Below are 57671 nucleotides of genomic sequence, written 5' to 3'. Positions count from 1 at the left end.
TTGTGTAATGGTCTTCAAGGAAACATAGCTTACCTGAATCGTAAAATCACCCTTCGGTAAGTTTTTGATGTGGTAAAAGCCATTTACGTCAGAATTTGTCCCTGTTCTTAATTCTGGAATATAAATGTTGGCACCAATGACGGCTTCATTGGTTTCGGTAATCGTTACTTTCCCAGAAATGGCGTGCTGACTATATGCTTTGGTGAAAACAAAACTAGCCATGATTAAATAAAGTATCGGTTTGGAGAAATTTTTCATTTTGTATTTCTAATTAATAATTTAGATTAGTCTAAAAATTATTCAAATATAAAGCATAAAAATTAATTAGCTAGTATAAAATAATAAAAATATTGCTAATTTTTAAAAATTTACAAAGCAACTACCTTGTAAATCAGGTGATTAATGGTTAGGTAAGTTTGTTGTTGATAAATAAGATACTTTTGGGGGCATTTAAAAACGTTATACAGCAAGTTGAAAAATAGCTAATGAATGTTGATTTTACGATGTCAGAAGATGTTTGGGAGAGGGAGATTATCGTAAATAAGGAGACTAACACACAAAAAATAGTTAAGTGTTATCATTTTGTCAGTATATTTGAAAAAATAACATAGCAAGCAAAAAATGTTTACATCAGAACCCGTAGTTGTCATTGAGAGTGCATTTGTATATCAAAACGAACGCGTAGTTTTAAGCGACGTTAACTTTAGTATCAACAAAGGAGAGTTTGTTTTTTTGATAGGAAGAACGGGAAGTGGAAAAAGTTCTTTACTAAAAACATTATACGCTGATCTTTGGCTACAACAAGGTAAAGCCAAAGTGGCAGGGTTTATTATTGAAAAATTAAAGTTAGCCGACCGCCCTTTCCTTAGGCGAAAAATTGGGGTTGTATTTCAGGATTTCCAATTGTTTATGGATAGAAATGTTCAAGAGAACTTAATGTGGGTTTTGGAAGCAACAGGGTGGAGTGATAGTGCAAAAATGAAAGCAAGAGTTGCTGAAGTATTAATGCAAGTGGGTATGTCAACGTCTCGTGATAAAATGCCACACCAACTTTCAGGAGGGGAACAACAGCGAGTAGTAATAGCCAGAGCTTTATTGAACGAACCACAAATACTGTTTGCAGATGAGCCAACGGGAAATCTAGACCCAGAAGTTTCGGGGCAAATCCTAGAGCTTTTTCATGAAATTAACAAAGCTGGTACAGCCATTTTAATGGCAACGCATGACTTTGATATGATACGCAAGTTCCCTGCTAGAATCTTGAAATGTGAAAACGGACAAGTAAAGGAACAATAGTAAAATGCCTGATTGTAAATAGTAATGTTTTACCTTGAAATACCAACTTTAAACACACTTAATAATATCTCGACCTATGAAAACAACATTTTTATGTATCACATTTCTGTATTTCTTCAGTAATACTTTTGCTCAATTTAACAAAAAACATGAGCCTTTCGCTCATACCTTTTCCATTGTTGCTCGCGATAGTAAGACGGGCGAAATGGCCGTTGGCGTACAAAGCCACTGGTTTAGTGTAGGTACTGCCGTTTCGTGGGGACAAGCTGGCGTTGGGGTGATTGCTACACAAAGTTTTGTGAATAAATCATTTGGAATAAGAGGTTTAGCATTGTTGAAAAGTGGGAAAACGGCACAGGAAGCTTTGGATATTCTTTTATCAAATGATGGTGGAAAAGAGGTTCGTCAGGTAGGTATTGTCGATGCAAAGGGTAATGTAGCGGTGCATACTGGTAAAAATTGTGTAGATTTTGCTGGACATATTAAAGGAACTAATTATTCTGTTCAGAGTAATATGATGCTTAATAATAAAGTACCATCTGCCATGTCAAAAGCTTTTCAAGATAATTGGAGATTGCCTTTGGCAGAAAGAGTACTGAAAGCATTAGAAGCGGGACAGGCAGTAGGAGGGGACATCAGAGGAAAACAATCTGCCGCCTTATTGGTTGTAAAAGGTACATCAACTAACAAACCGTGGGATGAAGACCATCTGGTGGATTTAAGAGTAGATGACCACCAGTCTCCGTTAGTAGAGCTTGCCAGACTTTTGAAAGTTCGCAGAGCATACGACCACATGGATGCTGGAGATTTGGCGACAGAAACCAGTAATATGAAAAAAGCCATGGAGGAATATAACGCCGCTATGAAGCTGCTGCCTAATAACATTGAAATGCAATATTGGACAGCCATTACAATGGCGAATAATAAGGGTATCATAAAGGCATCTGAAATGCTTCAGAAAATATATGCCAAAGAGCCTAATTGGCGAGAAATGACAAAACGTTTACCCAAATTGGGTTTATTAAAGGTATCAGACTTGGATTTGAAGGAATTAACTAAATAGTTTATTTAACTAAAATTAACACAAAATACAGCAATAAAAATGCTGTATTTTACATTTTTAAAAGTACAGTACGGGTTGTAGTACTTGAAAACAATCAATTTTATTATGCAATATTCAATTCTATGGGCAGACGACGAAATCGATTTGCTTAAACCATATATTATGTTTTTGACCCAAAAAGGGTATGATGTTACACCTGTTAATTCTGGCGCAGATGCTTTAGAGGAGGTAGAAAAAAAGAAATTTGATGTAGTATTTCTCGACGAAAATATGCCCGGTATGACAGGCCTTGAGGTGCTTCCAAAAATAAAGCAATTGAAGCCTAATTTACCCGTTGTAATGATTACGAAATCAGAAGAGGAGGATATTATGGAAGAGGCAATTGGTTCTAAAATTGCTGATTATCTGATTAAACCATTGAACCCTAACCAAATACTGCTTTCTGTAAAGAAAATTTTAGATAAAAAACGCCTCGAAGAAGAGAAAACCAATTTGTCTTATCAGCAAGAGTTCCGTCAATTAGCGATGCGCTATCAAGACAAAATGGACTACGCTGAATGGGCAGATGTTTATAAGAAATTGCTTTTCTGGGAATTGGAAATCGACAGGACTGAAAACAAATCGATGGCAGAGGTAATGAACATGCAGAAGTCGGAAGCCAATGCTAATTTTTCAAGATTTATTACCGATAACTATGAAAATTGGTTGAATGAACCTAAAGGAAATAATCCTATTCTTTCGCATCAATTGATGAGAAAAAAGGTTTTCCCATTGCTCCGAGAAGATTCTCCTCTTTTCTTTGTATTGATAGATAACTTGCGTTTTGACCAATGGAAAGTATTAGAAGGATTAATTCAGGATTATTTCTCGGTGGAAGAAGAATCGACTTATTATTCTATTTTACCTACTACTACGGCTTATGCTAGAAACGCTATTTTCTCGGGTTTGATGCCTTCTGAAATAGAAAAACAATATCCTAAACATTGGGTACAAGATATTGGGGATAACGAAGATGAAGAAGGGTTCAATCAGCACGAAGAATTTTTCTTTCAAGAACAAATTCGTAAGAGTAGAATGCCTTTTGCAGTAAAGTCATCTTATCACAAAATCATTCATAACAACCAAGGGAAAAGTTTGGTTGAAAATTTCTCAAAGCTACTTCAAAATCATTTGAATGTAGTGGTTTACAACTTTGTGGATATGTTGTCGCATGCGAGAACAGACATGGCAATGATTAAAGAACTTGCCCCAGATGAGTCAGGATATAGAAGTTTGACAGCCAGTTGGTTTACCCACTCGCCTTTGTTTGATTTATTAAAGAAAATCTCTGACAAAAAAGGCAGATTAATCATCACTACTGACCACGGGATGATTAGGGTACAGAATCCAGTGAAGATTGTTGGCGACCGTTCTGTCAATACCAACTTACGTTATAAGCAAGGTAGAAACTTAAACTGGGACGAGGAAAACCATTTATTAGTTTGTAGAAAACCAGAGCGTTTTTTCTTACCAAAAGTAAATGTATCTACAACGTATGTGTTTACTAAAGAAGATTATTTCTTTGCGTATCCAAACAATTACAATCATTATGTAAGTCATTATAGGAACACTTTTCAACACGGAGGAATATCGTTAGAAGAATGTATTATTCCATTTGTGTATCTGACGGCAAAGTAGGTTATTAACTAAAAGAGCTGTGGACGATTACTCCACAGCTCTTTTTATGTTATGAAAATATTTTTCTTTGTGCTTCTTCCAAATCTTCAGGAATATCTATCCCAAAACTATCATAGGGCGTTATGGCAATGGTAATTCTAAAGCCGTTAGCAAGCCATCTCAGTTGTTCCAAAGACTCTACTTTCTCTAAAAGAGCAACAGGTAATTTTGTGATTTTCTTCAATACATCTACTCTGTAAGCATAAATACCGATATGCTTGAAATAATCGTGAGCATTTAGCCATTTATCTTTTTCGATGCCCCTCAGATAGGGAATAGTTTGTCGGGTAAAGTAAATTGCTTCGTTGAAATTATTGAAAATAACTTTAGGCGTGTTAGGGTTAAATAAAGTAGCCTCGTCTTCAATACGCTTTACTAATGTTGCCAACTCGGTTTTGCTGGTCAGGCATTTAACTAAAATATCAATTTGCTTGGGCTGGATAAAAGGCTCGTCGCCTTGAATATTGATTACATAATTATATCTTTGGAATTCTTTGCCCTCTTTTCTTCGATCGGTTTTTGAAACAATTTGTAATGCTTCGAAACAGCGATCAGTTCCGCTTGGATGTTTAGAGGAAGTCATCACTACTTCGCCCCCAAAGCTTTTTACGTGTTCAACAATTCTTTGATCGTCTGTAGCAACTACTACCTTTGAGAGCAGATTAGATTTTGAGGCTTGTTCATAAACACGTTGAATCATGGATTTTCCGTTAATATCTACCAAGGGCTTTCCAGGGAAACGTGTGGAAGCATAGCGAGCAGGAATAATACCTAATATTTTTAACACTGATAAATTGGATTAGGATGAAATTGCAAAAATATATGTTTAAACTTGTAATCGAAGATTCAAATTAAAATGTAAAATAACAATAAAATTTATGCTAAAAAAAATAGAGGAAGCTTTCGGTGGGAAAATTTGGAATACAGCCTTTTTTAATGATAAAATGGTGTTGGAAATAAGGGATGAAACTAGCCGACAAGTAAGCTTTTCTGCATTGGATTTAAAAACGGGCAAAATTTTATGGAAAGACTTTTCTCCTGAAAAATCGTGGTGGTTGGGTTTAGTAGGCATATTTGGAAATCATTTAATCTTACACAAATACTCAGACCAACAAAAACCTGAACCTTTGGGAGTAGTCGTTATCAACATTGATAGTTGTGCAATTAAAGAAAAAATAGAGGATTGGATTTTCTTTAGTTGTGATGGCAATATTTTAGTGCTTTATCAGTTAGATGAAAGTAATATGCCAGTTTACAAGGAAATTATAATAGCATCAGTGCCATTTTATGATTTTGTCCCAGACCAAAATGAGCATTTGGTTAGGCATTATCCCGATTCAAGTCCGTATTTCCCAACGATTTTTAGATTCCTTTACCAATTAATAAATATTGAAGCCCAAAATGGGGTAGATTATCTTGAAGTCAATGACAAAATTATAATTTCTTACTATATTTACAGAGGAAACCAATTCCAAAACTATTTATTAGTAACCAATAAAGAGAAACAAATTCTACTGCATGATTTTATTGCTGAAAGTGAGGGAATAGGAATAGATACCTTTTCAATGAAATCTAGCATTTTATTATATATTAAAAATCAAAATCAACTCATCGGATATGAAATATAACACTAAGTCCGTTGCTAAGATTGTCTCTATCTTTCTTTTGTCAGCAACATATACTTCTGCTTTGGCAAAAGAAATTAGCCTAGATTCAGTTACAGTACGTAAAGAAGATGGAAAAACTTATGTAATTCATAAAGTAGAACCCAGACAAACTCTGTATTCTATTCTGAGGAAATACGGAAGTTCAATGTCTGAATTCAAAGCGGCAAACCCAGGAGTATCGGAGAATATGAATATTGGGCAACAGATAAAAGTGCCTTATAACAAAGCTACTACGTATACTGTTCCTGCAAGGACATCCGCTAATCATAGTACTGCAATATTGACACCAGATCCACCAAAATCTGCCACACATACTGTAGAATATGGACAAGGGTTATACGGTATTGCGAATAAATACAAAATTTCAATTGCTGACATCAGAAGATGGAATAACTTAACCAGCGACCAATTAACGGCTGGACAAGTGCTGATTGTAGATGCAAAAGAATACGAAAAAAGTAAAAGATACGCTGATAATCAAGTTAGAACTGAGGTACCTAGAACAGAAATCTACAAACCAGTTGATGCTCCTGAACACGCTAAAATAACGGCTAAAACAGAAGAACCTTTACCTAATGACGTAAAAACATCATCAGAAGTAGTAAGAACAGCATCAGGTTATAGAAGAACTATTGAGTCGGGATTGGCAGAGTTGATTGATGTAGAAGATAACTCAGGGAAATATTTAGCATTACACCGTTCTGCAGGAGTTGGAACTTTAATTAATGTAAAAAATGTTGCTAATGGGCAAAGTATCTGGGTAAAAGTAGTAGGAAAATTGCCAGATTTAGGAAGCGATAAAGTGATTATTAAACTTTCACCAAGAGCTTTTGAAAAATTGAATCCTACTGAAAAAAGAATCAGAGCAGAGCTTAATTATATGACCCCTTAAAAAATGCGACGCAATAAAAGACAAATTACTTTTGGGCATATCGTGTTTAATGTTCTTTACGCATTAGCATTTCCAGCCATATCAACTTTTGCTTTTTTATATACTGTTTTAGTATGGATTTTTTCTATTCCATCTAAGATTATCGCATTTGTTGCTTCAAGAATTAAATAAACTAGTGGGAATGAATCAGTTGACTCATTCCCACTAGTTTTATATTTCCCCTTCAAAAATGACTAACTACGTCGCAGATTTATTAGAAGAAAAGTATTTAAAGTATAATCAGCCTAATTTTATTCCAAACGATCCAATTTCTATTCCGCATCTTTTTACCAAAAAAGAAGACATCGAAATCATGGGTTTCTGGTCAGCCGTATTGGCGTGGGGTCAAAGAAAAACCATTATCAATAAGTGTAAAGAATTGATAACGTTGATGGATGGTAGCCCTCATGATTTTATCATCAATCATCAAGATTCAGACCTCAAACCGTTTCTATCGTTCAAACATCGTACCTTCAACGATATTGATACCCTTTATTTCATCGCTTGGTTTCGTCATTATTATCAAAAATACGAATCTTTAGAAGAAGGTTTTCTGGTTGAATATACGTCATCAGAGCAAATTAATGTCAAGCAGAACCTTATGTCTTTTCATGAGCTTTTCTTTAGTCTGGAAAACTATCCAGAAAGAACAAGAAAACACATTGCCACACCCCTGAAAAACTCTTCTTGTAAACGCCTGAATATGTTTTTGCGTTGGATGGTCCGTAAAGATAGTCATGGGGTTGATTTTGGTATTTGGCATCGTTTAGATACTTCAAAACTCATTTGTCCTTGTGATGTTCATGTAGAGAGAGTAGCACGTAAATTAGGCTTAGTTGAAAGACCAAAACCAGATTGGCAAATGGCAGTAGAATTAACTGAAAACTTGAAATTGCTCGATGCCAAAGACCCTGTAAAATATGATTTTGCGTTGTTCGGTTTAGGAGTAGAAGGCGAAATGTAAAATACGTAGAAATGAGCATTTAGCTTTGAGCATTGAGTTTTTTAAAATAGTAAACAATAGCGTTAACAATATCTTTCAAGATGAAAATTATCAAAGAGCCATTTGGACGTTTTACAGAGTACATTTTGTCCAATCCTGCAACGGGTGAAGCCGTGAATATTTTGCCAGCATTCGGAGGCACAATCCGTAAAATGATTTTTCAGAAAGAAGGCAAACTTTTCAATGTAATAGCTGGAGCGGATACCGACGAGCAATTGGTAAATGAAATGGCAACTTATCCATCAGCACATTTGTTTCCTTGGGGAAACAGAGTACGAGATGGAAAATATATCTTTGAAAATACTACTTATCAATTACCGATTAATGAAGTAGGACTACATAACGCTATTCATGGATTTGTGGCTTTTGCAAATTTTGAAGTTGTTCAAGAAGAGGTAGATGACACTAAAGTAAGCATTGTCATACAGTTTGAATATAAAGGCAATCATGTTGGTTATCCTTTTCCTTTTGTGTTAACGATAACTAATACACTATCAAATACTGAAGGTTTTAAGATAACGTATACTATCAAGAATACAGGCTCTACAAAAATGCCAATGGTATTAGGGTGGCACCCATATTTTAAAATCGAAGGTGAAAATGCCAACGATTGGCATATCGATTTTCCTGCAGCAGAACAGTCTATTCCTGATCAACAGATGATTTCTATCAGTAAAAAGCCCGTTGATTTTAGCGGAGGTATTGCATTGGACAATCAAATCCTAGATGCTGTTTTTACAGTTAAAAAGGCTGAGAAAATTACGGCTGTGCTTCATTCTCCTAAACAGAATGTTTCTGTGAATGTTTGGCAAGAAGGACTGGATAATCAATTTACTTTTATGGTTGTTTATATTCCACCAACACGCGATTGTGTGGCTATAGAGCCAATGACGGGCAATACTAACGCTTATAATTCTGGAGATGGCTTGTTGACTTTGTCAGCTGAAGAAACCTATCAAGTGAGCTGTGGTGTATTTTTATCGTAAAAGAAATAGAGAAGGACAATTAAATGTTCTTCCCTATTTTTATATCCTTATTTTTTACGATGTTGTATTCTTTCATATACCATCTGAATGATACCATCTTTCAAACCTAAATCGGGTACAAATATTTTTTTAGCCCCTGCACATTCCATTGCTGATAAATAGATTTGTGCGGCGGGAACAATTACATCTGCACGGTCGGCGTTTAATCGTAATTTATTGATTCTCTCTTCGTAAGTAAACGACGCTACATAGTTTTTCAAGCGTACCAATTCTTCATAACTAATAGAAGTAGCATCTTGATGATTAGGGGAAATATTGAATAATTTACTAATGTTTCCACCAGTACCTACAGCGGTAATATTAGCTGTTTTTACATCAATATTGCTTTCAATCCATCTACGCATTTTATCCCAGTCGCCCTCTTTTTCCTTATGTTCTAACAAACGGACAGAGCCAATTTTGAAAGATTTTGAAGCGATTTTCTTTCTTTCCGAGTAAATGTTCAGCTCAGTCGAACCTCCACCTACGTCGATGTGCAAATAATTAGCATCATCCAAGGCTTGTACTACTACGTCGTTGATAAGTTCAGCTTCTTTAGCGCCTTCGATGATGTTGATTTTCATATCCAAAATTTTATGGATACGGGTAATCACAGCTTCGGCATTTCCTGCTTCACGCATGGCAGAAGTAGCACAAATCATATAATCTTTTACTTCGTGTAAGTCTAATAAAAGTTTATAGGCATTTAATAATTTGAATATTCTTACCTCAGACTCAGGGCTGATTTCTCCGTCATTAAATACATCATGTCCCAAACGTAAAGCAAAACGAACGTATTCTACTTTTTTAAAACTTATTTTACCATCGTTTTCCAGCACTCTTGAGATTTGCATTCTGGCGGCATTCGAGCCGATGTCAATTGCGGCAATTTTCATGAATAATAATTTTGAATGATAATATTATAATTTGTTAAAGGTAAAGCCATTTCCTTCCTCCTCAAAATCAAGCTCTATATTTATTAAATACATCAAATGGCGCTTGTCTATTAACACTTTCAAATCGTTGATTTCGTAAAGCTCATCGTGTTCAGTCATTTTGTCAAAGCCAATCAAATAAGTAGCACTACACGCTCCACCACGCAAACCAACTCTTAAAAAATAATTCTCAGGAATGCCTTTTATACCCAAAGCCCTGATTACCTCTGTTTTGGCAGTTTCAGTAATATTGATGGGAATAATTTTAGTATCTGTCATTGATTTTAGCATTAATGAATAAGTAAACAGTGACTGACTTGGAATAATACAGCTAAAAAGCACTTTCCAATTCAATCAATTTACAGCCTTTAATATTGATTCCTTTATTAAAGGGTAATTTCATTGGGCAAAATTACTTATTTTTGAAGGATTATCGTGAATAATAAACCCCAACATCATGGAATTAGTTGCTGATTTAATAAAGGTTTTACTCCCCGCTGTGTTAGTTTTATGGGCTATGTATCTAACAGTCAGTTCTTTCTTGAAAAAAGAATTAGTACAAAAAGAATTAAATATTAAAGCCGACACAGCGAAAACAATCCTCCCAATTCGTTTACAGGCCTACGAACGCATGGCTTTGTTCTTAGAAAGAATTTCGCCGAATAATTTATTAATTCGTTTATCGGGGAGAGTTGACACCGTTGCAGCATTTCAACAATTGATGCTGGCTGAAATCAGAGAAGAGTTTTCGCATAACCTTGCTCAACAAGTATATATGAGTGATGAGGCTTGGTTAAACATCAAAAATGCCATGAACGAAATAGTAGCATTGATTAATTTATCAGCCAAAGATATCGACCCAAATGCCCCTTCGCTCGAATTATCAAAGCGTATTCTTGAAGTAGTAATGTCAAAAAATATTGCTCCTTCAGACGACGCCCTAAAATTCTTAAAACAAGAGATGCGTAATAATTTTATGTAGGATTGGCGCTACATTAATTTCTTTTTCAACCAACGATTCAATTGTTTGTCAATCTTGAAAGTATATAGGTTACTAAGCACAATCAACGCTAGCATAGTGAGTAACGTAAAAATCCAACCAAATGGTGAAAAATAAGCACCAAATGAATAGATTATTAAAACGCCCGTATTTTCATGGATTAAATACAAAAAGTAGGAAGACTCACCAATATCGCTCAATACTTTATTTTCAAAAAAAGCAAGCTTATCTGGGAGATAAATAAATAAGAAAAATAACAAAAACATACCTATATAGATAGCTTTTGTAGTGAAATTAACGCCTGAATAAATAATAAATAACGAGAAAAATAGGAGGTAGATTTTGATATAAAGAGGTGTTACAATGTTGTTATGCTTGTTTTTAAATAAGGAATAAAACAAAACGCCAATAGCGAAGAAAGGCAAATAAGTGATTAAGTTAAAGCCCTCTTGCATCCATTTTGAATAATCCATCAAAAAAGATGGAATTAAAGCAATACGTATTAAGCCTGAAGAGAATAAATTAATATTTAGTTTGAAATCATTCACAACGATGAAATTAACAACAACCAAAATAGTTGAAGTCAGCATGAAATTTTTAAGAAATCTCTCTTTATTAAAATAATAGATGGTACTAGAAAGGAAATAGAATTGTAACTCAGGCCAAAGACTCCAATAAGAATCGTTTAAATAATGGAGTTCTACATTAAATTTACTGAATAGGGTATTCAATAAATTTGGATGAATAAAAGTAATGCTCGGTATAAAATTAACTATCTGATGACTGTTGTAAAATATATTATTAGTATCAAAAAGGTTGAAAATAACGTAGGTAATTATTGAGGCAATAATCATAGAAGGCAATAACCTCATTAATCTTTTCTTCCAAAAGGAAAGAAAATATTGTGTGTTATCAAGCGTGAAAAATATTACAAAGCCACTAATGATAAAAAAGAATTCTACTCCCAAATAGCCCCATCTGAAATAATCGTAGTCATTATTGTAGGGATAGAGTGAAACAGGATATAAAGGCGGTATTCTTCGTGAAAAATAGTGAAAAAGCATTACTGATAATATTGCCAATGCCCTAAAACTATCCAATAACGTAATTCGAGTTTTTATCATATTTTTTGATAGGATTATTTTTTATAGTTTATACAACTTGAAGTGTTTGCAAATTACACTATTCAATCTCAATTCTCCAAGTTTTCATAAATTGTATTTATTTAAGACAGTAGCTAGCTTGAAATGATTTATCGCTAAAACTAATCACTTAATTCAATGAAAAGTATTTATATTTTTAGCGGACTTGGAGCAGATGAAAGGGTTTTTAAAAAGCTAGACTTTTCGGGTTTTGAAATTACTTTTGTGCATTGGATCGCACCTGACAGAAATGAAGCCATAGAGCATTATGCACTTCGGCTAACAGCACAAATTAAAAACAATAGTCCAATTTTGATAGGACTTTCGTTTGGAGGAATGATGGCTACAGAGGTGGCAAAGTTGATTGATGTAGAAAAAATAATAATCATTGCTTCTGCTAAAACATACCAAGAAATTCCTTTCTATTATCGCCTTGTAGGACTGTTAAAACTTCATAAACTTATTCCTTCAGCAGTGCTGAAAACACCAAATCTGTTCAGTAACTGGCTTTTTGGCACAGAGAGTACAGCAGATAAAGATATGTTAGCAAGTATTATGGTGGATACAGACTCAAACTTTTTAGTTTGGGCAATTGATAGAGTTGTTAATTGGAGAAACGAAACTATTCATAAAAACTTAGTACATATTCATGGAACAGCGGATAAAATTTTGCCTTTTTACTTTGTGAAAAGTGATATAAAAGTAAGTGGAGGAGGGCATTTAATGACTTTAAATAAAGCGGAAGAACTGACGAAAGTAATAAGACATTTACTTGAGTAAGCTTCATTATTAGTAAATTCTATGTTAAAATGATAATGAAATGAATGAAGAAGAACTACAAAATATAATTAATAAGTTTGAGGAAACTGAATTGAAGAAACAAGCTATTTGGGGGATTTTCCGATACCGCGGAGATTTCGATGAAAGTTTTATAAAAGCAAATAAAGAGGGCTTAGAATTATTTGCTTTGGAATTGCTAAAGGCTTCTCTTGAGAGCAATAAAATTATAGAAGACAAAAAGGATAAAGTAATACCTCTCGATTATTACGGAGATTGGATTAGTGAAGATGCCGATGCATACCTCAAATATATTCAGCTAATAGATGAGAAACAGCCATTAAAACCCGAAATAGAATATAAAACCACTTTAGCTGACAAACTGATACCCTATTTATTTATAACCTTTTTGATTATTTTAATCGTGGCACTTTTGATAGGATTAGGGAGAATGATTAGTTGGATATTTTAATCTCTTTCTAGCCGTTAGTTCACTTACGACTTAACAGGAAAAGAGCGTCTGCTCATGCTGTATAAAATATTCTCAGAAGGAGTGAATTTAGATTAGTCAACTTTTAAAAAGTTGACTAATCTGTAAAAAGTTAATTAATCGGTAAAACATAATAACAAATCTAAACCTTCAACTTAGTCTCAGCCTTAATTTCAGACATGACAAAAATGCTATGAGTACTGCCGATGTTTTCTAAAGACGCTAATTTGTTCATCAAAAATCCTTGGTATTCACGCATATCGTGCACGATGATTTTTAACATAAAATCGTAATCTCCAGAAATATTATAACATTCCTGTACTTCATCAAGCTGAACAATTTCTTTGACAAATTTTGCCCCTGCTTCCTGAGCATGTTCCTTTAGACGAATGCTACAAAAAACCATTAAATCTTTCTCGATTTTCTCGCGATTTACTAAGGCAACATAGCCTTTTATTACGCCTTCTTTTTCAAGTCTTCTTACACGTTCATAAACGGGAGTAGGCGATAGATTCAGCCTGCCTGATAATTCTTTGGTTGTCAGATGAGCATCTTCTTGCAAATGCTTTAAGATTTCTCTATCAGTTGAGTCTAGTTTCATATTGATGTGTTTTTGTAATTTATCTATTCACTAAGATAATTTATCTACTATTTATTAAATAAAGGTTTGAATTTAATAAATATTGTCCATTTTTTTGTTTTAAAGTAGAAATTGTATCCAATTTTATTTAATAAAGCAAATGAATTATCTTTTTGGGATAACTTTGTGCCTAATTTATGTTATTTGGATGAACACAAGTATTTTTGTATTTTATTATAAACGAAATCATGGATTTATTCAGTGTTTTTACCCGAATATTCATCTAAATGTAAGTCTATAATATTGTGCCACGGAAAGATAAATAAGTAAATAAAGCTCAAAGCTTCTGGCTTATAGCTCATAAAAGATATGAACAATCCTAATATAAGAGAAATCTTGAAAAACAGAATCCTAGTGCTTGATGGTGCTATGGGGTCGTTGATTCAAGAATATAAATTAACTGATGCTGATTACCGTGGTGAAAAGTTTCGCAATTTCCCGCATGAAGTAAAGGGAAACAACGATATGCTTTCTATTACAAAACCAGAAGTAATCAAAGAAATTCACGCTAAGTATTTTGAAGCAGGTGCTGACATTGCCGAAACAAATACCTTTTCAGGTACTTCTATCGCGATGGCTGATTACCACATGGAAGAGTATGTCTATGAATTAAACTATGAATCGGCTAAAATTGCGCGTGAAGTAGCAGATTTATATACAGCCAAGAATCCTAGTAAACCTCGTTTTGTAGCAGGTTCTATTGGTCCAACAAACCGTACACTTTCGCTTTCACCTGATGTAAACGACCCGGGTTATAGAGCAGTTACCTTTGATGAATTAGTAGAAGCCTATTACGAACAAATTCAAGGCTTAGTAGATGGTGGTGCGGATGTGTTATTAGTAGAAACTATCTTCGATACACTGAATGCTAAGGCGGCTTTATATGCGATAGATTTATATCAAAATGATAAAAAGAACGGAACGATTCGTCCTTTAAAAAGCACATCTATTCCCAAACAAAATAATCCTAAAGCAGTACTGGCTAATCCAGATACTAAAATTCCTGTAATGGTTTCTGGAACAATTACGGATGCTTCGGGACGAACGTTATCTGGACAAACTACTGAGGCTTTCTTGGCTTCGGTTTCACATATTGATTTACTTTCAGTGGGGTTAAACTGTGCTTTAGGTGCCGACTTAATGCGTCCTTATGTACAGATTTTGGCTGATAAAGCACCGTTTATGGTGTCTGCCCACCCTAACGCTGGTTTACCCAATGAAATGGGTGAATACGACCAGTCGCCAGAGGAAATGGCAGTCATCGTTGAAGATTTCCTTCAACATGGCTTTATGAATATCATCGGTGGATGTTGTGGAACAACGCCTGCGCATATAAAAGCCATTGCAGAAGTAGCTGCCAAATATCCCCCACGTCAATTACCAGAAGTACACAATCATCAGATTATTTCTGGTTTAGAGCCTTTGATTATCAAGGAAGATACCATGTTCGTAAATATTGGCGAACGTTGTAATGTAACAGGTTCAAAGAAATTTGCTCGTTTGGTTCGGGAAGGAAAATATGATGATGCCATTGCGGTAGCACGTGAACAAGTAGATGGTGGGGCACAGGTAATCGACGTAAACCTGGATGAAGGAATGATTGATGGGGTAGAAGCCATGAAAACATTCTTGAATTTATTAATGGCCGAACCAGACATTGCTAAATTACCGATTATGATTGACTCCTCTAAATGGGAAGTAATCGAAGCGGGTTTGAAATGCGTACAAGGGAAATCTATCGTAAACTCTATTTCACTGAAAGAAGGTGAAACGAAGTTCAAAGAATCGGCTGAGAAAGTAAAACGTTATGGTGCTTCGGCAGTAGTAATGGCTTTTGATGAAGAGGGTCAGGCAGATTCTTATGAAAGACGTATTGAAATTTGTAAAAGAGCTTATGATATTTTGGTGAACGAAGTTGGTTTTCCTCCAGAAGACATCATTTTTGACCCAAATATCCTGACAGTCGCAACTGGTCTGGAAGAACATAATAATTATGCTGTCGACTTTATTAATGCTACCCGTTGGATAAAAGAAAACCTTCCCTTCGCTAAAGTGTCGGGCGGTGTATCTAATATCTCTTTCTCATTCCGTGGGAATGAGCCTGTTCGTGAGGCCATGCACACTGTCTTTTTGTATTATGCTATCAAAGCTGGTATGGATATGGGTATCGTAAATGCAGGTCAGTTGGGTGTTTATGACGACATTCCAAAAGATATGCTGGAGCTTTGTGAAGACGTATTGTTGAACCGCAGAGATGATGCTACTGAACGCTTGGTAACCTTTGCAGAAACGGTAAAATCAAAAGGGAAAGAACAAGTAATAGATAATGCTTGGAGAGATTTGCCAGTATCAAAACGCTTAGAACATGCCTTAATTAAAGGACTTACAGAATTTATTGACATAGATGTAGAAGAAGCTCGCCAGTCAGTAGAGAAGCCATTGCATGTAATTGAAGGGCCATTGATGGACGGCATGAATGTAGTAGGTGATTTGTTTGGAGAAGGAAAAATGTTCTTGCCACAGGTTGTAAAGTCTGCTCGTGTAATGAAAAAAGCCGTAGCCTACTTATTGCCGTTTATTGAAGCAGAAAAGCAAGATGGCGAAAGTTCTTCAGCAGGAAAAATACTCTTAGCTACTGTAAAAGGAGATGTACACGACATCGGTAAAAATATTGTAGGGGTAGTATTGGGTTGTAATAATTACGAAATCATCGATTTGGGGGTAATGGTACCAACTGCCAAAATTTTGGATGAAGCAAGAAAACATAATGTTGACATCATCGGACTTTCGGGTTTGATTACGCCTTCATTGGACGAAATGGTAGGGGTTGCCAAAGAGATGGAGCGTCAAGGCTTTAAAATGCCTTTGTTAATTGGTGGTGCCACTACTTCAAGAATCCATACCGCAGTTAAGATTGACCCCCATTATGCTGGACCAGTGATTCACGTGTTAGATGCCTCTAAAAGTGTACCTGTAGCAGGTAGATTAATGCAGAGTGAGCAGACCAATCAAGAGATTTTTGATGAAATCAAAGGACAGTATGCGCAGATGAGAATTGACCATGCTAGTCGCCAGAAAGACAAAAACTATGTGCCGATTGAAAAAGCTAGGTTAAATAAAGACAAAATTGATTGGACGAATTTCAAAGCTAAGAAACCAACATTTTTGGGTAATCGTTATTTTGATAATTATGATTTAGCTGAAATCGCTAAATACATAGACTGGACTCCTTTCTTCTCAACATGGCAGTTATCAGGAAAATACCCTAAGATTTTTGATAATGAAATAGTAGGAGCGGAGGCACGTAAATTATTCAACGATGCGCAGGAATTATTGAAAGAGATTATCGATAATAAATTATTAACAGCCCGTGCCGTTGTTGGTTTTTATCCAGCTAATTCAAATGAAGATGATATTATTTTGTCAGATTTTGAAGAAGTAATCCGCGAAATTCCTTGTGAAAAGCATGGAATGCATACGCACAAAGAATATCGAGTGGTAAAAAATGACGAAACGCCAACGATTTTGCATAATCTTCGTCAACAAGGACAAAAGGCATCACATTTACCTAATCTTTGTTTAAGTGACTTTATTGCACCCGTAGAAACAGGTGAGCAAGATTATATCGGTGCTTTTGCCGTAACTGCGGGTATTGGTATCGAGCCATTGATTGAAAAGTATGACCGCGACCATGACGATTATAACTCTATCATGGTAAAAGCCCTTGCTGACCGTTTGGCGGAGGCATTTGCTGAATTGATGCACGAACGCACTCGTAAAGAATTCTGGGGATATTCAAACGAAGGAAACTTAAGTACCGAAGACTTGATTTCGGAGAAATATGATGGTATTCGTCCAGCACCAGGATATCCAGCTTGTCCAGACCATACCGAAAAAGCAGCCTTGTTTGATTTATTACAAGCAGAGGAAAAATTAGGAATTATCCTGACAGAAAGTTTTGCGATGTATCCTGCTAGTTCAGTAAGTGGATGGTATTTCTCGCATCCAAGCAGTAAATATTTTGGTTTAGGCAAAATAGCGAAAGACCAAGTGGTAGATTATGCAAACCGTAAAAACATGAGTTTGGAAGATACCGAAAGATGGTTAGCACCAGTGTTGAATTATGATTAACAGTAAATCGAGATTTTATCTTGATATTCGATAATAAAACAATAAATCCTCTCTTAACATTTTGTTGAGAGAGGATTTTTTTGTTATAAACCTTTTCTTAATCTATTCAATAAACCTTTCATAGCATTACTACCATGACCAGACTTAATAGTTTTATAATTAGACTTTTTTCCATCGTAATACTCTTTTACAACTTTATAAGCTAAATCTACTTTTTCAGCAGGGTTCATTAATGACATATTCCTTTGCTTTTTTATGTAAGAACTGTTAAAATATGTGAATTTGAGATTATTGGTTTAATGGATTTTTTAGCTCCGTGGCTGTTCTCCTAACAAGTTCATAAATAGGTTAAAGGTTAACTAATTCTTTCACTTAAATCACCTATAAAATTACTTAATCATACAGTCAGATGTTAAATTTTAGATATTATGGAAGGTTAAACGGATTTTAGTGATAAAGAGGAGATAATCAGTGCTAGTTGAGAGACCAACCACAAAAGAAAACCCGTCAAGTTAAAAAACTGACGGGTTAAATTTATACAGTTACTATTTTTTATAAACTAGCCTTTTTCATAGGCATCACATTGGGGAGCAGTACCGTACCATGGCTTACCACTAAAGAATACAGCCGTTCCTGCATCAAAAGTACGATGTGGTTCAGGTTCGAAAGTCATGTGCTCTCTACAATAGAAGAAAAAAGTGATATTTGAATGCTCTTCTGCGTATTTTTTGGCTGCCTCTACAGTTGTTGAATAAGTAGATATAATATGGTTGTTCCATGGTGCCCCTTCAAATTCTGCAACATTTGGTTTTTTCACCCAGCTAACGGGAGTTATGGCAGCCTTATATTGTTTTGAAGCTTCTTTTATTCCATTAAAATAATCTAAATAACTTTGTTTGATTGGCCCTCGTAGCTCATCACACATTTTATTACATTGGCTAACCACATCTACAATATCAAGAATGTTAAATACTATATCTACCACTGACATCACAACCGCCACAACAGTTACAAACTTTCCAAAAGCATTCATAGCCTCGAAAGCACTAGTATTAACTTCTTCAACAGGGACACCTCTCTCTTTAGCTATATTTTCAATAGTTTTACCTGCTATTTTAAGCTTATGGAACATGATTAGTATAGATGCCCCCATTAAAATGCTTTTAGCAAGTGCAACACCTTGAGGTGGCTGAAAGCCAATAAGAACATTCATGAATTTTTCAACGTCAGCATCAGTTCTGGCACTCATATTTAGTTCATCAAGGGCATCATATACTGCATTGATTTCATCACAATTGAAAAGAAGTCTTGCCGATTCTGCATATCTTCTAAAAGTTGTGGCATCTAATCTTCCGGATTTTCGTTGAACCTCAGCCGTAAATTGCAGTAGATACGCTCGACAAGTTCTTGTATCTAACCCCACTGGAGCTTTGGAAGCAATTAAATTGTTATTTAACTTATATTTCTCTACATAGCGTTTTATATTATCATTGATATTTCCTGAAATATCTTTATCAACAGTTGTTAGCTTATCATTTAACTCTTTTGATTTGCTAGAAATAACGGCTCTCTCTATAGTAGCTGCTGCTTCTAGCGCCGCAAACGCAGCCATCCCTAAACCAAAAGACCAAATGGAGGCTACTGCAGCGATATCGGCAGCCATTTGAGTAGCATCGGCAGCTATTGTCCGATCTCTAACATCACAAGCCAAATCATAAAGAGTATCAAACTCATTATTAACAACATGGTCTGAATCATAATCACCTACTTGCAAGAAAAGATTTTGCTCTGTGATAATATTATCAATATTTCCATCGCTCTCTGAATCCCAAGTAGCCATGTAGTTTAAATACGTCATTAAGTCTGTACTAGCCATAAAATTAGTTTTTAAATACTCCTACTCTTAAGGTTTTTCAGATTTCACCCTTACCGTAAATGCCTCCGTAAGTAAGCTCGTTTTTTAAAGTGGTAGCTGAACTCCACTTTTCAAAAGCTATTGATAACACAAATTTGAGACAAGAAAGAGGACTGTGTAAGAGGAAAAATAACCCTTTTTAAAATCGGATATAAAGCACTGTTTAGAGGATTTTTATAGGTATTTTTATGTGGTATTTATTGACTTTTGCGTCAGTATAACGATACTATGTTACAAAAGTTGAGAGTAAAGACAGGGCAAAAACGGAATTGCACTAAGTACAACTAGAACTTAAGCTAAAGCAGACATCTGAAAAATTATATAAACTTGAAGAAAAATTTAGAAGCATATATGAGGTTTAAACCTAAATTTAAAGCTGAATATGATGAATTATCAATGCAAATCGAAGAAAATAAGCTAGTTGAAACCGATTATAAAAAATATTTGAATTACGGTATAAGCTTATTAAAAAATATTGACTTTTATTATAAAAGAGTGGGAATAGAGAATAAAAAGAAATTATTAACGACAATTTTCCCTGAATCGTTTACTATCGAAAATAATACTTGTCGAACCAATAGAGAAAACCGACAATAGTGGTTTTAAGAGGTTTAAAGGCTAATTTTAGACAAAAAAATAGCGGAATAATAGACTTGAATCTATATATTCCGCTAATGTACCCAGAGCCGAGGTATTTCGAAAACGTTAACTTTCAGATTTTCAAACAATTACAAAAAGAGGTTGAAATTTTGTTGAAATAATGACTGTTTCGCTGATTATTATTGATACTCACTTCATTAAAAATGAAGCTTTTGGTGATGCATCTACTCTTCTAGTCTTTTTCTAATACTGTCCTTTAATTTATTATTATCAACAAAAGGATTTACTTCTCTCATAATTACAGGATTTAAGCGTTCCTCTTCTTCATTATATAAATCAGGAACATTCCTTTCTCTTATCTCTGGTTTCATTCTAATAGCGAATCCTTTTACCTTCTCGCCAATATTTTTTGAAACTTCTACAGGTTTATCAATGGATAGCATAAAGTCAAAGGCTGCATTACCTATTAAAGCATATTTATCAATAATGGCTATAATCTCTCTCTTTGTCTTATTGTCTGGTGAAATAGTCATGTTTTCATCATTACAAAACCTTGAAAGTCTTTCATTTACCGTTTCAGGCGAAATATCTAAAACTTGATTTCTAAAAATATGGAATTGCTTGCATATGTAACCAATATCCACTCTTCCATAGTTGTCTAAATAATTTTCAATGTATCGCTGTTTATTTGATTCTTCAATAGCTTTTTGATGTACTACAAATTTGAATACATTGACCATTTCTATCAAGAAATATGCCTGCTCCATTGTAAGAAGCTCATTAGATTCTACTTTATCTTTCAGGTCTAAAAGCCATGTTCTTAGTACCTTTCCTTTGGCAGTTCTCGAAAGTAATGCAAGCTCTTCAGCAGTACGTTTTGTAAGGAGATATTCAATTCGAGTATCCTCTTCAGAGGTATTCTCAGACAGTTCAATTATTTCTTTATAATCTTTATAAGGGAAAAAACTATCTAATAGGTTATCCTTTATCCATACATTATACTCTGAATAATCTAATCCAATTACATCATATAATTCCGTCACTTTATACGGATATTCACCTCCATAGTTTGTAAGCATAGTATTATTTAAGCGTTAAAAGGGTGATTTTATATTAATGTTTTTCAAAAAATAGTTGGCATTATATGCTTTAATTCCGTTCAATATTTCGTTGATTTTTAATGTAAGTCTTCCTAGTTATTATCCACTTTTAGAAAAAATATTGTTAGTTGTTGCTGTCCAAGTTGAATTATTTTTGAAATGAACCTTCTTTAAAATAACTCGTATTTTTGTTGTATTATCATGACCAAACAAATCCCATAAACAATCTAATGACTCATTTAAATTGATTTCTTCTTGTGATATGCCTTTAAAAACATTTTTGTGATATAGATAATGATTGACTGGCTTATTAAAATTGTCATAACAAAGAATTTCTACGGTAAAAGCATCTATAATTTTATTAGAAATATTGACAACAGATATATTTGCTTCTGGATTACCAATTGAATTAAATGATACACTTGCATTAGTAAGAATCAGGGGACTTCCTAGTTTTTTGAATTTTTGAAGTAGTTCATACCAACGTAACTTTTCTTCTAGATCTTTCTTTTCAGATTCAAGGGCTTCTAATTCTTCAGTTAGTACATTTATTTTCTGCTTTTTTATCTCCTCTTTTTCTTTTTCTGCATTCTCTATTAGCCTTAAAGTATCTATTTGACCCTTTATCTCATCAAAACTTTCAAAGTTGATAAAATAGCTATATCCAACTTTATCTTTATGTTTCACAGATAAGAAATCATTTTTGAAACCTACTACTTTAATGGTATCACCTTCATTAATTTTCCAGACAATATTATCATTTAATAGCACTGGTGTATCCCTAACATCTACACTATACTTTGCAATAATTTCTACTTGCTTAAAAGATAGATTTGATTTTAATATTTTATTTATTTCATCTTCTTTTATCGCTTGATCTATATTACCTAATTGGCTTAACAACGCCTTTTTCTGTGCTTGCAGGCTATCTGTCTTTGTTTGAGATTTTACTTCACTAAATGATAGAATTAAACAAATGATGATTAAGTATTTCATAAAGAGTGATTTTAATATTTAATAGGTGTTATTTCTTTTTCACATAAGTCTTATTTCCATTTGAATTAATATAGTATCGCCCACCACGTGGCCCAGTATAGATAGTTCTATCTGAAGATGAAGTTCTTGTACTTGATGGCGTATAAGAGCTACTTGTACTTGAAGGGGTATAACTACTACTAGTTGATGGTGTAGAAGTACTGCTTGTAGTTGATGGAGTAGTACTGTACGAACTTACATTAGTTGAGCTTTGGCTTGATGTCGATGATGGTGGAGTATAACTAAATGGCTTCCCAGTTTCATTTAGGATAGAGGGGACATAATTATATGGATTTTCCAGGGGTTTTGAAGTTGTAACTATTACTTCATTTGGAAGGGTGTAATGATAATGATTGACTGTGCAAGAGCTTAAAGATAAAGCTGCAATCGCCATTTGTAATAGTTTTTTCATAGACCTATTTATTTTTAAAATGTGTATTAACTGAAATTTTAAATATTATTAAGATGTTCCTAGAAATCCGTATCAGATTTTACCATCATTGCTTTTTTCAAGTTTTGAATTGCGTTTTCCATCGTGTTTGACAATTCATCTAACATTTCTAGATACATTTTTTTATTTGGTGGACTAAATAGGCTTCCTACATTATTTTCAGATATTTCTATAGATCCTAAAGAATTATAACCAGATTCTCCGACTTCAACAAAATCAGTCGCTATATATTTATATCTACCATCTTTGATTAAAATAGTAAATGTGAGATTCCAATAACCTACATCGTAATTCTTTATTTTAGTCTTATACTTATAAGTAATAATTGGCTTTAATACTATTCTACCACTGGCTTTATCACTATAATCAACTACTGCTTTGGTCGAAACAAATGTTTTTGTTGCCCAGCCCATTGCTCTATCAAATAGTTCATCTTTACCTATTTCATCTACACTAAAGACACCTTCATAAGTAACCTTATGTGTAGTATTATCAATTGGGAATTTCTCTAATTGAGAGTAAGAATATTGAAATGAAAACAATAGAATAGTGACTATTTGTAATAGTTTTTTCATAGAATTATTAATTTAATTACTTAGGTAAATATTTATCAAGTTTAATATAGTATGTCTTAGGCGGCTAATGAGTTTCGGGCTAAGCCCTATTGGCTTCACTCAATATTTTAATTTTTTCTTCTTGTAACTCGTTTATTTTTTTTAAGTATTCATTTTCTTTTATTTCCCACTCCCGTTTAGCTTTTTCAAAGTCTAATTGGTCTTTAGTCTTATAGAGCACTTTAGTTTTATAATCTGGATTAGACTCTTGTACTTCTTGGTTTGAAAATCTATATAATTCATCAATTGTAATTTCAAGGGCACCTAAAATTCTATCAATAGTCTCTTTTCTTGGATTCTCTGCTTTGAAATAGTTTCTAACAGCTTGATTTGAAATGCCAATTTTATTGGCTAACCAACTGTCGGTTATTCCTTTATTTCTTAAATATTTATTTAGGGTGTTACCAAAGTGATAATTTAGATTCATTTTAAAATACGGTAAAGTTTGAAAAAATAAACTATAATAGTTGTTTATTTTAAACTATTGTAGTTACATTTGTACAAGTAAATATTACAAGTAATTATTACTTGTAAATGTATAAAAATTATCAAGCTCAAGCGAAAATTTTATGACAAAGAATAGGCAAAACTTACTGAGCGGTAGTAAAGAACTAAAACTTGAATTTCTGGAAATCGCTTCCCGTCTGCCTGAGACATGGATTTCTATATATGTAGATAAGTTCTGTCAGAATATCAGGGGAATGGCATTGATTAATAAGTATAATCGTCTCCAGAACATTAAAAACCTAAAAAGCACTCCAGAGCCATCTGAGATGCGAAACTTATATAAGATTTTGGAGATGGATAAAACAATTACAGATAAGGGTAAAATATTAGAAATAGTTTAAAATCAATCAACCAATAAACAACAAGAACATGTCAGCAATCACACAGCCTCAAGTATTAATTAAGATTAGAATCAATCCAATGGCATCATCACAACCTCTATCAAGAGTTGTTCACCCTTTAATTGTTTCTACAAAAATCGGGCGTTTGCGTAGAGCCATCGGCTATAAACTTGGTATCCTTTGCTCAAGAGAGAAATGGTTAGACCAAACTATCAATTACCTAACTATTTCTCCCTTATATCAACAAGGTGGTATATGGGGTCGCTTTGTAGAGTTTGCAGGGAAATTGGGCATCAATCCTTTATACTTTGCTAAAACGTTAACGTTGGAAGAGCTTCCTATTATCTCCAAGGGCGTTATGATGAACATCTGTCTTCAGGCAGAGGAAATTGCGATGAAGGAAGAAAGAAGTTTTGATTATTTGAATTTCAGAAGAACAAGTTTCAACACGTATGCAATGTTTGATGGTGATGTAGATACGGCTTATACATTGTTTATTGATGGCAACGAGATTGACTAAGCTATGAAACTACTCTTTTCGCTAGGGCTATTACTTTTTGGTATTTGGCTTGCCTTTAAAGTATCACATAAAGATTGAAAAACAGAACAGTATTATAGGATATGCTTTTAGAGATTCCGAAAGCATACCTTGGGTAGGATGGTTTGGCGGCCTACCTACTCGCAAACTACTTAGGCGTATTGATGTAATGGTGGGTAGATTTTTTACCCACTATTCTACCTCTTAATAATTGTTAGACTTATAAAAAAACAATCATGGAACGACTAGAAAATTCATATTTATACCAACGCTTTGAACGGTGGTTTAATACCAAAACGGAAAACTTTCAGATCGGCTTTATTTACCTTATCGTAACGCTATTTGTTTGTAGTATCGGAATGATTAGCGTAGGGCTATTTTTTATCAAATGTTAGGATGATACGTGATAATCAACCCTTTGAAAAACTTACTCAGCAAGATATTCAAGACACCATCTTGTATTATCAACGTGAGGTAAAACGGTGGGAAGTCTTCAAACAACAAACCCACTATTTTCAAAGCTTTGCGGTTGATAATATCAAAAAATACCAGGATAAAATTACCCAATTGAATGCCTTTGCCTCTGCTAGAAAGCAGGAATGATTTAAAGATTTAAGCATTACTATGATTACTCCCCAGATTATTTACAACTGTACCCGAGGTGGGCTTGATATTATACTCAAGTATTTTCCAGAGGCTGCCCAAGGTATAGAGAAACGAAACCACAAATTTAGAATAGTATCGGAGCATGAAGACCCAAATCCTTCTTGTGTATTGTATCACTATAATGGTATTTGGCGAGTAAAAAGCTTTCAGACGGGTGAATTATTAAGCCCGATAGATATTGCCATGATGCAAGAAGGGCTTGATTTTGCAGATACCATCAAGTTTCTGGCGAGTGTTTTTAATATTGAAATTGAAGGCAAAAAAGTACCTAAAATAGCAGCCGATTATCAGAAAAGAAATGCCAAAGAAGAAAGTGATGACTATTACACCTGGGAGGAAAAAGACTTCACAGTACAAGAATGTCAACGCATTTTTTCGGCTAATGTCTGGCGGTACTTGTGTAACAAAAAGGCTGATAAATTGAAAGAAAATCTATCGGGGGATGATTTAGGGCTTTATAATGCCAAGGCTTTGTTTACAAAATATAACTTTAAAAATTTGTTGTATTACGAGTTTTTGGGGAGGGATAAAGACGACAAGAACAAGAAGGTAATTCACTCTTTTACCGCTACGCCAAGCTATCCAATCTTTATGTTTGATGAAGACTATTGGCAAAAGATTTATAAGCCTTGCGAGCCAAAGTCAGAGTATAGATTTCTATCTTTTGGTGTAAAAACACAGCAGTACACTTTTGGTTTAATGCAGTGTACCTGGGCGTATGAAGCTTTGTTGGAAAGTTCTAAGAAATCAACAAAAAACGATGATTACGACGAAGACAACGATAGCGCCAAAGAATCTAATAAAAACGGATTTGTAAAGCTTCCTGAAATTATTATCTGTACTGGCGGTAGTGATGCGTTGAATTTGGCAGCACTCGGTTATAATGTTGTGTGGTTTAATTCTGAAACTATTAAAAAACACGATGTTCCTTTTGCTAAATTAAAGGGAATGGCACACGTAGTGTATTATGTGGGCGATTTGGACACCACAGGCAAAGACGAAGCTATGAAGCTGGCTTTAGAGTTCTTAGACCTCCATATTATTGATTTGCCTGATACGCTAAAACGCTATCGTGACGATAAGAATGGCAAAGCTTGCAAGGACTTAAAAGACTATTTTAATTTCTATCATCATTCAGACTTTAAGGGTTTATTATCCAGAAGTTACCCATTGAAATTTTGGGAAACAAAGGATAAATTCAACCGTAAAGGTGATCCAATCATGGAGAACGGTATGGTTGTAAAAGAGTACAAACCTGACCCAGAGTTGATTTATCACTTCCTGACTAAACATGGCTTTGGGCGTATTCCTATCATTAATAGAAAAGAACCTATGATGGTGCGAGTAACAGAAAACGTTGTAGAAGAAAGTGATGGTGAGAAAGCTAGAAAGTTCCTAAAGAACTTTTTGCGTGAGCGTTCTTTTGAACGTCGCTTAATCAATACTTTCCACCGTTCGCCCGATGTGTCAGATAGTTCTTTGGAATCTGTCGAAGATATTGCGATTGATTTTACAGCACATGATAAAGTATCTCAATGGCTATTTTTCACGAACAAACATTGGAGAATAACGGCTGAAGCTATTGAAGAATATAGTCCAAAAAAATCTGGAAAGTATGTCTGGGCTGACGAGATTATCAAACATGATATCAAGAAAACAGATGCCCCATTTCGAATTTTCCATGATAAAAATGGTGATTTGGATATTGAAATTCTCAATAATGAATGTGTTTTCCTTCGCTATCTAATCAATACAAGCCGTGTTCACTGGCGTGTAGAACTGGAGGAAAGATTAGATGGTGAATCGTTAGCTTTCCAAGAAGAATATAGAAGGAAATATCAATTTTCCATAGATGGCCCGCTTTTGGATGATGAGCAAATCAGAGAACAAAAAATCCATCTGATTAATAAGATAACGAGTTTAGGATACCTTTTGCATCGATACAAAGAACCTGCCCAATCATACTGTATTTGGGCAATGGATTATGTTCAAATCGTGGGGCAAAGCTATGGGGGTACTGGTAAGTCTATCGCTTATTATGGCTCATTACAGCATTTGATGAAGCATCATTATATTGAAGGTAGGAAAAGCGATGTAACGACCAATCAATTTTTGTTTGGAGCTGTCAATGAACACGTAGATTTAATCTATGTCGATGATGCTCACGAGTACTTAGACTTTTCACGATTTTTTAGTATCGTAACGGGAAGTATGGAGGCAATGAAAAAGGGTTTGGATGCAAACATTATCAGCTTTGACAATACTCCAAAGCTTTGTATTACATCCAATTTTCCACCACGTCAAACGGATTCAGCAACCCAGCGTAGGATGTGGTTTACAACCTTTTCGGATTATTACCATAAAAATCCGAACAATGAATACAGAGAAGAGCGTGATCCTAAGAAAGAATTTGGTAAAAACTTATTCAAAGAATTTACCAAAGAGGAAAATAATAGTTGGCTTAACACGATGGCCTATTGTGTACAGACTTGGCTAAAGGTTGGCAAGGTAGATCCACCAATGAAAAGCGTTATGGAGAATACATACAGAGCGAAGATGGGGCCTTCGTTCCATGCTTGGGCAGATGGTTTCTTTGGAACAGAGGAAAGTCGCTTAAATGCAGATGTTCAGCGTGGTTTTGCTTATAAATCGTATCAGGTAGATTTAGGAGACAACAAATTAACCAGTAATGGTTTTATCGACAAATTGAATTATTGGTGCTTGTATAACGGCTATCAGTTGAATCCAAAGGATCTGCATACGACAAAGGATGGACGTATCAGCCGAAAAGCATACAAATACGAATATCGGAGTGGAAAATTTGAACAGGATATGTCAGAGAAAAAATCATGCGAAATGATTTATATCAGAGCAAAAGATATAGCTCAAAATATTATTCCTGAAGATGAAACAGTAATACCTAAAACAAAAGATTTACCATTTTAAACAACAATAAGTATGGAACAAATTCAAATAATTGGAAATGTCGGGCGAGATTTAGCCCTAGCTGGCACTAACGGTAGTCAGGAAGCATATTTTACCGTCGCTGTTGATAAAAGCTACAAAAAGACAGATGGCACTAAGGTAGAAATGACTAACTGGTATACCATCTGGAAAACCCCTTCAGGTGTAGATAAATTTCTAAAAAAGGGTACAAAAGTCTTTATTCAAGGTCGGTTAAATATGGCTATCGACAATTATAATGGTAAGCAATCAATTAAGCTAAGTATCCAAAATCCAACTATTCAGTTATTGTCAGCTACCGAGAAAAGTGCAGAAGCACAAACTAATAATGCAGTAGCAAGCAGTAATACCGATGCAACGCCATTACCAGCAGACGACCAAGATTTACCTTTTTAATATAGTACTAAGTGTAGGTTTTATAACAAATTCCTTCTCGTCTGCTATTTAAAAAGGGAGTAGTTAATATTGAGAAACGTATATGCTAAAGGGTTTAAATTATGAAAGGACGATTCACCCAACATTCAGATGAGTATTTGAAAGCTGAATTATTAAAGCATTTTGAAAAGCTAAGTATTAAAAAGATTGCGAAAAATATAGGTGTCTGTAATAAAAAACTCGCAGACTTAGCCAGAGCATTAGGTTTAAAAAGGGAACGACGAAGGGTTTGGAATGATGAAATGTTAGCTTATTTGATTGCCACCTATGCCAATTCGAAGAATACTGAAATTGCTAAAGCTTTGAATATTTCTGAGAAATCTATACAGGCAAAAGCTTTTATCCTTCAGCTAAAAAAGTCGCAAGAATTTATGCGATATCATAGTGGTAAAAGTGCTTATAAGCCTGGACAAAAACCTTGGAATGCGGGCATTAAAGGGCTAAAGTTTGCAGGATCTGAAAAGGGACATTTTAAAAAAGGAAACATACCGCACAATGCAAAACGTGCAGATGGCGAAATATCTATCAGGAAAGACAGAGATGGCAAATTCCATGAATTTGTTCGTATTTCACTCGGTAAATGGATACCTAAGAAAATCATAGTTTGGGAGCAACATCATGGCACGATAGAAAAAGGAATGTTGGTTGCTGTGAAAGATGGAGATACAATGAATAGCAGCATCGAAAATCTTGAGCTAATAACCAGGAAGGAAAATAGGTTGAGGAATAGTGGAAGTATTACACTGAGTGATGGATATATAGCAAGACTACTCACAATAAAAAATCCTGAGCTAAAGGAATCTGTATTAGAAAACAAAGAATTAATTAATCTTCAACGTACAATATATCAAGCAAATAGAATATGCAAAACGAACTCGAAACAACAAATGAAAACGCCTTAACCTTAGTTGGCGACTATGTACTTCCTGAAGGAATGATCAACTTCAGTACTCCTGCCCAAATGGTAATGGAGTACATGATTAAAGTTCAGCAAGATCCACAAAATGAAGAGTACAAGATAATTTTGAAAGCACTTACTGAAGGGGCAAAATTGGTGGTTAGTGCAGGTATAGCACAAGTTGAGCAGGGAAGAATGTTAATAGAATTATTGAAGGTAAACGATGATTTACGTTTATGGAAAAGTAAAAAATGAATGATATAACCACACGGCTAGAAGTATTTCAGAAATACTTCAGCCAACTTTCAGACCCAAAATTGCCCCGAAAGTCGTTGCTCCTGTTAATGCTCACACAAGCAGAAGCCATTGTAAGAGCGATTAAAATTGAATTAGGGCAACATCAGTCAGAGCCTGTTTATACGCCTATCAAAAAGGAGCATACCGAAAAATACACGTTCAAATCTAAAGTATGCTGTGGCCGTGAGTTCAATACTCCACAAAAATGGGCAGGACATCAAAATTCTAAAAAGCACAGAGATGGCAAAGCCAAAACCGACAGTTGAACAGTTTAAGCGTAATACTTGGTGGCAAGATACTACAGGGCAACGAAAGTTTATGATGGTTGGGATTGATTACATAGAAACCCGAAAAGAACATTTTGTCGATTTATGGGAAGTAGGGAAAGATAAAAGTAAGTATATAAGTTTCAGCGTATTTGAGGAGCTTATCGAAGCTAGAAGCCTACTACATTTTAGCTTGGAAGAACCTTATAAATCATATCTAGTTGAATAAAATTATGGAAAATACTCAAGCTAAAAACATCTTCAGCAATTGGCTCACTTCAGTTACTGTTGAACAAATAGAAGTGTATATCAATCGTGTTAAAGCTGCTATTGAAAATGGGAAAATAAAAAACCCGAATTATCACATGATACCTGTTTGGGAAAACGGACTTGCTCAGGCTGAAGAGGAAATAGAGAAACGTAAAATAAATAAAACTTATGAGAAATGAAGGTAAATTAATTTTAGATTGTTGCTGTGGGAGTCGAATGTTTTGGTTTGATAAATCTAATCCATCTGTTCTTTTTGCTGATATCAGAGAACTAGAAGATACACTTTGTGATGGGAGAAAATTGGAAATCAAACCCGATATTATTGCAGACTTCAGAAACATGCCTTTTAAAGACAATTCGTTTAAAATGGTAGTATTTGACCCTCCCCACCTAAATAAGCTAGGACAAGGCACATGGATGGCTAAAAAGTATGGAGTATTGCTGCCAACTTGGGAACATGATATTAAAGCAGGATTTGACGAAAGTATGAGAGTGCTGGAACCTTTTGGTACGCTTATTTTCAAATGGAATGAGGTTCAAATAAGCACAAAGAAGATTTTAGACATTATTGGAATAGAGCCATTATTTGGGCATCCAAGTGGCAAACAAGGCAGAACTAAATGGATGGCATTTATGAAAGGTATTTCATAATAAATACTATTAACTTTGAATAAATTATAATAATATACTTATTAAAATACATGAAAAAAACTGCTATAATTTCTGATTGTACCCAATACCGCTACGAACTGACACGGATATGGGACGAAACCAAACCCCTAATAGGGTTTATCATGCTCAATCCTTCTACTGCCGACGATGAAGATGAAGACAAAACGATTAATCGATGTATCGCTTTTGGAGAATCGTGGGGATATGGAGGAATAATTGTCGGAAATTTGTTTGCTTACAGAGATAAAAATCCTAAAAATTTATTGAAAGTTACTGATGCTATCGGGCCAGATAACCAATTACATCTTATAAACATTCATGAAAAATCTGAAAAAATTGTTTGTGCTTGGGGAAGTGAATGGGTTGTTAATAGAATAAGAAAAAAGAATCCCGATTTTAAGCCCTTCAACGATCTTTTTGATACAAAGCTCCATTTCTTAGAATTATCTGTTACTGGTACGCCCAAACATCCTCTTTATCTCAAAGGTAGCTTAGTGCCAATTAAATACTAAAGCAATGAATCATTAACGTTACAAGAATAGTACAATTTCCGTTACACAAAAGCATCGATTCGTCGATGCTTTTTTTATGCCCGCTACAAGCCCTACTATTTCCTTACAATCCTTAGCAAAATAAAGTGTCAAAAAGTTGTAACGACTGTAACGATGACAAGGTTAGATTTTAAATAACTGATAATCAAAGCATTATATAGTTACAATAATTATATCTTTTTGTAACTAAATTAGAAAAGTTACAAAATATTGTAACTACTAAAGTGTTGTTATTCAATGGTTTAACTGGTTACAAATCGTTACAACTAGTTTGTAACCGAGTTACAAATTAAATCAACCTTTCAGATATGCTAAGTGCTTGATAATCAGCGAAAGTTACAGTCGTTACAGCGTTACAGAAAAATATACAGTTTTAGTCTATTCAACTTTAAATAGATTACATACTAAGCGTAGATAACTCCTTGATTTATTGCATATTAATTATATTTTAAGTAAATTGTTGTATTAAAAAAATGCAAAATTTATGAAAGGGACTATCTCAGTTTTTGTACCACCACATATTAAAGAATTTTTATTGAACTGCTTTGGAACAGATAATTATCTTTGTCCAGACCTTAATTCATTCATTGGTCGTTTACTTCAGCTTTCAGCAGAAAAAACTAATACTGTCCGCTTGAGAAATAAGAAAGACGTTATTCCTGTAGATTGGGTTGAGATTGAAATCAAGATTCCAGCCTCTTTAAGAGACTATGATTATTCTGCCTATACACAAAGAAATATGGGTAGGGTATTTGAGGAATTTTATAAAATGGCTATTGGCTTTTTTGTATGGGGAGCTAAGGACTATCAACCAAAGGATCAAACAATTACTACTGAATTTTTAGAGAAGACCCATACCCGTGGATATGTTGATGAAAACACTGCTCGTAAAATGGGCGTGAACATTGTTACTTTTTTGAATGGCAAAAAGCTTCGTCAATCGAAAAAGCGACAAAATTTTTTTAAGAAAAAATCGGATGTAAATCCCTTAAAATAACATTGAGGTAAATTTTATGGCTAGGTATTCCTCTAATCGGTTTTCTTTTCCTTTATTTTTAAGTATAACGTATTGTATTTCAGGCTTTTAATTAAAATTATCTGATAGGTACTTATCCCTTTTATACAATTAGGTTTGCCGTAATTTTGAAATATGGCAAACGATCATCCTAACTTCTTCAGGCGTATTGACTCGGCTTCTCGTTTGGGAAGCTCAGCTCGAATACGCCTTGCCTATTCTTCAGAGGTTTTGACAGATTATCAATCAAATTCAAAAATTGTATCATCATCGGTTTTTCAAAGAGGTGACAACTGGTTACTAGATATTGATAGTTCTTTTTCAGAGAGCGAAGGAAGCTTTGCTAAAAAGCTTGATGTGATTGGTTATCAGGTTCAGAACTCAGTAAAAATATTGATTGATGAAGAAGATTTAAGTCTTGAAGAATTCTCAAGATTATTTTTTGCTTACCTAGAACATAGAAATCTTTATGTAGAAATCATTCTGAATAACGGTAGGATAATCAGGCTTGATAATATTCAGGTAGATTTTAATTATAGCTATGTTAAAAATATTGCTACAGAAAATATCTATGAGATAACACTTCGTCAAGCTAAAGCAATTTCCAAATCAATTGACATTGTAAAATCTATCACATGGAAAGATGTTGTCTATCCGCTGGCTCAGGGTGGAAAGATTGCAGCCTTCAACATTTTTGTAGAAATCTTTGGCGATAAAAATTTATATGAAGTACTGGTTGGAACAGTAGATGATATTGATTTAGCTAAAGTAAAAAGCTCTTTTACATTTATCATTCAAGATGTGGGGGGATACTTCATTTATATAAGGATTAAAAATAGTGTTTACTATCAACGATTTTATTTAGATATCAATAACAATTATACCACAATCACAACCCTATGAAATTATTTAAAAAGCTCTTGCTACTTTATTACTTATTGGGGTTTGTATCCATTTATGGGCAAACAGCAATAAACAATCTTAATGGAACTGTAACATTAAAAGGATTTGGTTCACTAGGAGGTAGTATTGATAAAGTGACCCTTAGGAAATATAATGGTTCATTGACTTCAGCTTATCTTTACAATGCCTACTTTGCAAAAGTTTCAGACAAAAGAGCTGGTATTGGAATAGCCATCAGAAACGATTCAATTAATAGTAGTAATGGCAAAATTGCCATCACGCATATTCTACTTAGGAATGATTCTTTAATAATATATAAAAGAGATTCCCTCAATAAACCTTTAGTTAAAATATTTGGTAAGAAGGGATTAGCACTACCCATCTATGCAGGTGTAGAAGTTAACCGTAATAAACTAAAAGTATTTACTTCCAGATATTCTGATTATAGAAATCCAGTTAAACAATTTGAAAAGGATTCAGTATTTCTAAAATACCGCTATAAAACCCCTAATCTATTATTTCCAATATCAAAAAATGTCATCTCAGTTAATATTTCAAATATTGCTTACAAGAATGTTCAAGCGGATAGTATTGGTAATGGTGGTGGAATAACGCCTCCAGATACAACTCAATTGGTTGCGTCACTTACAAACATAGCGAAACAAATTCCAATTCAGACAGTAAATAATTTTATTCCATTAAACCTCATAGGTACATTCAGTATTCCAACTTATACGAATGCTCAAGGTTATATACGTCCAAAGTGGGGAGTATGGTGGAATTTCTGGGGCCAACCTTTCAAAGATTTCACATCCATTCAGCCATGGCAAGTAGGGTTGATGGGGCAAGCATCACTAAACCCAAGTTTCTACGCTGGTGCTGGCATTCGTGGAGAAAATTTTATCTATCATTATGATCCCAATACAGGACTACCTTGGGAAAATGATATTGATCCAGTTGTTGGGCAATCGTATCATAATTTTATTTCTTCAACACCTTATTATTATCGCTTCAGGGAATCAAGTTTAGATAATGGTCAAACTCTAACTTCTAAAGGGTTAGCAGGCTCATACGATTTTGGTAAAGCGGCTATTAGTTCAGCAGAAATGGGGTTTGGCGATAATATTGGAGGGAAAACACATAGAGGGCTAGAGGCAGTGGATATTGAAGATGGAACGGCTGACTTTGGCTCTCAGTACCATCGAGCGGCCTTGATAGGTATGGCTGAAAATACAACTGCTGATGTTAGCTCTGATTACGGAGTATTGGCAAATACGATTGGCTATATTCACGATCAAACCACAAATCAAAAAATAACTCATTTCTATCCAAATTCATCAGGGAATTACACTGATACGTTAGCTGTTTTTTCTGAAGACTGGCGTAATGATACACCCCTTTTATCTATCCCATCAAAAGGAGTTATTAATAAGAAACCTATCGATTATCCCAACATTATTCCTTCGGGGGAAGTCTCTTTTTATGCACATGAATTTGCAATACAAGGTAGTACCTATGATTTGGGGGCAGGACATTCTATCATAATTAATAAGTACACTGATAATAGAAATACAGAGCATACCTTAGCCAGAGCAGGGACGCTTTTAGAGTGGAACGCTTGGTATGCAAGATATAAGTTGAATAACAGACGTTTTAAGATGCTCACCAAAGTGATTGCAGACAAAGGAGCAATCGGGCTTAATCAATATGTTAAACTGCCAAATGGAAGCTTTGTTGCTGATACAAAAACTGAACACATTGCTATGTTGGCTGGCAGAGAATATGCATTTGATTTAGTTTCACTGACCTATATGAACTCAGTCGATTTGCATGAATGGGATAAAAATTCCTTTAACTCAACAAAATCTCATGATACTTACATAGGCTTTTTTGCAGCCATTAAGATGCTCATGACGAATGGAGGTGCTCAGGCTTATCTTGATTTAGTTCCTCAATATTGGGAAACCGAACAAAGTTATGACGGAATAAATTGGGTAAAACACAAAGCCGTAGATTGGGCTGATTTATCTTCTATACTTCCTTGTAGAACCAAGATAAGTACATCAAAACTAGAAGCTATGTGTTGGCGACCTGAAGGCATAGAGCCGACTGAAGTATGGTTAAGAGCAAATATTGGAGGGACAATGAGGCAAATCCATATCAAATCAGATAGTTGGGAAACTGTTAATCCCATCTATAGCAATACTGCTAAAAACCTTATTCCAACAGCCGATAAGGATTATTTCTATATTTTAAAAAGTTACTAATTTTCTAATCCTTACTAAAATGCAAACTTTCGATTATACTCCAATACCAACGAGATTCAAACTAATGAAAGGTCAAGGTTGGAGATTAGTACTTACTCTTAATCAGGACGACAGTGTTATTGACTTAAATAATGTGTCAATAACAGCCATTATAAGTTCAGATGGTATTATCTATGATAAGCTTACAAAAAATCATGGTATTGATGTAGCTAGTGATGGTACATTATGTATTATAAAGAAAGACTGGATTACTATTTCTACCGATAATGATGGTGTTGTAACATCAATACCATTGATTGAAGAAATTCCCACGGGTATTTTTAATTTACAAGTTCTCTTTACTGATAGCTCAGGTCGAGATATTTCACCTATTTATTTAGACATAGAAATGTCTGATGAGCCGTCAGATTCTTCTATCGAGCGTGCAAATTCCAATGTACAAGTTGATGTTACTTTAAATGGTGGTTTGTTTGTAGGGATGAAAGTGAGTCCTATTAGTGATCGAATTGAATGGCGTACATTTGGTTCTAAAGTTCAAGTTCGCTATATAGGAGAGGAAATATGGCACGACTGGGTGGATTTACAGAATGTACCTTTCCCCGCTCCTTTGGGTGGTTATAATGCTACAACCAATATGCCAGTACTTTCCGTTACACCACCAACAAACGTAACTGAAGGGAGTTATTACGACATAATTACGCCAGGCACATTACCATTTTCAGGGGTTAATTTTGTTGCTGGTATTGTTGTTAATGAAGGTGACGAATTAAAAAAACAAGATACACTCTGGTTATTAATTAGGAGAGGGAGTAAAATCACAAAGAATTTTATAAAAACGAATTCAGATACATATACGGATCTTGAAAATAAAGTTCTGACAGCGATTAGAGTATTAGACTTGACTGTGCCATCTGCACAGAAAGCAAACGACTGGAGGATATCTTTTGTCTCTACTATTCCAAGTACGCCTGGTTTAGTTGCAAACTTTAAGTATAAGGTACAAGTAAAAAATATCACTACTGGAGTAGCTTTCTCAATCGTAGATGAAAATTTAACTTTTGATGCTACAAGTCTAAATGGAGATAAAATTTATAGAGGTAGCTTGACTGTTTCGGGTACTACAATCACTTTTAATGTACAAATAGATTGGGTATATCTGTTAAGTTTAGGAGCAAATTTTGAATTTAATCCTGGTACTTCAAATTTGAAATTAAAGATTGGTATTTTTACCCAAACAGCAGAAATAGTAAAACAATTTACGGATGCTGACACCTCTCTTTTAAGTGAAATTAATAGTACTCGCTACGATTTTTTAGCGAATAAATTAGCTGCTTACACAGCTAACGAAATTAATATTTTAAAAGCTATAAAGCTTTTAGATATAACTGTTCCATCAACCGAAAAAGGCGATGACTGGCGTATTACTTTTGTTACGACTGTGCCGAGCACATCTGGTTTAGTAGCAAATTTTAAATACCGTTTTATGGTTAGGAATATTACAAAGTCGAAAGACTATGCCCTAATCAACGAAAATACAAGTTTTGATGCTTCAACTCTGAATGGCTTTAAAAACTATAATGGTACTATAACTAATGCTGGAACTTCATTTAGCTTTAATCTTTGTATAGATTGGAATGTATTGTTAAGTCTTGGTGCAACATTCGAGCATAATAATTATGGTACTAATCTTGTATTAAGAAAAGGCGTTTTCTCGCAGACTACTGATAATATTAATAGAATAGCAGCTTTAGAAACAAGCAATACCCTACTTGCAGGAACAAAAGTTCCAGCAATTGAGAATATTCTAAGCGACTTTTATATTAATCGTTTATACACAATCATAGATAAATTCTATGTACCCAAAACAGCCGTTGGACAAGTGCCAGCGATTGTTGGGAATGACTATAGGCGTTATGTAAAACTCCCAGTGCTTCCAGGAGATACTTTCTATGTTACATCAACAGTGAACGGTTCTGCATTAGCACTTGCTACATTTGTTGATGTCGATAATAAAGTATTGTCTGTTATTGAACCAGGAGCAGATAATACTGACCATGTTCACGTCAACTATGCTCTTACTCCACCTACTGGATCGGTATATTGCTACATAGATGGAAGTATAACTGTTGATATTATAATCGATCGCATGAGGCCAAATTCTTGGTTTGGGATAGATGGTAGCATTAATCCTAATCCGAGTGGTTACAGAAGATATGCAAAATACCCTATTAATCCAATCACTGACCGAATTAGGGTTACGACTACTGTAAACGGTGCGGGTGTATGGAGTGTGCTATATCTAAATGTAGCAGGTACTGTAATAAATGGAACATACCAAGGACAGGGAGAAAATGGTATTGATAAGACTTGGACAGATTTATTGTTAGTTCCTCCAGCTACTGCAACACATTTTATCCTTAACTCAAATGCTGCAACGCCTTATTATATTTATACTCCACAGTCAATCGTACAAGCGGCTAGTAAAGTGTATGTGGATGGTCTTAATACGGCTAATAAAGCTTATGTAGATAATAAAATATCGGTAGTTAATACACGTATTGATAATTTACAAATTGCATCAAAATGGAAAGATAAAACAATCGTTTGGTTTGATACATCGATTGGAGAATGGGGTTATCCACAGCTTCTTGCAAATAATTTAGGAGCAATAATATATAATGAATCAGTTGGTAGTAGTATGTGTAGACAAGGAAAAATAGCTACTACACCAGGAACAGACCCTTATGGATGGCAGGATTTAGCCTATAAAAATGTATTATTTTCTTGGAGTACCCCTATTTCAGGTAAAAATTACTTAATAAACAATTGGGACACTGTTAGATTGCTTTTGGCAGGTTCTGTTGATGATCCAGTACCAACTACTCTTTCTTCAGAATTACAGGCTAAAATCCTAGATTGTTCTTACGAAAATAAATTGTATAGACATTTAAGTTCAAAGGGTGGTACAAGTCGGGACATGTACGTAATCGGACATGGGCATAATGATAATCTATTTTCCGATTCGGATGCACAATATATTAATGTTCCTGCTAATTCACGAGACAAGCAAACCTATATTGGATCAATTAACTGTATGATTGATGAGATTTTGAAAGATAATCCAAGAGCGAAGATTGTTTTTGCAGGACATTATGAAAATGCTAGAAAAACACGAATTTCTCTTGCACAACAAACCCTTGCCAATTATTGGGGCTTCCCATTATTAAAGATGTGGGAAAAAACAGGATGGTCTCAACAAGTCGTTGCAACAACAGGTTATTGGACTGATCAATATACTTGGGTTAATTCAGGAGGCCCTGTTCAAAACCTCACAATGACGCAAATATGGATGTATGATAATTTACATCCTGCTTCAACTCCAGCTAAAACTCTGTTAGCGAATATTGGTTCTGAATTCATAGATAGAGTAAGATAATGAAAAAGCCCATCAATCGATGGGCTTTTTCATTATCCTTTTTCCTTGAAAATTAAAGGTAAAATTTTGAGCAAATAATTTTTATAATGCTCAACCTGACTGGAAATATCTCAATTCACCAAAGTGTAGAAGCTCAATATTTGATGCTTATTTCTCATCTTATTGAGGGTAAAAGCCCGCAGATAAAACATGAAATATCGAATCCGTATAATATTGAGCGTTCAGGAAATGTAGGTACTACTGATAATGTAAAAAAGATTGCCGTTGTACAGCTTTCTGGCATACTTACTTTAGAGCCAATTTATAATTTTTGGGGTGAAAAAATTGCTAATGGGACAAAGGATATTGCAAGGAGTATTGAAGAAGCCACTCAAAACCCAGATGTGATTGGCTGTATTATTCAAACAAATTCGGGTGGTGGTTATGCGATTGCTTCAGGTGTTGTGATAGCTTCTATTCAAGAGTTTAAAGCAGCAGGGAAAACGATTATTGGAGCGATTGAAGGACTTTGTGGGTCGCTGGCGTATGAAATTCTTAGTTATTGTGATGCCATCATTGCCTTGCATAATTCGTGTATGGTAGGCTGTATTGGTTCACAAGTTACGATTCAGGATGCTTCAAAGTTGTATGAGCGTATTGGAGTGAAAACGGTTACTATTAAGTCATCATTATCGCCCGATAAAAATGCTGAGATAGAACAAGCTCTGAAAGGAAATACAAAGCCCATCTTACAAAACTGGATTGATCCTGGAGCAGTGGATTTTATTGATACTGTAAAATCTAACAGACCAAATGTATCAGATAAGATTCTGAAGGGTTCAACTGTGCTCTCACAAGATGCCTTAAAGCAGGGCTTAATTGATGAAATAATGAATTTTAAAGCCATCACTGAAAAACTTTTCGGAGGAAAGACCTTTGAAAAATCAACCGTAACCAATCAAACCGACGACGATATGAGCTTGTCTTTAGTAAAATTAGGGGTATTAGCTTCAGCCCTACAAATCAGCCTGAAAAATGAAGCAAAACAAGATTTGACGCAAGATGAAATTCTGGATGCAGTACAAGCTAAAGTTAATGATTTAGTACAACAAAATGCTAAAATGCCAACTTTAGAAGCACGAATCACTCAGCTTGAAACTGAGAAAACCGCTGAAACAGATAAACTTTCTGCCTCTCAAAGAGAAGTGCAAGACCTTCAAGCTAAAATTGCCAAAAGTGTTCCTGGTGCAAGAAGTGATGCTCGTCAAGAGGGCAATGATACCCCACCGCCAGCTGGAGCAAGAGAAGAGCCAGATAAAAGTGTAATTCTGGATGGGGAAGAAGAGTTGAAAAACTCATTTGCTTACAGTTATCAATAAACAGATTACCAGTTTAGAAGGACTATTTCTTAAACATTTTACAATCTAACTACAAAAATAATAATGGCATTAGACGCTGGAGAACTAAAAACCAAGTGGGGTAATTATTACAAGGAAGGTAGCCTTGGTGTTCAAGACCTCAAAAGACAGTTAATGTTCAGTGATAAGACTCAAGCATATTTCCCATTACAGAGTACAAATGATACTCAGATAAGAGGTGTAAATATGAAGTTGAGTTCTGTCACTCAACCTTTTTATGCAAAATTTTCGCATTTAGGAACATTAGAATTTAAGCCTCATGAATGGAATCTTGATAGAGTAAAAATAAATGTTAGAATGACTCCAGATGACTTGGCGTCTACTGCAATAGATTTTCTTGCTCCTAAGGGATTGTATAAAAAAGATGCACCAATTGTATCAATTATTGGTGATTATCTTGTACAGAAGCATAAAGAAGATAATGAAGTAGAGATTATCTTCAAAGGTGTTCGTAAAGATGTTTCTACTGAAAACCAAGCAGCTAGAGTAGCAGGATTAACGATTGATTCTCGTACAGGTATTCGTCATAAAATCAGATTATTCAATCAAGCTGGATTGTTTACGGATTTAGCTTCAATGTTTACTTTAGGAGCTGTTCCTACTAATCCTGTTTTGTTTGTAGAATACATGGAAACATTTTATTGGGCAATTCCAGAAAAATACAGACAGTATATTAAAGAGTTTTTCATGTCAACCACGTTTAGGAATCGTTACATTTCTGGTATGAGAACTAAGTACAATTTGTATAATACCTTAGCAACAGACCTTTTAGTAATCATTGATACGGATTGTAAAATTGCTGGGCTTCCTTCACATGATGGATCAGATATGATTTGGTGTACAATTGAAGGTAATAATAGAGGAAAAAATAAAAATCCTGAGAATAAAGGAATTTTTAAGGTAGAAGATTTCGATACATATGATGTTCGTTTATCGACTGATTTTTATCAAGGAGAAGATTTTTATACGCCACAATTAATTTGGAGCAATGGGCGTGATTTAACAATTCCAGCTTAAAAAAAACTAATCATCACAAAAACTACCATTAAGGTAGTTTTTGTTTTAATCTAACACTAAAATGGCACAAGAAACAATTGATTATAGCGGGCTTTCACCTGAAAAAATGATTGAATTATTGCAACAAAAAGACCAAATCATTGATGAATCTATTGCAGTAGTACAGTCTTTATCTTTACAAAAAGATAAGGATGGATTGCCAGTTATTACTTACAATGGAAAAAATTATCAAGCTTTAGTACACTCAACTACTTTAGTTGAAGGAACTGGTATTGAAGTTGAACCAAAAGTAATTGTCGTGAAAGACTTAATAAAGTCAGCTGATGTAGAAGTGATTGAAAACTTAATTCAAAAAGGTTCATTAGTACTTATTAAAGACTAGGTTTTCTCTTTCAATATCAATTTTTAACAATCATTATTCAAGATTCAAAAATGGAATATACAGATATAGTAATTGCTGATAACCAATATGAAGTACAAGATGAGGCAAGAAAAGCAGGTCTTGAAGATATTATTGGCATTATTCAACCAGAGATTGTTGAAGAATGGCCCGAATTTGGAGCTACGGTAGGAGATGGTATTAATGCCTCTGAAGCTCTTGTAACTGCTACTGGTGCATTTACATGGAAAGCTGGTAAAAAGCCTGCAAAACTTCAGTGTATCATCGAAAAGCTTTCTGGAGAAACAAAATTGCTTGGCCGTTCAACGTATGAATCTGACTTTAAAATTACTGTGCAGAATACGTCAGAGAATAGAGGTATTTTTGAAAACCTACGTAAAGTTAGATTTTGTGCCTATCTGAAGGAGTTTGATGGTAATGGGATTCTACTTGGTAAACCAGGGGTATCAACGTCTTACTTAGCACAAGTAAAGGCGGACTCATATAGCGAAAAAACGGGTGAAAAATTCAATGATGATACTAGAATGATTGAATTTGTAATCACTGCAAAACCATACCGACCTTATGCGTACCAGGAAACGTTTAGCTTCGCTCCAGGACAAGCGTAAATCTTTTGAAGTTATAGGCATTAGTATTGGTATTACAGCTTTCAAAGATGAGTTGATTGATTTAGCAACTATCACCAATTCAGATGCCGAAAGACTCATAAAAAAAGGTTTCCCTTACTTAAAAAAAAAGCCCTAAACATTAATAAGGTCATAGCAAAACTATGACCTTTTCTTATGGAAAAAGAATTGATTAACGCATGGTTTGTAAATCAAAATTATCAAATAGGAGTAGAAATATATAAACGGTTTGGCTCTAATAATTTCTTGAAAATACTATTTGCCTCAGGTGAATCTACTTATAACTTAAACAGACTTAAACAGGAATTAAAGCAGCTTAAAAGCTCGTTTGAAGCTGCTCAAGAGTATGTTTTAGAAGAAAAACTTATAGGTAATTATAAGCAACTTAGTGAACATCCTACAAGAGATAAAGCACCTTCAGAGCTTGACAACGCACCAAATAAAATAAAAGCAGCTATTGAAAAGCGAAAGAATTTTTATGCAGAAGCAAGGGTATTAAAAAACGCTTTGGCAGATGAAGATAACCAAGATATAAGAGCAAAATCTTGCTTAAAAATTCTAATGCTCTTTAGGCAAATTAATGAGCTTTGGGAGCTTACAAATTACTTTGATCAATATCAAAAATTACCTCCAGCAATTGAAAGAATTGAGATTGGATTGGAAGATGAAAGTAGTGTAGTACTCAATGCTAAATGGATGAATCATTATAAGTATTTGAAAAAATTTATAGATGATTCTGGAAAGAAAGAAAAGCTTTTACAACGATATCAAGAAGCAAAACAAATTGAAAGGATACTTTTAGAGCGAGATGCTTATCAATATTCAAGACTTGTTATTCCAATACCAATATGAATAAAAAGACACCAAAGCCTATACTGATTACTCAAAAAGCTTCAGAGGAAGAACTATATAATGTACTATTAGATGAGGGTAGGACTTTTGTTTTTACCGATTCAGTCGAGCATGAATTTGAGCTAATAAATCAAGCCAAGGAATTCTTTAAGCAAACTAGTTCTTTGGCTAAAACAATTAATTTGTTAGTAGCAGAATGTAGATTAACACCTATCAACGCTCGAAAAATATTTGAAAAGATGGCTAACCTTTATTCAAATATTAATCGTGCTACATACAGAGAATTGCTAATTGATAAGCTGTTTGAGAATATAGAAGAGACTCGAACATTCGCAAAAAAAGAATTGAATCCCTCAGCAATGGCAAAATGTGACGATAATCTTGCCAATGCTATCAAAGAGTTTTTGGGTTCAAATGATGCTATTGATCAGGATAAATTACACCTACCTGATGTAATTACCTCATTTCGTCCTGAATGGTTTGAAGACATTCCTGCAATTGGTACAAAAGAATATCAAATAACTATTCAAAATTTTAAAATCAGGAAAGATAAAAAAGCTAAAATGGAGGCTCAAGACATAGATTATGAAGAAGTTAATTGATAAAGTAGGGAATACATTTACTGAAGTTCACAGAAACATTCCTCAGTTATTAATGTTTCTGATTGATGCTGCCATCATGGTGGCTTTATTTGCCAGGGGAACAGGAAAAACGCACGGAGTAACAGCCACTTGGATTTATCTAAGAGCCAAATTAATGCCACGCTCGCAAGGTTTTGTATTATCTCAGTCTTATGCTCACCTAATCGATACAATTATTCCGCAAATGCAGGCTGGTTGGTCAGAGCTTGGGCTTGAAGAGGATATTCATTATTGGATCAGAAAAACGCCACCTAAAGAACTTAAAATACCAAAGCCATATCTAACTGTTGATAAGCCAGAATATTTTATTTTTTGGATAAATGGCTCAGTAACAAAGCTTGTTTCATTGGATAGAAAAGCAATGGTTAATAGTAAATCGTTTGATTATGGGGCTATTTGTGAAGGGAGGAAACTTGATGGTAAAGAAATTCAAGATAGTGTAATGCCAACGCTCAGAGGTGGACGACATAACCTTTTGCCAGATGGCAGAAGGTTTGGTGATTTATACCAACACCATTCGCTACTTATCGAAACAGACTTACCACACGATGCCAAAGGTCGTTGGGTGCTAGATTATCAAAAGCAGGTTGATTATCAAACAATCAATGATATTATGAAGCTTCAACGTTTTAAGTATGATAATCAGATAGCTAAAGAGAAAGCAAAAACAAAGCGAGAAAAAGAAGAGTATGATAAACTTATCAGTGAAATAGACGCCAATATAGACGAAATGAGAAGGGATTTAGTATATGTTGGAAAGGCAAGCACACTTGATAATATTCATGCTCTTGGGATTAAAGCATTAAAGAATCTTCGTAGAAATTTAAGTCCACTTGATTGGGATATTTCTGTTTTAAATATTGAGTTAAAAGAGGTTATTAACTGCTTTTACCGCTCAATTGATAGAGATAAGCATGGTTATAGTAATGCTATCGACTATGATTATGTTGATACTTTATCTGGAAAAGTAAAACGAAACTGGCGATGGGATAAAGATTTAGATTATAACCAGCCATTAATTATTGCAATGGATTGTAATAATGCTCATAATTGCAAAGGTGTAATGCAGATACAAGGCAATGTTGCTAAGATTATTAATTACAAGTACCTACTCAGCGAAATTGGAAATACAACAACGCATCAAGACGTTGCTCAATACATTGCTACTTATTACAAAGGTTACCCAAAGAATGAGATTATCTTTGTTTACAACAACACCATGATAGCAGGAGAAAAGGCAGGATTGGCTTCTAAAGCATCTGAAGTTTACGATGTATTTAGAAAGAATGGATTTAGTGTTACTAAGGTATATCTTGGGCAAGCTATGGAGTATGAAGACTTAATATCATACTGGGATAAGTTTTGTAAAGGGGAATTGAAATTAAAGTTTAAGTTTAATAGCCTTAGCTGTGAATTGCTTTATGACTGTTGGAAGATTACAGGGACTAAGATTGTAGAGAATAAAACAGGCCGTAGGGTAAAGAAGGATAAATCTAGGGAACGAAATCCTAATATACCACCACAGGAATCCTCACACGGAACCGAAATGAGTGATCAACTTTTACACTATATTGTTGACTACTATGAACAAGGCAATAAAAAGAAAGGGTGGGGTGCTTTGGCAACAGGATAGTTTAAACATAAGTAGCTATAAAATATTCCTCAAAAGCTTGCTTGTAAGAGTAAGCCTTTTCTATTTACCCCTCATTTCCTTCTCATTGAGATACGTCCATTGCCATCCTCACACCCTCATGCCTGCTTTCGTGACCCCTGCCCCCCATACCCCCCCTAATCGTCACATTTCGGATTTTCGCCTTTGCGTTCGCCAAGTCAAATTAGGGCGTTTGACGTCATGAACCTTTTGTTTAATACGTTTTTACACCTCAAAAGTGATTTTAAGTGTTTGATTTATAGTGTTTTGAGTAAATATTTTTTATAAAATAGGTATTAAAGAACTGTTTTTAAGCTTTTTTTCTAAAAAAATGCTAGTAATTTGAAAATGGAGTACTTAAAAACAAAATACCCCAAACGAAACCGCTTGGGGTATTTAATTAAAAGTTCTACACCTATTATACAAATTTAATATTTTAAGAATATTAATTATCAAATGCAGTGGAAAAAAGATAGTTATTTTGAATAAAGGTATTGTAAAATCAAATATATTTGTACAATGATTAGGGAGTAGTTGTCGCTACTCCCTGATTTTAGCTCAAATATTTCATTTTTATGTACTCCATAAAAATTGGGCTACTTATTAAAATTACTAGGTATTTTAATAAAAATTTGCTGATTTGTATTAAAATTTTTGAAGATTTCTTCATGAATTTTAAAAATCTTTTTTTAGTCATATTATTGTTTTAAACACCTCGCTTACTACGCTCTTACCAGACGTAGAACATTATTAAGATGTTAAGGTGTAATTAGAATTTAGAGAAAAGTGGGTCGAAACACTTTCCTCAGTAAGTTTTAATTTTAATGGCCATTGGGAAACTTCCTGATGGCTTTTCTTTTTGCAAAGATATGTGTTATTTTTTGCACCGATTTTCAAATCAATTAAATGCCACTAATATAGCATTATGCATTTTCTATGTTTTATATTTCAATCATTATCACCTCCTTTCTATTATAAATATGTAAAATTTATTTTTTCACTATCGCTGTATTTGATGCTGTAAATTTACATAAATGAATTAGCACTACTCCCCAATTTTATAACAGAAATCAATTATTTCAGTAAAATAAAACTGTTGCTGTTTTATAGCTTTTTTCGCTTCTTTCTCTATCATATATATCAATAAACTGATAAATCGTACTTCCTGTGATTTATTTGGTGTGTTAGAACATTTCTCTTTCTTCTCTATCAGATTGTTGGTAGTTTTTAACTATTACATTTAAAGTTTCTTCCTCTATTCTTCTTAATATTCCTATTTCATCTTCTTCCTTTTATCCTTTTTATATTTTTTTTTTCGTTCAAAATTCGTTCATGGAAACTATTAAACTTTCAGATGTTCGACAATGTATTGATGCTATTGATCCTTATGGGTTTCCAATAGCATTTTCCATTGAGTTTTGGACTGCCAATGTCCAAAAAGGTACTGGTGGGGATTATATCATATTAAAGTATGCAGTCAAGAACTTCAATCTTGAAAAAGCAAAGAAGAATGGCAATAAATTTAAGATGAAAGCTAATACTCCAGTTTATCAGAAAAGTATGTCAAAACTACAAGAGCATCATGCTGATAATCAGACAACTATTATTGCACTCATGGCAAAGAATGAGTTGACGGGTAATTTAGAGCCTACTGGAGAGCGAAAAACTATTCATTATCGGTTGATTGAAAAATTCAATAATAAAAAAGTATTATGGTAATTAAAGGGAAAGGCATGGGTGTAATGGCATACGTGCCTGCTGTAGAAGCTATCGTATCTATCAAGCCATCAAGTATAAAATTAGAAGTACAGAAAACAGAATCTGTTGACAAAGAAAGTGCTAATAGTTCTGATGATGTAGCTTTATGGGGTGATAATAATACCTTTCCGAACGATTGGGAAGATGAAATTGAGAAAAATGATACGCTTAGAGATGCGATTGAAAAAGAGATTGATCGTATTTACGCAGGTGGAATCAAAATCGGTTTTGAGCAAAATGGCGTATGGGTAGATTATATTACTGAAGAAATTGAAGATTTCATGACGCACCCTCGCACACTTCATGCTTTTGAACAATTAATTACTGATTACGTTAAGCACCGTTTACCAGTACCAGAAATACTTTTAACAAATGATAGAAGTAAAGCTGTAATTGCTGCTTTGCCTGCTTGCCATTTCCGTTTTGCAAAGCAGGGTACTGATGGCTACATTCAGAAAGGATATTTTAACCGTAACTGGAAACTGGGTAGAAATTCAAAATCTGAAGATACTAATACGCTTTGGGTTTATGATCCAATTGTGGACGAATTAGAGTTGATTCGTTTAGAAAAGCCTACTAAATACATTTATAAAGTAGCAATCGCTACTCACCGAACATACTACCCTTTAGCTCCAGCTTATTCGGTAAAATCTTCTGGATGGCTAAATAATTCAAATAAAACTGCCTTATTCTATTCTTATTTACTTGATAACCAGATGTCTCCAAAATTTCATATTGAAGTTGATGAAGAATACTTGGCAGATAAGTACGGGGAACGTTGGGAAAAAGCAGATGCTGACGAAATTAATGAGATTTTCCTTGAAGAATTAAAGCACTTCAATGAAATGATGCATGGTGTAAAAAACACTGGCAATAATTTAATGACACTGAAACGAATTGATAAGATTCTCAACAAAGAGATATCTGCTTGGAATGTAAATACCATTAAAGGTAGTTTGTTTGAACAAGGATATCTATCGCTCGATGATAAAGCTACCTTGCATATACAGCGTGCAGTAGGTATTGATCCTACGCTCCAAGGTAGTAGCAACTCTGGCATGGGTGCGGGTTCTGGCTCTGATAAACGAGAAGCATTTAATATTAGAATGAGTACTGCTACTCGCCATGTAACTGCTATTTTATCAGCCTTCTATTTTGTGTTTAAGTATAATAATTGGCGTGGGCCAAATGGTGAGCGACTATTACTCAATATTATTACGCCTTATCTCCAGACGCTAAATCAAGTAACTGCAAGTCAACGAAATAATTCTTTACCCAATGCAACAAACAATAATTAATAGTGATGGCGACTTGAAAAAATTTATTGCCGTCAACCAGGGATTTACTTTTGCTAATATCAAAGATGATATTGATTCAGCATTCGCCAAATATGTGTTGCCATATATTAGCGAAAACCAGTATAGTACCAGTGTAGTATCTACTGAAGATAAGCATAAAGAATTGATGCGTATAGCAGGCAAAATTATGGCTAATATCGCTATGGCTAGCTATTTGCCGATTGCTAAAGTTCAGATTACAAACGGTGGTATTTCCTATACAGCCGAAAGAAACAAGCAAGCAACGGCTGAAGATAAAGAAGATTTACGCAAAACATTTATCAATAAAGGTTTTGATGGTATCGACGAAATGTTGCGATATCTTGAGCAAAACACTACCACCTTTACTCAATGGAAGGCTTCTTCAGCTTTTACTTTATTCAGCAGCTTACTCATCCGTACAGCAGATGAGTTTAAATTGATTGATGGTAAAAGAACTGTTTTTCTGAAGCTAATACCATACATTGAAGATGCAGAGATAGAAGTTATTGAAAGGATTTTGCCTACCACTCTAATCACAACACTAAAAACTGAAGTAGTAGCAGCTAAAAAATTAGAGTTACTAGTAAAATATGTTCGTCCTATTATTGGTAACAAAGCTTTATATAAAGCACTTTCAGCAATGGCTATCGTATTGAATGAAAATACAGTAAGTATTTTTGATAATTCTACCGCCAATCAATCCAAAGGTTTTAAAGAAGCTTCTCAAGAAAAGTTAGAAGCCTTTAAAGCTGATTTGGAGCGTACTGCCAGCAATAGGCTATTGTTGATGAATGAATTTATTAAGCTTAATGCCTCTGATTTAGGCATTACTTTAAGCACCGTTACGGCTGGAAAAAAGCCATTCAGAAATATTGAAGAAAATAAAACCAAGTTCTTCTGATGATACGAATCAAAATAAACGGTGAGTCAGTAGCTCCCATTCCAGAAAATTTTAATGAGTTTATACCTAAACAACTTTTTGATTACTTCACAATAATTCAAAGGGATATAGACAATTTGGCATCTAACTGGTTGAAGTATTTTTTGACTGATGAACAACTGCTGAAAGTATCATCTGGCAAATTGGCCGATACTGCTTTGGAGGTACAAAGAATCTTGTTGCTAACGGCTAAACCCCTTACACAAAATAAATTCGTAGAGATTCAACTTTCAAAAAAGCTGATTGGCGTAAAAGATTATTTGAGAGATATGAGTTTCGGGCGATTTGTGGAAGCTGACGAACAATTTTGGATATACATCAAAACCAAAAACGTTAGGCATCTACATAAAATGATTGCCATTTTGTACTTATACTCATCAGAACGAGACTACAACAATATTACAGTATTAGAAAGAGCCGAATTAATTGCTAGTGAAATGAGCTTAGAACACCAAGCTATCATTTTTGAGTTTTACAGTGGTTGTCGTGATTTCCTTTCCAAACGTTTTGATTTAGTTTTCCCAAAAGCTTCAGATAATTCTACTAAAGGTGAATTAACCTTAAAATCTATCAAGAAAATGAAAGAAGCCTTCAACACAGTAATGATAGACTTTGCCAAAACACCCGACCGTAAGCCAGATATTTATAATACTAACCTTTATACAGTGCTGGAATTTGTTCAGCGAAATATCCAGAAGAATATTGAACTTAAAGAGCTTTATGCTCAGAAAAAATAGCTATGGCATACATTAAGCAATATGAGGATTATTTTAGAGTAATCGCTACTTCGTATAAACCCATCGGACATACCGAAGAACAGAGCCGTTTTGAAACGATGTCTCAAGATGCGATTATCTCAGGAGCAAGGGGTAGTCTAAACCTAAATGAGTATTGTTTGCTACTACTCAAATTTGAGCCAAAGCTTATTAAGAACAGTACACGCCAGTATCGAATGGAATTTACAGCAGCGTTTGAAGTAGTGAAAGATGTGGCAAGGAATGATTTGGATAAAACCGCTATCCAGGACGAAGCTTTACAAATGTGTGAGGAAATCGTGGCTCATATCCAGAACAGTAATTTTGAGCGAAACTTTAGCCTAGGCGAGCTTCAAGACGATAGCATTGATTTCTATGAAATTGAACAAGTTTTTGATTCCTGTGTGGGTTATGGCTGTGAGTTTAAGTATTTTGTTAACTATAATAGGGCTTTAAAAATTAAAGCTGAAAATTGGAATTGATATGAAAACTCAAATTTTATATATTTGTTATAAATATAAAATTTGAGAATTTATGACTTTTATAGCAAGTGTAATAGCCCGTGACGGAATAGCAATTATTGCAGATTCATTAGTGACTATATCAAGCCACGTGATTGATATTGAAGATTTCTATAACTTAATAAATAGTAAAAATCCACCTGATGGAGAGAATGTAACATTGGGGGTCGAAGAACTTCAAGGACTCTTTCATAATAAAAGTTCACATACTAAAGATTATGAAGAGAAGTTGTTTAAATATGATGAGTTTATAGCAATTACTACTGCTGGGAATGCTTATATAAATAATCTAAGTATACGAGAAATTGTAGATAAAAAAATAAAAGAGAATGATCAAAATCTCGACTATAAATTCCTCAATATAAAACAAAAAATTCAAGACTTTTGTGAGTTTGTAATAATAGAAATCAAAGCACATTTAGAGGTTTATCCTAGAATTGGTTCTACAGTATTTATTTTTAGTTATTTTGATCACAATACAAACCAATCAGAAGTTTACAAAATAGAGACAGTAGAATGTTCAAATGAGGATATTGTAGATGGTTTTGAATTTATAAAGATACCTGAAAATCCTGAAGGCTTTAAGGTTGTTTGTGTAGGACAAAATAGAATTAGTCAAAATATCCTTTATGGAAGTTTAGACAATATGTTTGCAATAATGGGCTTAACTATTAGTAAAATTAAAGAAGATTTTAATCTAACAGATGAACAGATAAATGAAGATTACATTAAAGATTTAGCAGATGAATGTTTTAAGCTAATTGATGATGATGTTAAGATTAATAAGCTACCTGAGTTTAGTTTACAGCAAGCAGTAGATTTAGCATGTTTGTTTATGAAAGTAGAGATAGATTTTCAAAAGTATACTAAAGCTATACCTACTGTTGGTGGAGTGATTAAGATAGCAACTATTAGTAAAGATGGATTTAGATATGTTAGCGGTAATAAAATAATTAAGCCTAGCTTTTCGTAATATATTTATAAATAAACATTACATATATTGATTATATGTAATATCGTTATAAATATATTTATATATTTGTGTACTGTTAAATAACCAACATAGGTTGAACCCAATTAACCGCCAAGCCAATGAAAGCACAACATAGTATAAAACCTCGTTTAAATAATGATACGGTGGCATCTCGACTGATTGAGAAGGTAAGATCTGATTTAGATTTGAAACAACAAAGAGAAACAAGAACAGAAGTTGTTTTAAGAAATTTATTACAGACAGGATTAAAAGGTAGAAAATTAGAATTAAATAATAACAATCAGAAATAGCTAACGGAGTTCAGTTATCACTTCTGTTTAAAAACAAAAAGCCACCGTTATCGGAGGCTTTTTGTTTTTAAATTAATATAAAGTATTTAACTATCATTTACATATAAAAAATGCCTAAAATGGAAGAAATTATAGAGTTCAGCACTGCGATAATACCCTTATTAGAAAAGATTAAATTAAGGAGTCACATTACTTATCGTTTTCAAACCGATGTAATTTATGAACATCAAATTACTATGATACCTCATCCTGTAACATTTGTAGTTGATTTTCCTAATATAGAAGTGTTAACAGAAACAATGATACAGGCTGGAACTACACTTTTTAAAATTAATAAAGATGTAATTGAAGGAGGAATTAAATCAAGATTAGAATTTAGTACAACTGAAGGGGAAGAACATAAAGTAAAGTTTAATGATGCTGAAGTAGAAACGAATGAGCTCCCCTCAGATTTTGTTAAAAAAATTATTATTCAGAGTTTTAGTTACTAAACAGATTCTACAGCCTGAAGGATAATACTAAAGTATTAATTACTATTTAAAGCTCTGCTATGTGGAGCTTTTTTTTTGTAAACTATATCCTAACTTCTAATCAAAAGTATAAATAATTTAGACTGTCTATTTGGTCAGCTTTTCTTTATTTACTAACTTTCTTTATAAGAATAAATAATTCCTGTAAATATGTAAATGCCTTATTATCAGAGATAGAATCTAATTACTAAAACCTATGTTATAAATAAAACAACTTAAATTATCTTAAACACATGGCAGAGAATCAACCCTATACAGACCAAGAAATTATAGATGGATTGAAAAACTTCGATTCAAAAGTAATTCAACATATTTATTTGCTATTTATTGAAGTATCTAAAAGATACTTTAAGGATAAAATAAATTCCTTTTTTGATGAAAAGGAATTTGAAGAATTGATTATGAATACCTTATTAGAATTTCTTGAAAACCCACAACTTTCATCTTTTTCAAGAGGTGAAAAAATTAATGATAAGAATGATGTTATTTATAATTTGCTAAATAGACTTAATACTAAACTTCATCATAGAGAAAGGGGCGAAATTTTTGAAAAAATATATTTAATTCAACAAAAACTTAAAAACTTTCAAATAGAAAAAGATACTCTAATAGAAGAAGATATTCCAACAGAAGAAGAATTATATCGCTCTGCAGAAGATTACTCTGTAGAACAACTAGCTTCGTTAATAAATAGCCTCTCTGAACGACAAAGATATCTTCTCAGTGAAATGATTGAAGGTAAAAAATTTTCTGAAATAGCAGCTGAAATGAATATGTCTGTAGACGCAGTAAAAATGCAAACACGTAGAGCAACTTTAAAGTTAAAGCAAATATTCGAATCTTTGCATAAAGATAAATCTAAGAAAGGGTTTATAAATGAGTAAATTAAAAGAATTATTAGAGGATTCATTAACCAATCGCTCTTCGATTAACAAGGAAGAGGTAGACTCATTAATTTTACAAGCAGAGGGTTTTCTTGCTAATACACCAATCCAAGATGATCAAAAGAAGTTACTTGCTGAATTAAAAATGGAATTGCATTCGCGTGCAAATGAATATATTGAAGAAGAAGTAAAAAAATATCGTAAAAGCTTATATAAAATTGCAAAGGAGATTGCACAAATAGAATCAGAAACTGACATTATTACTAAAGCTCATGCCTCGAAAGCAAGGGAATTAATTTGGAGAAAAAAAACTAAACTTGAATTTTCAGATGGACTCTTAAGCGTTGGAGGTCTTTTTCTGGGTGCAGGCCTGCCTCATATACTTGACTTACAACAAAAAGTGCCACCCCCTGAAGCAAATGCCATATTAATAATGTTAAGTATAATTGGTGCATTGGCACTTGGAATGGGTACAGTCTTTAAAGCAAAAGCGTAATCATTGATTTTGCTATTCTTAAAATATCTTCAGCCTAAAGGTTTATTCCTTTAGGCTTTTTTCGTCCTTTTTCTCCATTCTCTTTCCCTACATCTTCGTAGTATGAACAACTACGAAGAAATAGAAGCCTACCTAAAAGAGTGGGCTACCAGAACTGAAAAAATAGTAGGTGCTGGTCTGGAAAAAGCCAAAGTTATTATTTCAGACACTTCACAAAAAAACATTGTAATAGATGTGATTAAGGGTTCGCTTAACACTATTGGTATTACTATTTCTACCAGAGACGCCCTTCGTTTTGTCGATATGGGTGCGGGGTCTGGTTGGCAAAAAGGCAGGAAAATTACCCAAAGAGAATATCGCAGAAAGCTAACTGATGCAAAGCCTCGTGTAAAAAAACCAATATTTAATCGCCCAATATTTCGCCAAATAGCCCGTCTGGATAGTGTGGTGGTGGCATCAATCACTAATAGAATTTTAGAAGAACTAACCAATATCAGCGATGAGCAAAAATAAGGTTCAAATAGAAATTGATGTAGATACGCTACAAGCCGTACGCCAAATCTCGAAAGTGCAACACCAATTGGCTGAAGCCGTTGGGGAAGCCTCTAACCTAAAAAAAGAAGCGCAAAAAGCTACAAAGGAATTAAACAAGCTCACAGAGGCAGGGCTTGCAAAAGATGACCCCAAAGTAATAGAAGCTCGTGAAAAAGTAGAAGAAATGCGTAGTGCATACAATGAGGCACGTGATGCAGTAAAAAAATATAATGTTACGATAGAAGAACACGTAAAAAAAATAGGACTTGCAGGGCTATCAAACAAAGAACTAAATAATTACCTACGTCAACAAAATAGCCTTTATAATAATGCCAAACGTGGTTCAGACGAATATACATCTGCACTAGAAAAACTAGGAAAAGCTGAAGCAGAATTAGCGCAAAGGCGTCAGGACAAAAAAAATGCAGTATTAGCTTTAAGTGAAGTTGAAGCTCCTAGCGGATTTAACTTAGAGAACGTAGCTGAAGGAGCAGCAATGGCAGCGGGCTTTGCAGTAGTAACATCAGCTTCTGAATTACTATCATCAGCGATAAGTAAAGTATCCGAAAAAATCGTCGAAGTAATTGCTAAATCAGATAAAATCTCTGATATAAAGAATGCTATCAAAAGCACAACCATTGAAGCTGAAAAACTCAATAGTCAAATAACACAATTAGATACCAGACTTGACCAAAATACTCGTAGGGAAATCTTAATAGAAGCAGGTAAGCTAGATGTACCTACTAATGAACTAATTGCCTATACTCAGGCAATGGCTGAGGCTACTATCACAATGCAGGAGGATTTTCCACAAGGTGCTGGTATGATGACTCAGCAGTTTACCAAAATAAAGTCATTGTTTAAGGATACTCGTGACCTTGACTATCCAAGTTCAATTCGTAAAATTGGCTCTGCCTTAAAAGGTTTAGCAGACCAAGGTACAGCAACTGCAAACTGGCAGTCAGAATTCCTTCTTAGGCTTGGTGCTTTAGACGAAAAAGTTCGTCCAACTATTACGGAATTGATGGGGCTTGGAGCAGCCTTGGAAGAATCTGGCCTTACTGATGAGATAGCAGCTTCAGGCGTGCAATCGGTATTGGGTACTGCCTACAAAAACACCGAACTTTTTGCTAAGTTCTTTGGACAATCGAAGAAAGATTTTGAAGCATTTATCAACCTAAATCCCAATCAATTTCTGTTTGATTTTGCTGAAAAATTAAAGCCTTTAACAGCTTCACAAGAAATGCAGACCTTGAAAAATCTCAAGATTGAATCTCAGGAAGCTAGTAAAGTTTTGGGAGTATTAGCAAACAAAACAGATATTGTTGCTGACAAACAAGCACAAGCAAATCAATACTTTCTAGCAGGTACACGACTAACAGAACTCTATAACGAAAAGAATGATAACCTTGCAGGTAAAGTAGAACGTGCTTGGAATAAAATTGGGGCTGTTTTTTTAAACTCTAAGCTTTCTACATTTATAGGTGGTTTAATTAACACGTTGGCCGATGGTACACTACAGTTTTTAGATACCTCTACTAAATTAGATAAACTAAAACAGTCTTTTCAAAGTCAACAACAAGCAGTTACAAGTCTTGAAAAAGGTGTAACTCCATTATTGGATAAGTATGATAAGTTAAATATTAATGCAGCTTCAGCTACCAAAAATCAGGGCGAAATACAAAAAATCATTTCTAGTTTATCAACAATTCTTCCAGCCTCAACTATTCAATGGGATAAATACGGTAAAGCAATAGGAATTAGTACTGATAAAGCTCGTGACTTCATTAAGGTACAACAGGCGATGTTGAAGGCTCAAAATGCCAGTCTTATAAATGAACTCAATAACAAATTGAAATCTGATGAAGACAACCTTGCAAGGCTACAACGCTTAAATAAAGGAGAATGGACGAAATCTAAGGGTGGGATTGAATGGTTCAGACAAACAAATGTAACCTTTGGTGATGCTTTTGGTGAAAAAGCTGGAGCAAAAGGTTTTGGCTTCGAAACTAAATCTTTAATCAATCTAACACAATGGAAAACCCTTCAGGATGAGATTTCAAATACTAAAAAGTTGGTAGATGAAACGACGTTAGCTATTAAAGGACTATCTGGAGAAGTTGAAATACCACAACCTACTAAACCTGAAACGGCTACAGGTACAGAAACGTTTGGCGGTAATGATGATGCTATTAAAAAAGCACAGCACCAAGCCGACCAACGAAAAATTAATCATCAGAAACTTTTGGATGATTTGAATCAGATGGAAGTAAAAGCCATTGCCGATGATTATGAAAGAAAAGTAGCATCTCTTAGTGTAGAATTTAATATTGAAGATAATAAACAAAAAGAGTTAGTTAAAAAGAAAGAATTAAATCAGAAAGACTATGAGAATTGGTATAAAAGAGCATATCAAGGAATGCTTGATGAAGTAAAAAGAGAGGAAGTAGAAAGTAATAAAAAGATTGCAGAAGACCTCAAAGAAAAAAATACTAAAGCACTTCTTCGC

Annotated in this window: 60 protein-coding genes (2 of these 60 cut by a window edge); 47 read left to right on the top strand and 13 right to left on the bottom strand. The window is 34.2% G+C overall.

The features are described 5' to 3' along the window. On the bottom strand, positions 1-258 hold the 5' end (the start) of the coding sequence (locus AC07N0_RS19545; RefSeq protein WP_494590612.1) for a TonB-dependent receptor. 2160 nt of this gene lie to the left of the window's left edge; 258 of the gene's 2418 nt are visible here — the first part of the coding sequence; it begins with the start codon at positions 256-258; its stop codon lies off the left edge, out of view. A 363-nt stretch (positions 259-621) separates the two neighbouring features. Between AC07N0_RS19545 and AC07N0_RS19540 the strand changes: the two genes are divergently transcribed. From AC07N0_RS19540 to porX, 3 genes are all read left to right on the top strand, one after another. After that, positions 622-1296, top strand: a complete 675-nt coding sequence (locus AC07N0_RS19540; RefSeq protein ID WP_492799127.1) for a cell division ATP-binding protein FtsE — start codon at positions 622-624, stop codon at positions 1294-1296. Positions 1297-1372: 76 nt separating this feature from the next. Further along, a complete protein-coding gene (locus AC07N0_RS19535; RefSeq protein ID WP_494590611.1) occupies positions 1373-2359 on the top strand; it encodes a DUF1028 domain-containing protein in 987 nt (328 codons plus the stop codon). A gap of 105 nt (positions 2360-2464) precedes the next feature. Then, positions 2465-4036 carry a T9SS response regulator signal transducer PorX gene (gene porX, locus AC07N0_RS19530; protein ID WP_494590610.1) on the top strand — a complete coding sequence of 524 codons (1572 nt, stop codon included), beginning with the start codon at positions 2465-2467 and terminating at the stop codon, positions 4034-4036. A gap of 49 nt (positions 4037-4085) precedes the next feature. Here porX and kdsB read toward each other — a convergent pair whose 3' ends face one another. Beyond that, positions 4086-4862: a 3-deoxy-manno-octulosonate cytidylyltransferase gene (gene kdsB, locus AC07N0_RS19525; RefSeq protein WP_309919836.1), complete on the bottom strand. Its 777-nt coding sequence runs from the start codon at positions 4860-4862 to the stop codon at positions 4086-4088. A 91-nt stretch (positions 4863-4953) separates the two neighbouring features. Here kdsB and AC07N0_RS19520 point away from each other — a divergent pair, with 91 nt between their 5' ends. From AC07N0_RS19520 to AC07N0_RS19505, 4 genes are all read left to right on the top strand, one after another. After that, entirely contained in the window at positions 4954-5703 is a 750-nt protein-coding gene (locus tag AC07N0_RS19520) for a DUF4905 domain-containing protein (RefSeq protein ID WP_494590609.1), read from the top strand. Continuing rightward, positions 5693-6634 (top strand): septal ring lytic transglycosylase RlpA family protein, encoded by a 942-nt coding sequence (locus tag AC07N0_RS19515; protein WP_494590608.1) that lies wholly within the window; start codon positions 5693-5695, stop codon positions 6632-6634. Before AC07N0_RS19520 ends, AC07N0_RS19515 begins: the two co-directional genes overlap by 11 nt. Positions 6635-6863: 229 nt before the next feature. Next, the gene (locus AC07N0_RS19510) at positions 6864-7637 is read left to right on the top strand and encodes a TIGR02757 family protein (RefSeq protein ID WP_494590607.1); all 774 of its coding nucleotides are present in this window, start codon (positions 6864-6866) and stop codon (positions 7635-7637) included. A gap of 80 nt (positions 7638-7717) precedes the next feature. Then, entirely contained in the window at positions 7718-8662 is a 945-nt protein-coding gene (locus AC07N0_RS19505) for an aldose 1-epimerase (protein WP_494590606.1), read from the top strand. A 47-nt stretch (positions 8663-8709) separates the two neighbouring features. On the opposite strand, the gene AC07N0_RS19500 is transcribed toward AC07N0_RS19505, so the two are convergent. After that, the gene (locus AC07N0_RS19500) at positions 8710-9597 is read right to left on the bottom strand and encodes a Ppx/GppA phosphatase family protein (protein WP_492799134.1); all 888 of its coding nucleotides are present in this window, start codon (positions 9595-9597) and stop codon (positions 8710-8712) included. Positions 9598-9621: 24 nt separating this feature from the next. Beyond that, entirely contained in the window at positions 9622-9915 is a 294-nt protein-coding gene (locus tag AC07N0_RS19495) for a HesB/IscA family protein (RefSeq protein WP_309919815.1), read from the bottom strand. A gap of 178 nt (positions 9916-10093) precedes the next feature. On the opposite strand from AC07N0_RS19495, the gene AC07N0_RS19490 reads away from it, so the two are divergent. Next, a complete protein-coding gene (locus AC07N0_RS19490; RefSeq protein ID WP_494590605.1) occupies positions 10094-10618 on the top strand; it encodes a DUF7935 family protein in 525 nt (174 codons plus the stop codon). Positions 10619-10626: 8 nt separating this feature from the next. Here AC07N0_RS19490 and AC07N0_RS19485 read toward each other — a convergent pair whose 3' ends face one another. Then, positions 10627-11760, bottom strand: coding sequence for an acyltransferase family protein (locus AC07N0_RS19485; protein WP_494590604.1), 1134 nt, complete (start codon positions 11758-11760; stop codon positions 10627-10629). A 156-nt stretch (positions 11761-11916) separates the two neighbouring features. Between AC07N0_RS19485 and AC07N0_RS19480 the strand changes: the two genes are divergently transcribed. Together AC07N0_RS19480 and AC07N0_RS19475 are read left to right on the top strand one after the other, a co-directional pair. After that, positions 11917-12558, top strand: coding sequence for an alpha/beta hydrolase (locus AC07N0_RS19480; RefSeq protein ID WP_494590603.1), 642 nt, complete (start codon positions 11917-11919; stop codon positions 12556-12558). Between the two features lie 40 nt (positions 12559-12598). Then, a complete protein-coding gene (locus AC07N0_RS19475) occupies positions 12599-13027 on the top strand; it encodes a hypothetical protein (RefSeq protein WP_494590602.1) in 429 nt (142 codons plus the stop codon). A gap of 160 nt (positions 13028-13187) precedes the next feature. Here AC07N0_RS19475 and AC07N0_RS19470 read toward each other — a convergent pair whose 3' ends face one another. Continuing rightward, positions 13188-13646 (bottom strand): Lrp/AsnC family transcriptional regulator, encoded by a 459-nt coding sequence (locus tag AC07N0_RS19470; RefSeq protein WP_309919803.1) that lies wholly within the window; start codon positions 13644-13646, stop codon positions 13188-13190. Between the two features lie 348 nt (positions 13647-13994). On the opposite strand from AC07N0_RS19470, the gene metH reads away from it, so the two are divergent. Beyond that, entirely contained in the window at positions 13995-17816 is a 3822-nt protein-coding gene (gene metH / locus AC07N0_RS19465) for a methionine synthase (RefSeq protein ID WP_494590601.1), read from the top strand. A gap of 83 nt (positions 17817-17899) precedes the next feature. Here the strand turns inward: metH and AC07N0_RS19460 are convergent, their stop codons facing one another. Next, positions 17900-18055, bottom strand: coding sequence for a hypothetical protein (locus AC07N0_RS19460; protein WP_494590600.1), 156 nt, complete (start codon positions 18053-18055; stop codon positions 17900-17902). Positions 18056-18375: 320 nt separating this feature from the next. Further along, entirely contained in the window at positions 18376-19692 is a 1317-nt protein-coding gene (locus AC07N0_RS19455) for a hypothetical protein (protein ID WP_494590599.1), read from the bottom strand. A 366-nt stretch (positions 19693-20058) separates the two neighbouring features. Here AC07N0_RS19455 and AC07N0_RS19450 point away from each other — a divergent pair, with 366 nt between their 5' ends. Then, a complete protein-coding gene (locus AC07N0_RS19450) occupies positions 20059-20328 on the top strand; it encodes a hypothetical protein (RefSeq protein ID WP_494590598.1) in 270 nt (89 codons plus the stop codon). Positions 20329-20555: 227 nt separating this feature from the next. Here AC07N0_RS19450 and AC07N0_RS19445 read toward each other — a convergent pair whose 3' ends face one another. From AC07N0_RS19445 to AC07N0_RS19425, 5 genes are all read right to left on the bottom strand, one after another. After that, positions 20556-21410 carry a hypothetical protein gene (locus AC07N0_RS19445; RefSeq protein WP_494590597.1) on the bottom strand — a complete coding sequence of 285 codons (855 nt, stop codon included), beginning with the start codon at positions 21408-21410 and terminating at the stop codon, positions 20556-20558. 120 nt (positions 21411-21530) lie between these two features. Next, the gene (locus AC07N0_RS19440; RefSeq protein WP_494590596.1) at positions 21531-22427 is read right to left on the bottom strand and encodes a DUF5780 domain-containing protein; all 897 of its coding nucleotides are present in this window, start codon (positions 22425-22427) and stop codon (positions 21531-21533) included. A 28-nt stretch (positions 22428-22455) separates the two neighbouring features. Continuing rightward, positions 22456-22878: a hypothetical protein gene (locus AC07N0_RS19435; RefSeq protein WP_494590595.1), complete on the bottom strand. Its 423-nt coding sequence runs from the start codon at positions 22876-22878 to the stop codon at positions 22456-22458. Positions 22879-22937: 59 nt separating this feature from the next. Then, entirely contained in the window at positions 22938-23492 is a 555-nt protein-coding gene (locus AC07N0_RS19430; RefSeq protein WP_494590594.1) for a DUF4468 domain-containing protein, read from the bottom strand. A gap of 79 nt (positions 23493-23571) precedes the next feature. After that, positions 23572-23958: a helix-turn-helix domain-containing protein gene (locus tag AC07N0_RS19425; protein ID WP_494590593.1), complete on the bottom strand. Its 387-nt coding sequence runs from the start codon at positions 23956-23958 to the stop codon at positions 23572-23574. 142 nt (positions 23959-24100) lie between these two features. Between AC07N0_RS19425 and AC07N0_RS19420 the strand changes: the two genes are divergently transcribed. The 35 genes from AC07N0_RS19420 to AC07N0_RS19250 all read left to right on the top strand — a co-directional run. Continuing rightward, positions 24101-24379, top strand: coding sequence for a hypothetical protein (locus AC07N0_RS19420; RefSeq protein WP_494590592.1), 279 nt, complete (start codon positions 24101-24103; stop codon positions 24377-24379). 28 nt (positions 24380-24407) lie between these two features. Next, on the top strand, positions 24408-24899 hold the full coding sequence (locus AC07N0_RS19415) for a hypothetical protein (protein WP_494590591.1): 492 nt from the start codon (positions 24408-24410) through the stop codon (positions 24897-24899). 414 nt (positions 24900-25313) lie between these two features. Next, complete coding sequence (locus AC07N0_RS19410; RefSeq protein WP_494590590.1) at positions 25314-25520, top strand: hypothetical protein; 207 nt, start codon at positions 25314-25316, stop codon at positions 25518-25520. 21 nt (positions 25521-25541) lie between these two features. Then, positions 25542-28529, top strand: coding sequence for a hypothetical protein (locus AC07N0_RS19405; protein ID WP_494590589.1), 2988 nt, complete (start codon positions 25542-25544; stop codon positions 28527-28529). A gap of 12 nt (positions 28530-28541) precedes the next feature. After that, the gene (locus AC07N0_RS19400) at positions 28542-28943 is read left to right on the top strand and encodes a single-stranded DNA-binding protein (protein WP_494590588.1); all 402 of its coding nucleotides are present in this window, start codon (positions 28542-28544) and stop codon (positions 28941-28943) included. Between the two features lie 101 nt (positions 28944-29044). Further along, on the top strand, positions 29045-29884 hold the full coding sequence (locus tag AC07N0_RS19395; protein WP_494590587.1) for an HNH endonuclease signature motif containing protein: 840 nt from the start codon (positions 29045-29047) through the stop codon (positions 29882-29884). Beyond that, entirely contained in the window at positions 29845-30135 is a 291-nt protein-coding gene (locus AC07N0_RS19390; protein WP_494590586.1) for a hypothetical protein, read from the top strand. The genes AC07N0_RS19395 and AC07N0_RS19390 overlap by 40 nt, the downstream gene beginning before the upstream one ends. Then, positions 30132-30443: a hypothetical protein gene (locus AC07N0_RS19385; protein ID WP_494590585.1), complete on the top strand. Its 312-nt coding sequence runs from the start codon at positions 30132-30134 to the stop codon at positions 30441-30443. Before AC07N0_RS19390 ends, AC07N0_RS19385 begins: the two co-directional genes overlap by 4 nt. Continuing rightward, positions 30418-30672 carry a hypothetical protein gene (locus AC07N0_RS19380; RefSeq protein WP_494590584.1) on the top strand — a complete coding sequence of 85 codons (255 nt, stop codon included), beginning with the start codon at positions 30418-30420 and terminating at the stop codon, positions 30670-30672. Before AC07N0_RS19385 ends, AC07N0_RS19380 begins: the two co-directional genes overlap by 26 nt. 4 nt (positions 30673-30676) lie before the next feature. Continuing rightward, a complete protein-coding gene (locus tag AC07N0_RS19375) occupies positions 30677-30892 on the top strand; it encodes a hypothetical protein (protein WP_494590583.1) in 216 nt (71 codons plus the stop codon). Continuing rightward, positions 30882-31364, top strand: coding sequence for a hypothetical protein (locus AC07N0_RS19370; RefSeq protein WP_494590582.1), 483 nt, complete (start codon positions 30882-30884; stop codon positions 31362-31364). The genes AC07N0_RS19375 and AC07N0_RS19370 overlap by 11 nt, the downstream gene beginning before the upstream one ends. A gap of 50 nt (positions 31365-31414) precedes the next feature. Then, positions 31415-31897 carry a DUF1643 domain-containing protein gene (locus tag AC07N0_RS19365; protein ID WP_494590581.1) on the top strand — a complete coding sequence of 161 codons (483 nt, stop codon included), beginning with the start codon at positions 31415-31417 and terminating at the stop codon, positions 31895-31897. A gap of 523 nt (positions 31898-32420) precedes the next feature. After that, a complete protein-coding gene (locus AC07N0_RS19360; RefSeq protein WP_494590580.1) occupies positions 32421-32933 on the top strand; it encodes a hypothetical protein in 513 nt (170 codons plus the stop codon). Positions 32934-33086: 153 nt separating this feature from the next. Next, positions 33087-33854: a hypothetical protein gene (locus tag AC07N0_RS19355; protein ID WP_494590579.1), complete on the top strand. Its 768-nt coding sequence runs from the start codon at positions 33087-33089 to the stop codon at positions 33852-33854. Beyond that, a complete protein-coding gene (locus tag AC07N0_RS19350) occupies positions 33851-36121 on the top strand; it encodes a hypothetical protein (protein WP_494590578.1) in 2271 nt (756 codons plus the stop codon). The genes AC07N0_RS19355 and AC07N0_RS19350 overlap by 4 nt, the downstream gene beginning before the upstream one ends. A 64-nt stretch (positions 36122-36185) precedes the next feature. Further along, complete coding sequence (locus AC07N0_RS19345) at positions 36186-39557, top strand: hypothetical protein (protein WP_494590577.1); 3372 nt, start codon at positions 36186-36188, stop codon at positions 39555-39557. 86 nt (positions 39558-39643) lie between these two features. Then, positions 39644-40915 carry a S49 family peptidase gene (locus tag AC07N0_RS19340; protein WP_494590576.1) on the top strand — a complete coding sequence of 424 codons (1272 nt, stop codon included), beginning with the start codon at positions 39644-39646 and terminating at the stop codon, positions 40913-40915. A gap of 63 nt (positions 40916-40978) precedes the next feature. Continuing rightward, complete coding sequence (locus tag AC07N0_RS19335; protein ID WP_494590575.1) at positions 40979-41971, top strand: hypothetical protein; 993 nt, start codon at positions 40979-40981, stop codon at positions 41969-41971. Positions 41972-42032: 61 nt separating this feature from the next. Further along, a complete protein-coding gene (locus AC07N0_RS19330; RefSeq protein ID WP_494590574.1) occupies positions 42033-42353 on the top strand; it encodes a hypothetical protein in 321 nt (106 codons plus the stop codon). A gap of 50 nt (positions 42354-42403) precedes the next feature. Next, positions 42404-42979 (top strand): hypothetical protein, encoded by a 576-nt coding sequence (locus tag AC07N0_RS19325; RefSeq protein ID WP_494590573.1) that lies wholly within the window; start codon positions 42404-42406, stop codon positions 42977-42979. Positions 42980-43153: 174 nt separating this feature from the next. Next, complete coding sequence (locus AC07N0_RS19320; protein ID WP_494590572.1) at positions 43154-43849, top strand: hypothetical protein; 696 nt, start codon at positions 43154-43156, stop codon at positions 43847-43849. Further along, a complete protein-coding gene (locus AC07N0_RS19315; protein WP_494590571.1) occupies positions 43846-44451 on the top strand; it encodes a hypothetical protein in 606 nt (201 codons plus the stop codon). Before AC07N0_RS19320 ends, AC07N0_RS19315 begins: the two co-directional genes overlap by 4 nt. After that, a complete protein-coding gene (locus AC07N0_RS19310) occupies positions 44435-46123 on the top strand; it encodes a hypothetical protein (RefSeq protein WP_494590570.1) in 1689 nt (562 codons plus the stop codon). Before AC07N0_RS19315 ends, AC07N0_RS19310 begins: the two co-directional genes overlap by 17 nt. A 1350-nt stretch (positions 46124-47473) precedes the next feature. Further along, complete coding sequence (locus tag AC07N0_RS19305) at positions 47474-47860, top strand: hypothetical protein (RefSeq protein ID WP_494590569.1); 387 nt, start codon at positions 47474-47476, stop codon at positions 47858-47860. Further along, a complete protein-coding gene (locus AC07N0_RS19300) occupies positions 47854-49197 on the top strand; it encodes a hypothetical protein (RefSeq protein ID WP_494590568.1) in 1344 nt (447 codons plus the stop codon). The genes AC07N0_RS19305 and AC07N0_RS19300 overlap by 7 nt, the downstream gene beginning before the upstream one ends. Continuing rightward, positions 49178-50119: a DUF6712 family protein gene (locus AC07N0_RS19295; protein ID WP_494590567.1), complete on the top strand. Its 942-nt coding sequence runs from the start codon at positions 49178-49180 to the stop codon at positions 50117-50119. Before AC07N0_RS19300 ends, AC07N0_RS19295 begins: the two co-directional genes overlap by 20 nt. Then, entirely contained in the window at positions 50119-50895 is a 777-nt protein-coding gene (locus AC07N0_RS19290; RefSeq protein WP_494590566.1) for a hypothetical protein, read from the top strand. Before AC07N0_RS19295 ends, AC07N0_RS19290 begins: the two co-directional genes overlap by 1 nt. A 2-nt stretch (positions 50896-50897) precedes the next feature. Beyond that, the gene (locus AC07N0_RS19285) at positions 50898-51395 is read left to right on the top strand and encodes a hypothetical protein (RefSeq protein WP_494590565.1); all 498 of its coding nucleotides are present in this window, start codon (positions 50898-50900) and stop codon (positions 51393-51395) included. A 52-nt stretch (positions 51396-51447) separates the two neighbouring features. Beyond that, positions 51448-52407, top strand: a complete 960-nt coding sequence (locus AC07N0_RS19280) for a hypothetical protein (protein ID WP_494590564.1) — start codon at positions 51448-51450, stop codon at positions 52405-52407. A gap of 119 nt (positions 52408-52526) precedes the next feature. Beyond that, complete coding sequence (locus AC07N0_RS19275) at positions 52527-52718, top strand: hypothetical protein (protein WP_494590563.1); 192 nt, start codon at positions 52527-52529, stop codon at positions 52716-52718. A gap of 119 nt (positions 52719-52837) precedes the next feature. Next, on the top strand, positions 52838-53209 hold the full coding sequence (locus AC07N0_RS19270; protein ID WP_494590562.1) for a hypothetical protein: 372 nt from the start codon (positions 52838-52840) through the stop codon (positions 53207-53209). A gap of 272 nt (positions 53210-53481) precedes the next feature. After that, entirely contained in the window at positions 53482-54132 is a 651-nt protein-coding gene (locus AC07N0_RS19265) for an RNA polymerase sigma factor (RefSeq protein WP_494590561.1), read from the top strand. Then, the gene (locus AC07N0_RS19260; RefSeq protein ID WP_494590560.1) at positions 54125-54628 is read left to right on the top strand and encodes a hypothetical protein; all 504 of its coding nucleotides are present in this window, start codon (positions 54125-54127) and stop codon (positions 54626-54628) included. Before AC07N0_RS19265 ends, AC07N0_RS19260 begins: the two co-directional genes overlap by 8 nt. 102 nt (positions 54629-54730) lie before the next feature. Continuing rightward, a complete protein-coding gene (locus AC07N0_RS19255) occupies positions 54731-55141 on the top strand; it encodes a hypothetical protein (RefSeq protein WP_494590559.1) in 411 nt (136 codons plus the stop codon). Beyond that, a protein-coding gene (locus AC07N0_RS19250) for a phage tail tape measure protein (RefSeq protein ID WP_494590558.1) crosses the window boundary here: on the top strand, positions 55128-57671 show its 5' portion. It continues 1119 nt past the right edge of the window; the window shows 2544 of its 3663 coding nt (coding positions 1-2544); the start codon lies at positions 55128-55130; its stop codon lies off the right edge, out of view. The genes AC07N0_RS19255 and AC07N0_RS19250 overlap by 14 nt, the downstream gene beginning before the upstream one ends.

The sequence above is a fragment of the Arcicella sp. GW821-FHT09D11 genome (assembly GCF_059416265.1).
The sequence above is the reverse complement of the archived record's forward strand: the minus strand, read 5'-3'. Positions and strand labels throughout refer to the sequence as shown.

Excerpts from the sequence above, each read along its gene's own strand:
- AC07N0_RS19540 (WP_492799127.1), top strand. The coding sequence starts at position 622 with ATGTTTACATCAGAACCCGTAGTTGTCATTGAGAGTGCATTTGTATAT.
- AC07N0_RS19535 (WP_494590611.1), top strand. The coding sequence starts at position 1,373 with ATGAAAACAACATTTTTATGTATCACATTTCTGTATTTCTTCAGTAAT.
- porX (WP_494590610.1), top strand. The coding sequence starts at position 2,465 with ATGCAATATTCAATTCTATGGGCAGACGACGAAATCGATTTGCTTAAA.
- AC07N0_RS19520 (WP_494590609.1), top strand. The coding sequence starts at position 4,954 with ATGCTAAAAAAAATAGAGGAAGCTTTCGGTGGGAAAATTTGGAATACA.
- AC07N0_RS19515 (WP_494590608.1), top strand. The coding sequence starts at position 5,693 with ATGAAATATAACACTAAGTCCGTTGCTAAGATTGTCTCTATCTTTCTT.
- AC07N0_RS19510 (WP_494590607.1), top strand. The coding sequence starts at position 6,864 with ATGACTAACTACGTCGCAGATTTATTAGAAGAAAAGTATTTAAAGTAT.
- AC07N0_RS19505 (WP_494590606.1), top strand. The coding sequence starts at position 7,718 with ATGAAAATTATCAAAGAGCCATTTGGACGTTTTACAGAGTACATTTTG.
- AC07N0_RS19500 (WP_492799134.1), bottom strand. The coding sequence starts at position 9,597 with ATGAAAATTGCCGCAATTGACATCGGCTCGAATGCCGCCAGAATGCAA.
- AC07N0_RS19495 (WP_309919815.1), bottom strand. The coding sequence starts at position 9,915 with ATGACAGATACTAAAATTATTCCCATCAATATTACTGAAACTGCCAAA.
- AC07N0_RS19490 (WP_494590605.1), top strand. The coding sequence starts at position 10,094 with ATGGAATTAGTTGCTGATTTAATAAAGGTTTTACTCCCCGCTGTGTTA.
- AC07N0_RS19485 (WP_494590604.1), bottom strand. The coding sequence starts at position 11,760 with ATGATAAAAACTCGAATTACGTTATTGGATAGTTTTAGGGCATTGGCA.
- AC07N0_RS19480 (WP_494590603.1), top strand. The coding sequence starts at position 11,917 with ATGAAAAGTATTTATATTTTTAGCGGACTTGGAGCAGATGAAAGGGTT.
- AC07N0_RS19475 (WP_494590602.1), top strand. The coding sequence starts at position 12,599 with ATGAATGAAGAAGAACTACAAAATATAATTAATAAGTTTGAGGAAACT.
- AC07N0_RS19470 (WP_309919803.1), bottom strand. The coding sequence starts at position 13,646 with ATGAAACTAGACTCAACTGATAGAGAAATCTTAAAGCATTTGCAAGAA.
- metH (WP_494590601.1), top strand. The coding sequence starts at position 13,995 with ATGAACAATCCTAATATAAGAGAAATCTTGAAAAACAGAATCCTAGTG.
- AC07N0_RS19460 (WP_494590600.1), bottom strand. The coding sequence starts at position 18,055 with ATGTCATTAATGAACCCTGCTGAAAAAGTAGATTTAGCTTATAAAGTT.
- AC07N0_RS19455 (WP_494590599.1), bottom strand. The coding sequence starts at position 19,692 with ATGGCTAGTACAGACTTAATGACGTATTTAAACTACATGGCTACTTGG.
- AC07N0_RS19445 (WP_494590597.1), bottom strand. The coding sequence starts at position 21,410 with ATGCTTACAAACTATGGAGGTGAATATCCGTATAAAGTGACGGAATTA.
- AC07N0_RS19440 (WP_494590596.1), bottom strand. The coding sequence starts at position 22,427 with ATGAAATACTTAATCATCATTTGTTTAATTCTATCATTTAGTGAAGTA.
- AC07N0_RS19435 (WP_494590595.1), bottom strand. The coding sequence starts at position 22,878 with ATGAAAAAACTATTACAAATGGCGATTGCAGCTTTATCTTTAAGCTCT.
- AC07N0_RS19430 (WP_494590594.1), bottom strand. The coding sequence starts at position 23,492 with ATGAAAAAACTATTACAAATAGTCACTATTCTATTGTTTTCATTTCAA.
- AC07N0_RS19425 (WP_494590593.1), bottom strand. The coding sequence starts at position 23,958 with ATGAATCTAAATTATCACTTTGGTAACACCCTAAATAAATATTTAAGA.
- AC07N0_RS19420 (WP_494590592.1), top strand. The coding sequence starts at position 24,101 with ATGACAAAGAATAGGCAAAACTTACTGAGCGGTAGTAAAGAACTAAAA.
- AC07N0_RS19415 (WP_494590591.1), top strand. The coding sequence starts at position 24,408 with ATGTCAGCAATCACACAGCCTCAAGTATTAATTAAGATTAGAATCAAT.
- AC07N0_RS19410 (WP_494590590.1), top strand. The coding sequence starts at position 25,314 with ATGATACGTGATAATCAACCCTTTGAAAAACTTACTCAGCAAGATATT.
- AC07N0_RS19405 (WP_494590589.1), top strand. The coding sequence starts at position 25,542 with ATGATTACTCCCCAGATTATTTACAACTGTACCCGAGGTGGGCTTGAT.
- AC07N0_RS19400 (WP_494590588.1), top strand. The coding sequence starts at position 28,542 with ATGGAACAAATTCAAATAATTGGAAATGTCGGGCGAGATTTAGCCCTA.
- AC07N0_RS19395 (WP_494590587.1), top strand. The coding sequence starts at position 29,045 with ATGAAAGGACGATTCACCCAACATTCAGATGAGTATTTGAAAGCTGAA.
- AC07N0_RS19390 (WP_494590586.1), top strand. The coding sequence starts at position 29,845 with ATGCAAAACGAACTCGAAACAACAAATGAAAACGCCTTAACCTTAGTT.
- AC07N0_RS19385 (WP_494590585.1), top strand. The coding sequence starts at position 30,132 with ATGAATGATATAACCACACGGCTAGAAGTATTTCAGAAATACTTCAGC.
- AC07N0_RS19380 (WP_494590584.1), top strand. The coding sequence starts at position 30,418 with ATGGCAAAGCCAAAACCGACAGTTGAACAGTTTAAGCGTAATACTTGG.
- AC07N0_RS19375 (WP_494590583.1), top strand. The coding sequence starts at position 30,677 with ATGGAAAATACTCAAGCTAAAAACATCTTCAGCAATTGGCTCACTTCA.
- AC07N0_RS19370 (WP_494590582.1), top strand. The coding sequence starts at position 30,882 with ATGAGAAATGAAGGTAAATTAATTTTAGATTGTTGCTGTGGGAGTCGA.
- AC07N0_RS19365 (WP_494590581.1), top strand. The coding sequence starts at position 31,415 with ATGAAAAAAACTGCTATAATTTCTGATTGTACCCAATACCGCTACGAA.
- AC07N0_RS19360 (WP_494590580.1), top strand. The coding sequence starts at position 32,421 with ATGAAAGGGACTATCTCAGTTTTTGTACCACCACATATTAAAGAATTT.
- AC07N0_RS19355 (WP_494590579.1), top strand. The coding sequence starts at position 33,087 with ATGGCAAACGATCATCCTAACTTCTTCAGGCGTATTGACTCGGCTTCT.
- AC07N0_RS19350 (WP_494590578.1), top strand. The coding sequence starts at position 33,851 with ATGAAATTATTTAAAAAGCTCTTGCTACTTTATTACTTATTGGGGTTT.
- AC07N0_RS19345 (WP_494590577.1), top strand. The coding sequence starts at position 36,186 with ATGAAAGGTCAAGGTTGGAGATTAGTACTTACTCTTAATCAGGACGAC.
- AC07N0_RS19340 (WP_494590576.1), top strand. The coding sequence starts at position 39,644 with ATGCTCAACCTGACTGGAAATATCTCAATTCACCAAAGTGTAGAAGCT.
- AC07N0_RS19335 (WP_494590575.1), top strand. The coding sequence starts at position 40,979 with ATGGCATTAGACGCTGGAGAACTAAAAACCAAGTGGGGTAATTATTAC.
- AC07N0_RS19330 (WP_494590574.1), top strand. The coding sequence starts at position 42,033 with ATGGCACAAGAAACAATTGATTATAGCGGGCTTTCACCTGAAAAAATG.
- AC07N0_RS19325 (WP_494590573.1), top strand. The coding sequence starts at position 42,404 with ATGGAATATACAGATATAGTAATTGCTGATAACCAATATGAAGTACAA.
- AC07N0_RS19320 (WP_494590572.1), top strand. The coding sequence starts at position 43,154 with ATGGAAAAAGAATTGATTAACGCATGGTTTGTAAATCAAAATTATCAA.
- AC07N0_RS19315 (WP_494590571.1), top strand. The coding sequence starts at position 43,846 with ATGAATAAAAAGACACCAAAGCCTATACTGATTACTCAAAAAGCTTCA.
- AC07N0_RS19310 (WP_494590570.1), top strand. The coding sequence starts at position 44,435 with ATGAAGAAGTTAATTGATAAAGTAGGGAATACATTTACTGAAGTTCAC.
- AC07N0_RS19305 (WP_494590569.1), top strand. The coding sequence starts at position 47,474 with ATGGAAACTATTAAACTTTCAGATGTTCGACAATGTATTGATGCTATT.
- AC07N0_RS19300 (WP_494590568.1), top strand. The coding sequence starts at position 47,854 with ATGGTAATTAAAGGGAAAGGCATGGGTGTAATGGCATACGTGCCTGCT.
- AC07N0_RS19295 (WP_494590567.1), top strand. The coding sequence starts at position 49,178 with ATGCAACAAACAATAATTAATAGTGATGGCGACTTGAAAAAATTTATT.
- AC07N0_RS19290 (WP_494590566.1), top strand. The coding sequence starts at position 50,119 with ATGATACGAATCAAAATAAACGGTGAGTCAGTAGCTCCCATTCCAGAA.
- AC07N0_RS19285 (WP_494590565.1), top strand. The coding sequence starts at position 50,898 with ATGGCATACATTAAGCAATATGAGGATTATTTTAGAGTAATCGCTACT.
- AC07N0_RS19280 (WP_494590564.1), top strand. The coding sequence starts at position 51,448 with ATGACTTTTATAGCAAGTGTAATAGCCCGTGACGGAATAGCAATTATT.
- AC07N0_RS19275 (WP_494590563.1), top strand. The coding sequence starts at position 52,527 with ATGAAAGCACAACATAGTATAAAACCTCGTTTAAATAATGATACGGTG.
- AC07N0_RS19270 (WP_494590562.1), top strand. The coding sequence starts at position 52,838 with ATGGAAGAAATTATAGAGTTCAGCACTGCGATAATACCCTTATTAGAA.
- AC07N0_RS19265 (WP_494590561.1), top strand. The coding sequence starts at position 53,482 with ATGGCAGAGAATCAACCCTATACAGACCAAGAAATTATAGATGGATTG.
- AC07N0_RS19260 (WP_494590560.1), top strand. The coding sequence starts at position 54,125 with ATGAGTAAATTAAAAGAATTATTAGAGGATTCATTAACCAATCGCTCT.
- AC07N0_RS19255 (WP_494590559.1), top strand. The coding sequence starts at position 54,731 with ATGAACAACTACGAAGAAATAGAAGCCTACCTAAAAGAGTGGGCTACC.